Origin of the sequence: Microbacterium phycohabitans, from assembly GCF_032464935.1 — a bacterium.
Lineage (GTDB): Bacteria > Actinomycetota > Actinomycetes > Actinomycetales > Microbacteriaceae > Microbacterium > Microbacterium phycohabitans.
Map to the genome: position 1 here is coordinate 53,623 of NZ_JAWDIT010000006.1, position 57,671 is coordinate 111,293.

The following is a 57,671-nucleotide window of genomic DNA, read 5'->3' on the forward strand; positions in this document are numbered from 1 at the left end:
ATCGTCCTGCTCATGCGCATGCAGCCGGAGCAGCTGAACCCCGAGACCAACAACCTGGACTGGTCGTACGACGGCATCGTCGCGTACTCGAAGGTCTGCACGCACGTCGGTTGCCCCGTCGCGCTGTACGAGCAGCAGACCCACCACCTCCTGTGCCCCTGCCACCAGTCGCAGTTCGACGTCGCCAACGGTGCGGCCGTCATCTTCGGCCCGGCCGCCCGTCCCCTGCCGCAGCTCCCCATCACCGTCGACGCCGAGGGCTACCTCGTCGCCCAGAGTGACTTCCACGAGCCCGTCGGCCCCAGCTTCTGGGAGCGCTCATGAGCACCGGTACCCACCCCACCGAGAACGTCACGACCGAACCGGCCGTGTACTCCGGGCCGCCGCAGGCCCCCGCCGGTCGTGACGGCAAGCCGCTCGGCGGCAAGTTCGTCGGCGCCGCCGCGAACTACCTCGACGAGCGCACCAGCATGTCGGGCATCGTCAAGGAGCTCGGCCGCAAGGTCTTCCCCGACCACTGGTCGTTCATGCTCGGCGAGATCGCCCTGTGGAGCTTCGTCGTCGTGCTGCTGTCCGGCACGTTCCTGACGTTCTTCTTCCAGGCGTCCATGGTCGAGACGCACTACAACGGCGCCTACGAGCCCATGCGCGGCATCGCGATGTCGGCTGCCATGGAGTCGGCGCTGCACATCTCGTTCGACCTGCGCGGTGGCCTCCTGGTCCGCCAGATCCACCACTGGGCGGCTCTGGTCTTCGTCGCCGGCATCGGCGTACACATGCTGCGCGTCTTCTTCACCGGTGCGTTCCGCAAGCCCCGCGAGCTCAACTGGGTCGTCGGCTTCATCCTCTTCATCCTGGCGATGGCCGAGGGCTTCACCGGGTACTCGCTCCCCGACGACCTGCTCTCGGGTAACGGCCTCCGCATCATCGACGGCATGATCAAGGGTCTGCCGATCATCGGAACCTGGACCTCGTTCCTGCTCTTCGGCGGCGAGTTCCCCGGAACCGCGATCGTCGGCCGTCTCTACACGCTGCACATCCTGCTGCTCCCCGCGATCCTCGTGGCGCTGCTCGCCGTGCACCTCATGCTGATGATCATCAACAAGCACACGCAGTTCGCCGGGCCCGCCCGCACGAACAGCAACGTCGTGGGCTACCCGATGCTCCCGGTCTACGCCTCCAAGATGGGCGGCTTCTTCTTCATCACGTTCGGCGTGATCGTCCTGATCGCCGCCCTCGTGACGATCAACCCGATCTGGAACTACGGTCCCTACGACCCGTCCCCCGTGTCCGCCGGTACCCAGCCCGACTGGTACATCGGCTTCGCGGACGGCGCCCTGCGCCTGGTCCCGCCGCACCTCGAGTTCGTGCTCTGGGGTCACACCTGGTCGTGGAACATCATCTTCCCGGTGGCCGTCCTCGGTCTGTTCATCGTGCTGGTGCTGGTCTACCCCTTCATCGAGGCGTGGGTCACGGGAGACAAGCGCGAGCACCACATCGCCCAGCGTCCGCGCAACGCCGCGACGCGCACGGCGATCGGCGCTGCGGGTGTCACCTTCTACGCCGTGATGTGGGCGGCCGCCTCGTCCGACATCATCGCGACGCACTTCCACCTCACGATGGAGGGCGTCATCCACACCCTCCAGGCGCTGCTGATCCTCGGACCGGTCCTCGCCTACTTCGTCACCAAGCGCATCTGCATCGCGCTGCAGAAGAAGGACCGCGAGATCGCTCTGCACGGTTACGAGTCCGGACGCATCGTCCGCCTCCCCGGTGGCGAGTACATCGAGGTCCACCAGCCGGTCGACGAGTACGAGCGCTGGAAGCTCGTCGACAACGAGACCTACGAGCCCCTGGTGGTCCGCCCGAACGACAAGGGTCAGATCCCCTGGCACGAGAATGTGCGTGCTTCGGTCTCGCGCTGGTTCTTCGAGGATCGCCTGGCTCCCCTGACGCAGGCGGAGATCGACGCCGCGGTTGCTCACCAGCACCACGAGCTCGATCACATCGCGCACGAGGAGGCCGACGAGATCGCCGGCGCCAACGCTCGCGCCGATGAAGACGGTCGCCCTCGCAACGAGGTCGGCGGTCGCGTCGAGGTCGAGATCCCGGCCCCCAAGGGACTCGAGGAGCGCAACCGTCCCGACGACGGCAAGAGCGAGTAACTTCTCCCCACTGACGGAACCCCCGGCGCTTCGGCGCCGGGGGTTCTGTCGTTCTCGTGCTCGGACGTCTCGTTCGAAGACGAAGGGATCGACATCCCCGCCCGTCCTCGCACACGCCCGCGCATCCGGTGCGAGGACGAAAGGGTCGAGATCCATGCCCTTCCGCGCGCCCGCCGCGATGTCTGGCAGGAAGACGAGGCGGCCTGGCATCCAGGCCTCTCCCCCGCACCGTGACTGCAGCCCTAGCGTGGAGGGATGACCGACGCTCTCGACTACTTCCGCCATCGGCTCGCACACGAGACCGACCCCTCGGACGTGTACGCCGCGCAAAAGGCCGGGCACCGCTTCGTCCTGGTCGACGTGCGCGGAGACGACGCCTGGGCCCAGGGACGCATTCCCGGCGCGCTGCACATGCCGTATCGCGACATCGCCTCCCGCGCCCCGCTCGAGATCGACGGCGACGTCGACGTCGTCGTGTACTGCTGGAGCCCGGGATGCAACGCCGGGCAGAAGGGCGCCCTCGCGTTCGCAGAGCTCGGCTACCGCGTGCGCGAGATGATCGGCGGCTACGAGTATTGGATGCGCGAGGGGCAGCCGATCGAGAACGATCACGGGCCGCTCGATCGCGTCTTCGACCCCACAGTGATGGTCGTGCGCGGCTGATGGTCGTGCGCAGCTGATGGTCGTGCGCAGCTGATGGTCGTGCGCAGCTGATGGTCGTGCGCAGCTGATGGTCGTGCGCAGCTGATGGTCGTGCGCGGCTGATGGTGGCGCGCGACTGAAACGTACGCACGGTAGCCTCGGCGCGCACGGCGATGGCGCATGACCCTGCCGGTCGGCGGGTCGTCGCGGACAGGCGTTCGACGCTGACGCTCGTGGGCATCCGACGTCGGCGCGCAGCTGACGGGCGGTGATCTGCCGTAGGCTGCGTCGATGCAGCATCCCCCTCTCGACCCGTTCGCGTCCGGATATCTGGATCGACCCGACGGCGCGCGCCTGTACTGGGAACTGTCCGGAAATCCCGCGGGCCGACCGGCCCTGTACCTGCACGGTGGGCCCGGGGGTGGCCTCGGACGCGGCGGATACCGTCGACGCTTCGACCCACGATCCCACCTCATCATCGGACTCGATCAGCGGGGATGCGGGCGGAGCACCCCCTGGGCCGCGGACGATCTCGCCACTCTCGAAACGCAGACGATGACGCACCTCCTCGACGACCTCGAGGCCCTGCGCGAACACCTCTCCGTCGACCGGTGGCTGCTGCACGGCGTCTCCTGGGGGTCAACGCTGGCCTTGGCCTATGCGTTGGAATACCCGCAACGCGTGAGCGAGGTGGTCAACCTGGCGGTCACGAGCGGCGGACGGTGGGAGATCGACTGGATCACCGACGGGATGCAACCGGTGTTTCCCGAGGCCCACGCCCGACTGCGCGAGCCCCTGCGCGCCGATGAGCGCACGATCGAGGGCTACGCGCGGCTCCTCCGCGACCCCGACCCCGCGGTCCGGAGCGACGCCGGAGACCGCTGGGACGAGTGGGAGGCCACGCATATGTCACTCGGTCCCCTCGCGGGTCCCGGACCCTTCCTGCACGACGATCCACGTCAGCGACGAAATTTCGCCACGCTCGTAACCCACTATTGGGCGCGCGACTGCTTCCTCCCCGGCGACCGCGCGGTGCTCGCGCGGATCGGGGACCTGAGCGGTATCCCGGGAGTGCTCGTGCACGGTCGGCGCGACATCAGCGGTCCGGCACGCACCGCCTGGCAGCTGCACCGCTCGTGGCCGGGGAGCAGGCTCGAGATCGTCGAGGAAGACGGACACGGCGGGCCGCGCAGCGCGCAGATCGCTCAGGATGCCATGGACGCCTTCGCACGCGACGACCCGCGCTCGGACCGACGTCGAGGGCGGAAACTCCTCACCCTGGGGTCGCCCGAATGAGAGGCGACGTTCGCGCGGGCAGCGGAACCGGAGCAACGTTCTCGTCACCGTCGCCCGGCGCGACGGCCGACGATCGCACGCGCCCTCGAAGCTGATCGCGGCCCAGCCCGGCCACGGCTCAAGATCGCACGAACCCTGGGAGCTGATCGCGGCCCACCCCAGCATCGCCGGAGACCACGGCCGAACATCACACGAACCCTCGAAGCTGATCGTGGCCCCACCCGGGCGTTGCCGGGCGCCATGGCCGATCACGCCGCGTGGCGATCAGGCGGTCAGGCGGTCTCGACGTCTTCGGCGAACCAGCGCGCGGCCGACCCGAAGAAGATGGGTTCGCCGGCCTCGGTCTCGTCGTCGTCGACGACGTCGCACACGACCACAGTGACGTTGTCGCGGGTGCCGGCCTCGAGTGCGAGAGCGACGGCCGACGCAGCGGCCGAACGGGCGTCGGGCGCCTCAGCGATCAGTCGCGCCACATCGGCTTCGGGTACGTAGTCGGTCAGTCCGTCGCTGCACAGGACCCATCGGTCACCGACGATCGGGGGGCGTTCGGCGACCGAGACGACATCGCCTTCCGCACCACCGAGCGAGGCGGTGATGATGTTTCGGCGGGGGTGCGCCGCGGCGGCCTCGGGCGGGATGATGCCGTGATCGACGAGAGCCTGAACGTAGGAGTCGTCGCGGGTCTCGCGCGTGAACTCTCCGTCACGGAGGAGGTAGGCGCGCGAGTCGCCGGTGTGAGCGAGCAGCAGTTCCCCGCTGAGGCTGAGGAAGATGCCGGTGAACGTCGTCGCCATCCCCTCGAGCGCGGGATCGCGTTCGACGTGGGCGCGGATGTCCCAGTTGGCTTCGCGGATACGGACCAAGAGGCCATCGGCATCCAGGCCTCCTCCGCTCGTCGCCACGAGACGGTGGATCAGGGCGGCGGACGCGAGGTCTCCCGACGGACCACCGCCGACGCCGTCGGCCACCGCCGCACCCCAGGACGCCGCGAAGGCGGCGTCCTGGTTGGTGGGACGATGGGCGCCGGCGTCGGAGACGGCAGCCGCTCTCAGACGGACGGGCACAGGATCAGCGCGCGAAGTACCCGCGGTAGTACTCGTACACCCAGCCGACGATGGCGACGACGAACACCGCGAATCCGACGGGGACGAGCCAGCTGCCGACAGCGAGGCCGACCACGGCGATCGCCGCGGAGGCTGCGAGCACGATGGGCCACCACGACCACGGGCTGAACTCGCCCATCTCGGGGTCGCCGTCATCGATGTCGGCCGTGAGGATGTCTTCGGGCAGGTCACCGCGCTGCGCCTTGAGGACGCGGCCGATGTAGAACGCGATCATCGACGACATGAGGCCGAGGAACGCCAGGGCGACGGTTCCGACCCACTCGACGCCACCGTGCTGGAGCAGGCTCCAGACGGTGTAGACCGCCGCGATGACGAACGAGAACACCGCGATGATCCACCAGAGGTTGACGTTGGTACGCATGTGTTACTTGACCTCTCCGGCAGCTGCGTCGACGACGGGCGTATCGGGGGCGTCCTTGACCGGACCCACACCGACCGGGATACCGGCCTCGGGGTGGTTGAGGTCGAAGGCGGGACGCTCGCTCCGGATGCGCGGGATCGACGTGAAGTTGTGACGCGGCGGCGGGCACGACGTCGCCCACTCGAGCGATGCTCCATAGCCCCAGGGGTCGTCGACGGTCACGCGCGGCGCCTTGCGGGCCGTGATCCACACGTTGAGCAGGAACGGGATCATGGACGCACCCAGGATCATCGAGCCCACAGTCGACAGCTGGTTCTCCCAGGTCCATCCGTCGGCCGCGGCGTAGTCCGCGTAGCGACGAGCCATTCCGTCGACACCCAGCCAGTGCTGGATGAGGAAGGTCATGTGGAAGCCGACGAACAGCAGCCAGAAGTGCACCATCCCCAGACGCTCGTTGAGCATCTTCCCGGTCCACTTGGGCCACCAGAAGTAGAAGCCGGCGAACATCGCGAACACGACGGTGCCGAAGACCACGTAGTGGAAGTGCGCGACCACGAAGTACGAGTCGGACAGGTGGAAGTCCAGCGGGGGCGAGGCGAGGATCACGCCGGTGAGACCACCGAAGACGAACGAGACCAGGAAGCCCAGGGCGAAGACCATCGGCGTCTCGAAGGTCACCGAGCCACGCCACAGCGTTCCGATCCAGTTGAAGATCTTCACACCGGTCGGCACCGCGATGAGCATCGTCATCAGGGCGAAGAACGGCAGCAGCACGCCACCCGTGACGTACATGTGGTGCGCCCACACGGCCACCGACAGCGCGGCGATCGCGATGGTCGCGTACACGAGGGTCTTGTAGCCGAAGATCGGCTTGCGGCTGAAGACCGGGAAGATCTCCGACACGATGCCGAAGAACGGCAGCGCGATGATGTAGACCTCCGGGTGACCGAAGAACCAGAACAGGTGCTGCCAGAGCAGGACGCCGCCGTTCTCGGGGCTGTAGATGTGCGCACCGAGCACGCGGTCGGCGGCGGCCGCGAAGATCGCCGCGGCGAGCACGGGGAACGCGAGCAGGATCAGGATGCTCGTGATGAGCGTGTTCCACGAGAAGATCGGCATGCGCCACATGGTCATGCCCGGGGCACGCATCGTGAGCACGGTCGTGATGAAGTTGACCGCACCGAGGATCGTGCCGAAACCGCTGATGCCGAGACCGAGCATCCAGAGGTTGCCGCCGACGCCGGGCGAGAAGCTCGCATTCGCGAGCGGCTGATAGGCGAACCATCCGAAGCCGGCCGCACCCTGCGGGGTGAGGAAGCCGGACACCGCGATGGTGGAGCCGAACAGGAAGAGCCAGAACGCGAACGCGTTCAGACGCGGGAACGCCACGTCGGGGGCGCCGATCTGAAGGGGCAGCAGCGCATTCGCGAAGCCCGCGAACAGCGGCGTCGCGAACATGAGCAGCATGATCGTGCCGTGCATGGTGAACAGCTGGTTGTACTGCTCTTTGGTCGGGATGATCTGCATCCCCGGCTCGAACAGCTCGGCGCGGATGATGAGCGCCATCACTCCACCGAGCATGAAGAAGATCACCGAGGCGATCAGATACATGTACCCGATGGTCTTGTGGTCGGTGGAGGTGATCCACTTGACGACCAGGTTGCCCTTCTGCTCCACACGCGTGGTGCTCAGCAGTGCGGCTTGACGCGGCGGGAGAGTCGTCGGGCGCGAGGGCCCGGTCCCCTGGAGCGGAAGCGTCGTGGCCATGATCACTCGTTCCCTTCGACGCCGGTGGTCAGGTTCTGCAGACGCGACAGGTCGCTGATGTCGCCCACGTCGCCGGCGCGGCGCAGGGAGTTCAGGTAGTCGTTGTACTCGGTCTCGCTGACGACCTTGACGTTGAAGAGCATCGCCGAGTGGTACTCACCGCAGAGCTCCGCGCACTTGCCTTCGTAGGTGCCCTCGCGAGTGGGCGTGAAGGACCACTCGTTGTCGCGACCGATGTACATGTCTTTCTTATAGAGGAAGTCGATGATCCAGAAGGAGTGGATGACGTCGCGCGAGCGGAGGTCGATCTTGACCGTCTTGTTCACCGGCAGGTACAGCGTCGGCACGTCGTCGAGGTCGTAACCGTCGGCGGTGGCCTTCGCCTGGACACCCATCGAGTACACGGCGTCGGAGTTGTCTTCCTTCTCGCCGTTGTACTGGAAGTCCCACGCCCACTGCTTGCCGTAGGCCGTGATGGACACGTCGGGGTCTTCGTACTGGGTCTCGAGCGTGTTCTGGTCGCGCGCCGTGAAAGCGAAGAAGCCGACGACCAGGATGAGCGGCACGATCGTGTAGAAGATCTCGATCGGCATGTTGTACCGCAGCTGGACGGGCAGACCCGACTGGCCGCGACGACGGCGGTAGGCGATGACCGACCACAGCATCAGGCCCCAGGTGACGACACCCACGGCGAGGAGCACGATCCACGAGTTGACCCACAGTCCGGCGACCATGTCGGTGTGGTTCGTCGCGGCCGGGCCGTCATCGACGAAGCCGGGCAGGAATCCGTGCAGCTGGGAAGTGGTGCAGCCCGAGAGGAGTGCGACGGACGCGATCCCGAGAGGGAGCGCGGCCCAGCGAAGGCGACGTTTGGAGGGCACAATGCACCTTTCCGGGTCGTGGATAAAGCTTTGACAGTCTACGGCAACCTCTCACCGTTCTCTGGCCATTCGTCCAGTGCCGAGACATCGGAAACCCCCGGGTTCCACGGTGCGAACCGTGGCCCCGGGGGTCCGTGACGTCGACGTCGGAGGACGCCGACCGAGCTCAGTGGAAGCTGTCGCCGCAGGCGCAGGAGCCCTGCGCGTTGGGGTTGTCGATCGTGAAGCCCTGCTCCGAGATCGTGTCCTTGAAGTCGATGTTCGCACCGTCGAGGTACGGGACGCTCATGTCGTCGACGATGACCTCGACACCGTCGAAGTCGACGACCTTGTCGCCGTCGAGGTAGCGCTCGTCGAAGTAGAGCTGGTAGATGAGGCCGGAGCAGCCGCCGGGCTGCACGGCGACGCGCAAGCGGAGGTCGTCGCGGCCTTCCTGCGACAGCAGGCTCTTGACCTTGTCGGAGGCGGCCGCGGTCAGGCCGACGCCGTGCTCGCGGGTCTCGGCGGAGGACGACAGAGTGGTGTCGGTCATGGCGATGCCCTTCGGGTTGATCGGTCGCGGGGACGAGGCAAGTCTACGCCTGTCCCGTCCCCGCGGCCCCGATCAGACGGTCCGGTCGTTCAGTCGCGCCAGCAGCAGCGCTTCCGAGACCAGGGCGTTGCGGAACGTGTCGAGGTGCAGCGACTCGTTCGGGCTGTGCGCGCGCGCGTGCGGATCCTCGACGCCCGTGACGAGGATCTGCGCGGCGGGGAACTCGCGGACGAGGTCGGAGATGAAGGGGATGGACCCGCCGATCCCGACGTCCACCGACTCGACGCCGTAACCGTCGGCGAACGCCGCGCGTGCTTCTTCGACGGCCCACCCTCCGGTGTCCACGAGGAAGGAGTCGCCGCAGTCCACGTCGCTGAACTCGAGCTGCGCGCCGAACGGCGCGTGCGCACGCAGGTGCGCCTGGACCGCGGCGAAAGCCTCCTCGGCATCCTGACCGGGGGCGACGCGCGCGCTGATGACGACGCTCGTCTGCGGCGCGAGGGTGTTCGACGCGGCCTCGACGGGGGTGGCGTCCCAGCCGGTGATGGTGATCGACGGCTTGTTCCAGATGCGGCTCAGGATCGAGTCGCGTCCGATGGGGCTGACGCCCTCGAGCAGGCCGGACTCGGCGCGCAGAGTGGCCTCGTCGTAGTCGGGCGTGTCGGCGTCGCGCGTGGCGAGACCCTCGACGGCGACGGCGCCGTCGTCGTCCCACAGCGTGGCGAGCAGCTTCACGGTCGCGAGCATGGCGTCGGGGACGGCTCCGCCCATCATCCCGGAGTGCGAGGCGTGGGCCAGCGTGCGCACGGTCAGCGTGAAGCGCGCGTTGCCGCGCAGCGACACCGTCAGGCCGGGCGTGCGCTCGTCCCAGTTGCCCGAGTCCGCGACCACGATGACGTCGGAACGCAACGCTCCGGCGTTGTCGGAGAGGAACTGGCCGAAGGAGCGCGAGCCGTACTCCTCCTCCCCCTCGATGAACACGGCGAGGCCGAGGTCGAGGTCGTCGCCGAGGACCTCGGACACGGCCCGGATCGCGCCGACGTGCGCCATGATGCCGGCTTTGTCGTCGGCGGCACCGCGTCCGTACAGGCGCCCGTCGCGCAGCGTCGGCTCGAAGGGCGGCGAGTCCCACAGCGCCTCGTCTCCCGGGGGCTGCACGTCGTGGTGGGCGTAGAGCAGCACGGTCGGTCGGCCATTGCGGGCGGCGCGCGTGGCGAGCACGGCCGGCTGCCCCATCTCGTCGGTGCCGGGGATCCGGGCGCGGGTCACCGCGACGGAATCGAAGACGCCGGTGCCCTGGAGGAGGGCGGCGACCGCGTCGGCGCTCTTGACCAGGGCGGTCTGATCGAAGGCCGGCCAGGCGATCGACGGGATGCGGACGAGGGCGCCGAGATCGGCCAGGGCGGAGGGGATGCCGGCGTCGGCTGCTTTTTGCACAGCCTCCTGCCGGGACAGGTCGAGGGTCATGCGGGTAATCTTAAGTCTCCCGACCAGCGAATCACCGAGGTTTCCCGTGGCCAAGTCCCCCGCACCCGCCCCCAACGACACCCCCGTCGACTCGACGGCGCTCGGATCGGGCAAGGGCCGAGCGACGCCCTCGCGCGCCGAGCAGGAGGCCGCCCGCAAGCGCCCCCTGGTCCCCGACACCAAGGAGGCGAAGGCCCGCGCCCGCGCCGAGTTGGCGGCGCAGCGCGAGAAGGCCCGCATCGGCATGGCAGCCGGTGAGGAGCGCTATCTTCCCGTGCGCGACCGCGGGCCGCAGCGCCGCTTCGCTCGTGACTTCGTGGATGCCGGCTGGCACCTCGGCGAGGGCGTCATGCCGTTCATGGTGCTCGTGATCGTCGCGACGCTCATCCCCGTGCAGTTCTTCCAGTACTGGTCGTTCGTCGCGCTGTGGATCTTCATCCTCTTCGTCATCGGAGACATGATCATCACCTCGATCCGCGTCAAGCGCGCGGCGAAGGAGAAGTTCGGCGAGAGCCGCCTCGAGAAGGGTCTCGGGTGGTACGCGGCGATGCGCACCGTGCAGATGCGTTTCATGCGCCTGCCGAAGGCTCAGGTCAAGCGCGGTCAGTACCCCGCCTGATCCCCCGCTTCGCGGAACGGCGCACCGGAAGGTGCGCCGTTTCGTCGTTCTCGGGTCGGATGCCGTGTCGTCCTCCGCGCGCAGGCGGCCGACCGGCGCCTACGCGCGGTGTACCGCCACGTCGACGAACCAGCGGCCGGTCAGGAGCGGGTCAGCGCGCGCGGGCGAGACCGCGATTGATCTGACGCGCCCAGAGGGGTCCGCGGTAGAGGAACGCCGTGTAGCCCTGCACGAGGGTGGCACCGGCGGCGAGACGATCGCGGACGTCGTCGGCGGTGTCCACTCCCCCGGCGGAGATCACGACGAACTCGGCCGGGACCGCCTCGCGCACCAGGCGGAGCACCTCGAGCGCGCGCTGCTTCAGCGGCGCGCCGGAGAGCCCGCCCGCACCCGCGGCCTCGACGGTCGCGGCATCCGTCGTCAGACCGGAACGGGCGATGGTGGTGTTGGTGGCGATGAGGCCGGCCAGGCCCGCGTCGACGGCGAGACGGGCGATGTCGCGCACCTCGTCGTCGTCGAGGTCGGGGGCGATCTTGACCAGGAGCGGGGTGCCCCCCGCCGCGTCGCGCACCGCTGTCAGCAGGGGGCGGAGCGTCTCGACGGCCTGGAGCCCCCGGAGCCCGGGCGTATTGGGGGACGAGACGTTGACGACGAGATAATCGGCCAGCGGCGCGAGCAGCCGGGCGCTGCGGACGTAGTCGGTCGTGGCGTCCTCGACGGCGACGACCCGGCTCTTGCCGATGTTCACGCCGATGACCGGGCGACGACGGGCTCGGCGCAGGCGGCGCAGCCGCGCGGCCGCGGCGGCGGCACCGTCGTTGTTGAATCCCATGCGGTTGATCACCGCGCGATCGGCGACGAGCCGGAACAGGCGTGGCTTGGGATTGCCCGGCTGGGGCAGCGCGGTGACCGTGCCGACCTCGACGTGGCCGAAGCCGAGCGCGCCGAGCCCGCGGCCCATCGTGACGTTCTTGTCGAAGCCCGCGGCCACCCCGAACGGCGAATCGAAGGTCAGGCCGAGCGCCTGCACCCGCTGGTCGGCGCCGGGGGCGGTGGCGCGACGGACGACGGATGCCAGGGGCTCCACCCCGGCGACCCGGATGACGAGCGCACCGAGGTGGTGCGCGAACTCGGGGTCGAGACGCGAGAGGACCGTGCGGAAGAGAAGGGGATACATCCCCGCCAGGCTACTGGACGACGTCGCGGTCGTCGTTCGCCGGGCGTTCCGCGTGGTCGGCGCGCAGTTGGGCGATCGCCGCGTCGAAATCGTCGAGCGAGTCGAACCCCTGGTACACGCTCGCGAAGCGCAGGTACGCCACCTCGTCGAGTTCGCGCAGCGGTCCGAGGATCGACAATCCGATCTCGTTCGCCTCGATCTGCGACGACCCCGTCTGACGGATCGCCTCCTCGACCTGCTGCGCCAGCACCGCGAGATCGGCGTCGGTGACGGGGCGGCCCTGACAGGCTTTGCGGACGCCCGACATGACCTTTTCGCGACTGAACGGCTCGACCACCCCCGACCGCTTGATGACGTTCAGGCTCGCCGTCTCGACCGTCGAGAATCGACCACCGCACTTGGGGCACTGACGTCGACGACGGATGCTCAGCCCGTCGTCGCTCGTGCGCGAGTCGATGACGCGGGAGTCGGGGTTGCGGCAGAAGGGGCAGTGCATGGGTTCTCCCTCAGTCGTCGAACCGCGCGGTCACGGCCTCGCCGTGCGCGGGGAGGGCCTCGGCGTCGGCGAGGGTCACGATGGCATCCCGGACTCGTGAGAGCGCCGCACGGTCGTACTCGACCACCTGCTGGGGGCGCAGGAACGTCGCTGCGGAGAGGCCCGCGCTGTAGCGCGCCTGTCCCCCGGTCGGCAGCACGTGGTTGCTCCCGGCGAGGTAGTCGCCGAGGCTCACCGGCGTGTAGGGACCGACGAACACGGCTCCCGCGTTGACGAAGTCCTCGGGACGCGGATCGGCCAGGTGCAGCTCGAGGTGCTCGGGCGCGTAGGCGTTGCTGAAGGCGGTCGCTTGTGCGATGTCGTCGACGAGCACGACCGCCGACTGCGGCCCGTGGAATGCCGCGGTGACGCGCTCGGTGTGACGGGTCGAGGCGACGCGCGCCGGGAGGGCCGCGCGTACGGCCTCGGCCAGTGCGGGCGAGTCGGTCACGAGGACGGCCGACGCCTGCTCGTCGTGCTCGGCCTGACTGACGAGGTCGGCGGCGACGAGAGCGGGGGTCGCCGAGTCGTCGGCCACGACGAGGATCTCGGTGGCACCGGCCTCCGAATCGGTGCCCACGCGCCCCGCGACGGCGCGCTTGGCCGAGGCGACGAAGTTGTTGCCCGGGCCGGTGACGACATCCACGGGATCGAGGCCGATCTCGGCGACACCGTGCGCGAACGCACCGATCGCGCCGGCGCCCCCCATCGCGTAGACCTCGGTCACACCGAGCAGACGCGCCGCGGCGAGGATGACCGGGTGAACGCGCCCGCCGAAGTCGGCCTGCGGCGGGGAGGCGAGGGCGACCTCGCGGACACCGGCGACCTGCGCCGGGACGGCGTTCATGACGACGCTCGAGGGGTAGACGGCCTTGCCGCCGGGCACGTAGAGGCCCACGCGACGCACCGGCTGCCAGCGCTGCGTCACACGGGCGCCGTCGCCGAGCTCGGTCACGACCGGGGCCGGGACCTGCGCCGCGGATGCCGTGCGCACGCGCGAGATGGCCTCGTCGAGGGCGGCGCGGATCTGCGGATCGAGGTCGCGCAGCGCCTCGTCGAGGTGATCCGCGGGCACGCGGATGGCGTGGTCGCTGACACGATCGAAGCGCGCCGCCTGCTCGCGCAGAGCCTCTTCGCCCCGGTGGGCCACGTCGGCGACCAGACGGGCGGCGGTGGCGAGGGCCTCGTCACGCGCGGCATCGGCGCGCGGGACGACGGCGAGGAGCTCGGCCGGCGAGAGGACGCGGCCGCGGAGATCGATCGTGCGGAGCATGGCTCCAAGGCTACCGGCCGAGCAGGAGCCCCTCCGCGCAGTCCACAGGCTCGCAGCGGGCGCTCAGCCTGCCCACCGGCGGAGCCCTCGCATCCCCCCGGTTCGGCCCGTACGCACCGGCCCGGGTCTGAGCGCCCCCACGCGAAAGGGCGGGGGTCGTGAGACCTCCGCCCTCTCCCGATGTCAGCTTCGGGTCACACCCGAGTTCTCAGCCCCGGGTCACGCCCGACACGTCGTGCAGATACCCGATCCGGCCGTCGTCGTGACGCACGACGAAGGTCTCGCCGCGATCCTCGATCACGAGCGCCCACGCCGTCGGCCCGATCCGGAAGATGGGCGTGCCGTAGTCGTCGACGATCTCGCGCTCTTCGGGCGCGAGCGCCCAGAACGCCTGCGCGTGCGGGTGGTCGTCGCCCTCGGGCGCACCCCGGGAATCGTCGGACGCCTCGCGACCGGTCTCGCGTCCCGTGTCGTACGTGCTCACGGCTCCGGTGTCGGCGTGCAACGGCGCGAAGATGTCGGTGGCCGTGTCGTCGCCGCGCGTCGCGGGGAGCACCGAGGTCGCCGGCGCCGCGTCGTCATGCGGGAGGTCGGTCGAACCGGTGTAGCTGCCGGGCGTGGGGGCCTCGGCCTCGGGCGTCGCAACGCCGGCGTCGGGCCCGGCGACCGGACGCGGGGCCCGCGGCGCGCGCGGACGCGGAACGACCGGGCGGATGGGACGGGCGTTGCGGTGCGCGGGGATCTCCTCGCGACCGCGGAAGTCAGCCGAGAACGGCGGGATCACCGGCGCGAAGACGGTGAGAACGACGCCGGCCAGCAGCACGACGGCCTCGACCCAGATGACCCAGGAGCGCGTCCAGATGCCGGTCTGGTCGAAGACCGCCACGGTGTCCCACACCCACGAGACCCAGATGAGGGCCGACACCGCGAACGCCACCGAGGCGAACTGGTCGATGCCGAGCGAGCCGACCCGGCGGATGCCCTGAGGCGACAGACGCCGCAGCACGAGGAGACCGACCGCGACGGTGGGCAGAGCCACCGCGGGGATCCACCACAGTCCGGAGAGCCACACGTTGCCGCCGCCGATGAGGACGCCCGACGGCGAGTCGAGGATGTTCGTGCGGAAGAACGAGACGAAGAACGCCACCACCCAGACACCCAGCAGGGCGACTTCGCGCACGGAGAACGGACCGACGCCGTACGACACGGTGCCCGTGCGAGCGGGTGCCGACGCATCGGTGTGCGCGTCAGCAGACGCGGAGGACGTTCCGGGCGCCGGCGGGGCCACCGGGGGGTGCTCGGCGGAGGCGGTCGAGTCCGCGCCGCGGACCGCGGAGGGGTCGGCCGCATCGGACACGGACGGCGCACCGGATGCGGTCGTCGGGTCGGCGTGATCGCGGTGGGGCTCGGAGGTGTCGTGGGGGTACTGATCGTTCACGGGGGTCCTTTCACCCAGGGCGCCGCAGCGCCCGGACATCGTAACCGGCGGGTCTTCAGCGTCTGCTGGGGTTGCGACGCTCGAGCGGCGCACCGATCGTGGGGTCAGCCGAGGCAGTTGGGCCCGAGCAGGCCCTTCAGCTCGCCGAACAGGTCGGCGGTGACGCGGACGGGCATCGGGACTTCGAACACCTTCGCCGTGCCGCCCTTGTGCAGCTTGAGAAGCACCTCGGTCGAGCCGGAGTGGCGACGCAGCATCTGCGCCAGCTCGCCGACCAACGCCTCGTTCGCGCGCTGCTCGGGCACGACCAACGTGAGTCCGCCCGTCTCGTCGAGCCCCTCGAGATCGGGGGCGAAGGCGCTCTGGGCGTGCAGATTGAGTCCGTCGTCGCGTCGCGAGACGCGTCCGCGCACGACCAGGATCGAGTCGGCCTGCAGCACCGGGGCGAACTCGGCGTACGTCTTCCCCATGAACATCACGGTCACCTCGCCGTTGAAGTCCTCGACGGTGACCATGCCGTAGGGGTTACCGCTCTGCTTCGCGACGCGGTGCTGCACGCTGGTGAGCAGACCGGCCACCGTGACCTGATCGCCGTCCTGCACGTCTTCAGACGCGAGGAGATCGTGGATCGACGTCGAGGCGTGCTTGGCGAGGGGCACCTCCAGGCCCGCGAGCGGGTGGTCGGAGACGTAGAGTCCGAGCATCTCGCGCTCGAACGCGAGCTTGTCCTTCTTGGTCCACTCCGGTCGCTCGGGCACCTTCACGACCTGCTGCGGTTCGTCCCACAGCGAGTCGAAGTCGAACCCGACCTCACCGTTGGCCTCCCGACGCTTGTCGAGCACCGCGCCCTCGCACGCGTCCTCGTGCACCTCGACGAGCGCGCGGCGCGTCGACCCGAGCGAATCGAACGCGCCCGCCTTGATCAGCGACTCCACGGTGCGCTTGTTGGCCACGTGCATCGGAACCTTCGACAGGAAGTCGTGGAACGACGTGTACTTGGCATCCTGTCGGGCAGACACGATGCCGTCGACCACGTTGGTGCCGACGTTGCGCACCGCGCCGAGACCGAAGCGGATGTCTTCCCCGACGGCGGCGAAGAAGCGGATCGATTCGTTGACATCGGGCGGAAGCACCTTGATGCCCATGCGGCGGCACTCGTTGAGGTACACCGCCATCTTGTCTTTCGAGTCGCCGACGCTGGTCAGCAGGGCGGCCATGTACTCGGCGGGATAATGCGCCTTGAGGTAGGCCGTCCAGTACGACACGAGACCGTAGGCCGCGGTGTGCGCCTTGTTGAAGGCGTAGTCGGCGAACGACTCGAGCACCTTCCACAGCGTTTGCTGCGCGACCTCGCCGAACCCGCGTTCGGTCATGCCGCCGAAGAAGATCTCCTTCTGCTTGTCGAGCTCGCTCTTCTTCTTCTTGCCCATCGCGCGGCGCAACAGGTCGGCCTGGCCGAGCGTGTAGCCGGCGACGCGCTGGGCGACCGCCATGACCTGCTCCTGATACACGATCAGGCCGTAGGTCGTGTCGAGGATGTCGGCCAGCGGCTCCTCGAGCTCGGGGTGGATCGGCTCGATCTCCTGCTGCTTGTTCTTGCGCAGCGCGTAGTTGATGTGAGAATTCACACCCATGGGACCGGGGCGGTAGAGCGCCAGCACGGCCGAGATGTCCTCGAAGTTGTCGGGGCGCATGAGCCTGAGCAGAGACCGCATGGGCCCGCCGTCGAGCTGGAACACGCCCAGCGTGTCGCCGCGCGCGAGGAGCTCGTAGGATGCCGCGTCGTCGAGGTCGAGGTCTTCCAGCACCAGGGGATGCCCGCGGTTGGCCGCGATGTTGTCGAGGGCGTCGTTGATGATCGTGAGGTTGCGCAGCCCCAGGAAGTCCATCTTGATCAGGCCGAGCGACTCGCACGCGGGGTAGTCGAACTGCGTGACGATCTGGCCGTCCTGCTCGCGGCGCATGATCGGGATGATGTCGATGAGCGGCTCGCTCGACATGATCACGCCGGCCGCGTGCACGCCCCACTGGCGCTTGAGGTTCTCGAGTCCGAGAGCGGTGTCGAAGACCGTCTTGGCCTCGGCGTCGGTCTCGATGAGGGTGCGGAACTCGCTCGCCTCTTTGTAGCGCGGGTGCTCGGGGTTGAACATGCCGTCGAGCGGCATGTCTTTGCCCATGACGGCCGGCGGCATGGCCTTGGTGAGCTTGTCGCCCATGCTGAACGGGAAGCCGAGGACGCGCCCGGCATCTTTCAGCGCCTGCTTGGCCTTGATCGTGCCGTAGGTGACGATCTGCGCGACGCGCTCGTCGCCGTACTTCTCGGTGACGTACTGGATCACCTCGCCACGGCGGCGGTCGTCGAAGTCGACGTCGAAGTCGGGCATCGAGACGCGGTCGGGGTTGAGGAAGCGCTCGAAGATCAGGCCGTGCTGCAGCGGGTCGAGGTCGGTGATCTTCATCGCGTACGCGACCATCGAGCCGGCTCCCGACCCACGCCCGGGCCCCACGCGGATGCCGTTGTTCTTGGCCCAGTTGATGAAGTCGGCGACCACGAGGAAGTAGCCCGGGAACCCCATCTGCAGGATGACGTCGGTCTCGTACTCGGCCTGCTTGCGCACCGCGTCGGGGATGCCGCCGGGGTAGCGGTCGTGGAGGCCGTTCTCGACCTCTTTGATCATCCAGCTGCCCTCGGTCTCGCCCTCGGGGACGGGGAAGCGCGGCATGTAGTTGGCGGAGGTGTCGAACTCGACCTCGCACCGCTCGGCGATGAGCAGCGTGTTGTCGCACGCCTCGGGGTTGTCGCGGAAGACCTGGCGCATCTCGGCGGCGGACTTGACGTAGTAGCCGTCGCCGTCGAACTTGAAGCGCTTGGGGTCGTCGAGCGTCGAACCCGACTGCACGCACAGCAGGGCCGCGTGGCTCGTCGCGTCGTGCTGGTGTGTGTAGTGGAGGTCGTTGGTGCCGACGAGCGGGATGTCGAGCTCTTTGGCGATCTTCAGCAGATCGCCCATGATGCGCCGCTCGATCGACAGGCCGTGGTCCATGATCTCGGCGAAGTAGTTCTCTTTGCCGAAGATGTCTTGGAACTCCGCCGCGGCGGCCTTGGCGGCGTCGTACTGGCCGAGTCGCAGGCGCGTCTGCACCTCGCCCGAGGGGCAGCCGGTCGTGGCGATCAGACCCTTGCTGTAGGTCTGCAGCAGCTCGCGGTCCATGCGGGGCTTGAAGTAGTAGCCCTCCATGCTCGCGCGCGACGACAACCGGAAGAGATTGTGCATGCCCTCGGTCGTCTCGGACAGCAGGGTCATGTGCGTGTAGGCGCCCGAGCCCGAGACGTCGTCGCTCTGCTGCTCGGGAGTACCCCACCGCACGCGGGACTTGTCGGAACGGTGGGTTCCGGGAGTGACGTAGGCCTCGATGCCGATGATCGGCTTGATGCCGGCGTCTTTCGCGGTCTTGTAGAACTCGTAGGCCGCGAAGGTGTTGCCGTGGTCGGTGACGGCGATGGCCGGCATGCCCTGCTTGACGGCTTCTTGGACCATCGGCCCGATGCGCGCCGCGCCGTCGAGCATCGAGTACTCGCTGTGCACGTGAAGGTGAGCGAAGGAGTCAGCTGCCACGCGTCGAGTCTACGTTCGGCCTCCGACATCGGCCGTGGATGTTCGGGGCGGACGCCCAGTCGGCACCGCCCTCCCGGGCGCGTCGCCGTGCGACCGCGCGAGCAGAGCACGGACCGCGATATGCGGAGGGGTCGGCGAGCGGGGCCACGCGTGGCATCCGTCCCGGATCGGCCCCTGCGACCGACCGCGCAGCACGCGACGCCGACCCGCTCGGCGCGGTATCAGACGCCGTCGCCGAGGATCTCGAGTGCCCGCGCCAGGTCGGCCGGGTAGGGCGACTCGAACTCGACCCACTCCCCCGTGCCGGGATGCGTGAAGGCGAGCCGGTGGGCGTGCAGCCACTGGCGGGTGAGCCCCAGGCGCGAGGAGAGCGTCGGGTCGGCACCGTAGAGCGGATCGCCGGCGCACGGATGCCGGTGAGCGGCCATGTGCACGCGGATCTGGTGCGTGCGACCGGTCTCGAGATGGATCTCGAGCAGCGACGCGCGGGGGAAGGCCTCGAGGGTCTCGTAATGGGTGACCGAGTCCTTGCCGTCGGGGGTGACGGCGAACTTCCACGAGTGGTGCGGGTGGCGACCGATGGGCGCGTCGATGGTCCCGGCGAGCGGATCGGGATGCCCCTGGACCACCGCGTGGTAGATCTTGTCGACCTCGCGCTCTTTGAACGAGCTCTTGAGCAGGGTGTAAGCGCGTTCGGTCTTCGCGACGACCATCAGACCGCTCGTCCCCGCGTCGAGACGGTGCACGATCCCGCGTCGCTCGGCCGGACCGCTCGTGGCGATGCGGAAGCCCGCCGCGGCGAGGGCGCCGAGCACGGTCGGCCCCTCCCATCCGAGGGACGGGTGCGCCGCGACCCCGGCGGGCTTGTCGACCACGACGATGTCGTCGTCGTCGTGCACGATGCCGAGATCGGGAACCGCGACGGGCACGATCTCGGGCTCGCGTTTGGGTTCCCACTCGACCGTGAGCCACGAACCGGCACGGAGACGGTCGGATCGTCCGGCCGTTCGGCCGTCGACGCTCACGCCCCCGGCGTCGGCAACCTCGGCCGCGAAGGTGCGGGAGAACCCGAGCATCTTGGCCAGAGCCTGGTCGATGCGCGTTCCGTCGAGCCCGTCGGGGACGGGGAGGCTGCGGGAGTCCACGTCAGCGCGGGCCGGGGTCGGAGGACGCGTCGACGTCACCGGCGGCCTGGGCCTCGGCGGCGCGCGATGCGCGCGTTTCACGGGTGCCGTCGAGGCGGAGCCCGAAGAGCACGAGGATCGCGACGGAGATCATCATCGACACGATGAAGATGTCGGCGACGTTGTAGATCGCCGGCATCATCCACGGCGTCGAGATGAAGTCGACGACGTGCCCGACGGGGAAACCCGGCTCGCGGAGCAGGCGGTCGGTGAGGTTGCCGAGGACCCCGCCCAGCAGCAGCCCGAGCACGACGGCCCACAGGCGCGATCGCACACGGCGGAGGGCGAGGAAGACGATGATGGCCGCCACGACCGCGAGGGCGATCGTGAACAGCCAGGTCACCCCTTCGCCGAGCGAGAACGCGGCGCCGGGGTTTCGGACGAGGTAGAACTGCAGGGCGTCACCGAGCACCGGCACGACGCGCTCCGGGGGGAGGTTGTCGATGGCGACGGTCTTCGCCAACTGGTCGGCGGCCAGCACCACCACCGCGAGGATCGCGATGACGATGCCGGCCGCCGCCGGTCGCAGAGGAGATCGACTGCGCAAAGAGTCTGTCGACTTACAGGCCGATCGCCGACACGGGCGTGGAGCCCGACGACGACGCGGTGGTGTCGAGGTCGCGGAGCTGACCCTCGATGTACGAACGCAGCTGCGAGCGGTAGTCGCGCTCGAAGTTGCGCAGCTCGGTGATGCGGCTCTCGAGCGTCACGCGCTCCTTTTCGAGACGGGCGCGCTCCTCGCGGCCCTTCTGCTCGGCCTCGGCGACGATGGATGCCGCCTGCGCCTGCGCCTCGCCGATGAGCTGGTCGCGCTGGGCCTTGCCCTCTGCGACGTGCTCGTCGTGCAGACGCTGCGCGAGCTCGATGATGCCGGCGCTCTGCGCGGCGGGCTCGGCGTCGGAGGACACCGGGGCGGCGGGGGCCGGCGCGGGGGTCTCGACCGGAGCGGGCTCCTCGGCCTTGGGCTCCTCGGCCACCGGAGCGGCGACCGTGGCCGGAGCGGCCTCACCGGACTCGAACGCGGCGAGCTTGGCCTTCAGCTCCTCGTTCTCGGCGATGGTCTTGCGCCACTCGACGACGATCTCGTCGAGGAAGTCGTCGACCTCGTCGGGGTCGAAGCCCTCCTTGAAGCGCACGTGCTGGAACTGCTTGGTGACGACGTCATCGGGGGTCAGTGCCATGGTGTTTCCTCTTTCGAGAGCTCTGATTCGGAACTGTTGGGGGTGTCGCACCGGGGCGTACCGCTTCGGAACAGCATAGCCGCCGCCCTCCGTCAGTGTCGAAGGGCACTGTCGAGAGGACGGCGGCGGACGCTCACGCGGCCGCGAGGGACCGCGTCACGCTCAGCAGCATGAAGCAGACGAACATGACGATCGCGAATCCGAAATCGATCGCGATCCCCCCGATGCGCAGGGGTGGGATGATGCGGCGGACCAGCTTGATGGGCGGATCCGTCACGGTGTAGACGATCTCAGCCAACACGAGCGTGGCACCGCGCGGGCGCCACTCCCTGTTGAACATGGGGATGTACTCGAGCACGAGGCGCGCGAGCAGCAGCACGATGTAGATGAACAGCAGCGCGCTGAGGATGGAGCCGACCAGGCTCAGGACGGCCACGATCGCTTACTGGGACGCGAACGGCGCAGCCTCGGGGTCGGCCTGCGCGATCGCACCGTCGCCGGACACGGCGATGTTCTCGGGCGAGAGCAGGAAGACCTTGCTCGTCACCCGCTCGATGCGGCCGTACAGCCCGAGCGAGAGTCCGCTCGCGAAGTCGATCAGGCGACGCGCGTCGGCGTCGCTCATCTGCGACAGGTTGATGATGACCGGGATGCCCTCGCGGAAGTTCTCCGCGATCGTCTGGGCGTCGCGGTACTGCTTGGGGTGCACCGTGAGGATCTCGCTGACCGGACCGGCCGACGGCTGGCGCACCACGGCGGGGCGGTGCAGCGGCGTCACCGGAGCGGCCTTCTCGAGGGGAGCAGCGGTGGGTGCCGTCTGCTTGCGCGCGATGGGCTGCGGCGCCGTCTCCTCGTAGGTCTCTTCCTCGTCCGCGAGGCCCAGGTACACCATCGTCTTCTTCAGCGGGTTCGACATCGCATCCTCCGTTCGATCGTCTGGTCCGAGGCTAGTCGCGCACGGGCCTCGGACCCGTGATTGCGGAGCCGATCCGCAGGTGTGTCGCGCCCATCGCGATCGCCTCGGGGAAATCGCCCGTCATGCCCGCGGAGATCCACACGGCGTCCGCTACGACGGCGCGGACCGCATCGGCCGAACGCCGGAGCCGCTCGAAGGCCCGCGCGGGCTCCTCGTCCAGGGGAGCGACCGCCATGACCCCGCGCAGACGAAGGCTCGGCAGAGCGGCGACGTGCGTCGCGAGAGCCTCCACCCCGTCGGGGGCGACGCCTCCGCGGCCGGTATCGTCGGTGAGATTCACCTGCAGCAGGACATCGAGCGGCGCGTCGCCGCCCGCCGCATCGAGCGCGTCGGCGATGCGCTCTCGATCGACCGAGTGCACGGCATCGGCCGCCGCCCGCACGGCGCGGGCCTTGTTCGTCTGCGCCTGCCCGATGAAGTGCCAGGTCAGATCCCGGATGCCATCGAGCTCTGCGCGCTTGGCGGTGAGCTCCTGCTGCCGGTTCTCGCCCACGTCGCGCACCCCCAGGGCGTGCAGATCGATCACGAGGGACGCCGGGTGGAATTTCGTCACCACGATGCGGGTGATGCCGGCGGGATCGCGGCCCGCGGAGCGGGCGGCATCCTGGATGCGCGCGTCGACGGCGGCGAGCCGATCGGCGAGAGCGGTGTCCATGCTGCTCCTTCGACGACGAGAGCGGGCCCGGTGGAGACCGGACCCGCTTTCGTCGGAGAGTTCGTGCGTACTCGGGTGATGCTTACTTCAGGAAGTCGGGCACGTCGAGGTCGTCGTCGGCGTAGCCGTTGTCGTACGAGGTCTCGGGCACGCGCGCGGTGACGGGCGCGGGCTCGGGACGACGCTCGGGAGCGCGCTCCGTGGCGGCCTTCTGCTCCTCCGCGGCGTCGAGGTCGCGAGCCACGTCGTCGGCGGGGATCACCGGCACCACCGGCGCCGAGGCCGGACGCTGCGCGCCGACGGCGTCGATGCGCAGGGAGGGCTCTCCCCCGTCGAAGCCGGCTGCGATGACCGTCACGCGCACCTCGTCGCCGAGGGTGTCGTCGATGACCGTACCGAAGATGATGTTGGCCTCGGGGTGCGCGGCCTCCTTCACCAGCTGCGCGGCGTCGTTGATCTCGAAGATGCCGAGGTTCGATCCGCCCTGGATCGACAGGAGCACGCCGTGGGCGCCCTCGATCGAGGCTTCGAGCAGCGGCGACTCCACGGCGAGCTCGGCCGCCTTGATCGCGCGGTCGGCTCCCCGCGAGGAACCGATGCCCATGAGCGCGGAGCCGGCGCCCTGCATCACCGACTTGACGTCGGCGAAGTCGAGGTTGATCAGACCCGGGGTGGTGATGAGGTCGGTGATGCCCTGGACACCGGCGAGCAGCACCTGGTCGGCCGTGGCGAAGGCCTCGATCATCGAGATGCCGCGGTCGCTGATCTCGAGCAGGCGGTCGTTGGGGACGACGATGAGGGTGTCGACCTCTTCCTTCAGGCGCCCGACGCCCGCCTCGGCCTGGCTCTGGCGACGGCGGCCCTCGAAGGAGAAGGGCTTGGTGACGACACCGATCGTCAGCGCGCCGATCGACTTGGCGATCTTGGCCACGACGGGGGCGCCGCCGGTGCCCGTTCCGCCGCCCTCACCCGCGGTCACGAAGACCATGTCGGCCCCGCGAAGGGCCTCCTCGATCTCCTCGGCGTGGTCCTCGGCGGCACGACGGCCCACCTCGGGATCCGCACCGGCGCCCAGGCCGCGCGTGAGCTCGCGGCCCACGTCGAGCTTGACGTCGGCGTCGCTCATGAGCAGCGCCTGCGCGTCGGTGTTGATCGCGATGAACTCCACGCCGCGCAGGCCGAGCTCGATCATGCGGTTGACGGCATTGACGCCGCCCCCGCCCACACCGACGACCTTGATCACGGCGAGGTAGTTCTGGTTGTGGCTCATGCCGGCCTCCATTTGTCCCCGAACCCGAAACTCTAAACCTCATGTTGAGGGTTAAAGAATTGCCCGGTATGCAATTCCTTAGTCCGAAGGTAGGTCGCCGAACCGACACGGCTCGCTCGACACGCGGAGTGTCGGACGATCGCCTTCGAGATCAGCGGACGACGCCCGCCTCGGGCGAGGTCACGTCGTACTCCTTGGCGCGATCGGCCGGGCTCTGCGTCATCAGACGGTCGAGCACGATCGCCTTCTCGGCCGACCGGTCGGCGCTGCCCCACACCACGCGCGACCCCGTCGCGCCGAGGGTGAGCGTGACGTCGTCCGGAGTGGATGCCGTCACGCCGGTGACCTGCGCGCGCACCGCGTCGGGCAGGGCGCGCATAACGCGACCGGCCGCATGGAAGGCCGCCGACGCGGTGCCGCCGCTGATCTCGAGCAGGGGCTGCCCCGCCGGGGCGTCGGGGGTGGTCGACAGCGCGACGCCGGCGGCATCCACCACGGTGAAACCGGCCGGTGTCTGCAGGGCGCCGATGGGCGTGCGCTCGACCACGTTCACGACCAGGTCGTGCGGCGGTCGCGCCTCGAGCGTGTACGACTCCACGAGGGGGAAGCGCACCAGCGCGGCCTTCACCGCGCTGTCGTCGACCATCGCCAGCGGCGTTCCGACCTGAGCGCTCAGAGCGTCGGCGACCGCGGCCGGGTCGAGCTGCGAGGTGCCGACGACGTCGATGCGCTCCACCGCGAACAGCGGGCTGTAGGCCGCTCCGGCGGTGCCGAGCACCATGACGAGGAAGGCCGCGCCCACGCCGATCCACACGCGCCGGCGACGACGCTGGCGCACGGTGAAGCGCTTGACCTCGGCCGACAGGGCTCGGCGTCGGGCACGCGAGGCCCGCCACACGTCGCGCAGGCTCGCACCCTCGGCATCCGCCGCCGATCGTTCGGGGGCGAGCGGCTCCCGGGCCGTCGAGGCGTCGGCGGCGCGGACGAGCGGGAGGACCGGGGCGGTCTCGGACGCGGGATGCTGCGCCTCGGGTGCGCGCCGGTCGTCGCCGGTGGTGGAGTCCCGCCGCTCGTCGCGGACCCCCTCGCGTGACGCCGTCGCGGACGAGCGCTCGCTCCGGGCTCTCGCCGCGGCGCTCTCGGACTCCGGGGGCGGAGGCAGGGGCGAGGGCCGACGCACGTTCAGACCGCCGGCGCCTCGGCGCGGGACAGGGCCTGGAGCACCTGCGGGATGATCTGGTAGACGTTGCCGCAACCGAGGGTGATGACGTAGTCGCCGGGGCGGGCGATCTCGGCGGTGTAGTCGGCGGCGGCCTGCCAGTCGGGCACGTAGTGCACATGCGAGGGGTCGGCGAAGGCACCGCTGACGAGCTCCCCCGTCACCCCGGGCACGGGATCCTCGCGCGCGCCGTACACGTCGAGCATGACGGTGTGGTCGGCGTGCGACTCGAGCACCTCGGCGAACTCGCGGAACATCTCCTGCGTGCGCGAGTAGGTGTGCGGCTGCTGGATCGCGATCAGGCGCCCCTCCCCCACGACCGTGCGCGCAGCCGACAGGGCGGCCGCCACCTCGGTCGGGTGGTGCGCGTAATCGTCGTAGACGCTCACGCCGTGCTCGACGCCGTGCAGCTCGAAGCGTCGCACCGTGCCGCCGAAGCCCTCCACGGCGCGCGCCGCGTCGGCCAGCGCATGACCGAGAACGCGCAGCACCGCGACGGCGCCCGCGGCGTTGACGGCGTTGTGGGCGCCCGGAACGCGCAGACGCACCTCGACGCTCTCCTCGCCCGCGGTCAGCGTGAAGGCGACGGGACCCTCGGTCCGGATGCCGCTGAGCCGCACGTCGGCGCTCTCGTCCTCGCCGAAGGTGACGACGTTGGCGTGGGTGATGCGCTCGCGGACGGCGCGGGCTCCGGGATCGTCGGCCGAGATGACGACGGCCTCGCTCGCGGCATCCGCGAAACGGGCGAACGCGGCGTCGAACGCGTCGCGCGAGCCGTAGTGGTCGAGGTGGTCGGGGTCGACGTTGGTGATGAGGGCGACGGAGGTGTCGTACAGCTCGAAGGTCCCGTCGGACTCGTCGGCCTCGATGACGACGAGGTCGTCGGAGCCGGTGCCGCTCGAGGCGCCGAGATCGGCGATGACGCCGCCGTTGACGAACGTCGGGTCGAGTTCGAGGGCGCGCAGGGCGGTGACGATCATGCCGGTGGACGTGGTCTTGCCGTGGGCTCCGGCGACCGAGACGAGGCGGCGCCCGCCGATCAGCCAGTGCAGCGCCTGAGAGCGGTGGATCACGTGCAGTCCCCGCTGCTTGGCGGTGACGAACTCGGGGTTCTCGGGCCAGATCGCCCCGGTGTGCACGACCGTGTCGGCATCGCCCAGGTGGGCGGCGTCGTGACCCACATGAACGGTCGCGCCGCGGGCGGCGAGGTCGCGCAGGGCGGCGCTGTCGGCCCGGTCGGAGCCGGAGACCCGGATCCCGCGGTCGAGGAACATACGGGCGAGGCCGGACATGCCCGATCCCCCCACGCCGATGAAGTGCGCGGAGGTGATGGTCTCGGGGATGGGGAGGCTCAGGTCGGGTCTGATCATGGCGTGAGTGAGTTTACGTCGCCGATCCTGCGCAACGCCTCCGCCGCGCTGGCGGGCGCGGGGCTTCGCGATCGGCACCCGCCGGCGAGGGCGTGCCCGGCACGAACGGCATCCCCCTCGGCCCCGCCGCGTCGCGACGGGGGCTCAGCGGGCCAGGGCCTCGTCGATCATCGCGATGACGTTCTCGGTACCCGTGCGGATGCCGGTGCGCGCGGCCGCGTCGCGCATCGCGGTGCGACGCCCGTCGTCGGTGAGCAACGGAACGACCTCGGCGCGCACCCGGTCGGGGGTGAACTCCGCGTCGGGGATGAGCAGCGCCGCACCGGCACGGACGGAGGCGGCGGCGTTCAGGCTCTGCTCGCCGTTGCCGACGGCATAGGGCACGTACACGGCGGGGATGCCGAGCGCGTTGATCTCGCTGACGGTGGCGGCGCCCGAGCGCGACACGACGAAATCGGCCAGGGCGAAGGCGAGATCCATCCGGTCGACGTACCGGACCACGGCGTAGCCCTCGGCACCCGGGTCGGGCATGTCGGAGTTCTGTCCGGTCACGTGCAGCAGCTGCCATCCGGCGTCGAGCACGTCGCGCCACGCGCCCTCGAACGCGGTGTTGAGCCGCAGAGCGCCGAGGGAGCCGCCGAAGACGAGCAGCGTCGGACGGTCGGCGGTGAGACCGAAGTGCGCGGCCGCCTCGGCCCGGAGGGCGGAGGCGTCGAGCTCGACGACCTCGCGGCGCAACGGCATCCCGACCTCCCGCGCCCCGCGCAGCGGCGTCCCGGCGAAGGCGACGCCCACTCCGGCCGCCGCGCGGGCGCCCAGCACGTTGGCGAGCCCCGGCTTGGCGTTGGCCTCGTGCACGATGAACGGCACCCGCTCGCGGCGCGCGGCGATGTACGCCGGCGCCGCCGCGTAGCCGCCGAAGCCGACCACCGCATCGACGCCGCGCCCGCGGATCAGACGGCGCACGTCGGCGACCGCGCGCAGGAAGCGGGCGGGGAAGACCGCCGCGGCGCGATTGGGACGCCGCGGGAACGGGACCTTCGCGATGGTGAGCAGCTCGTACCCGCGCAGCGGGACCAAGCGCGACTCGAGGCCCTCGCGGGTACCGAGCACGAGGACGTCGGCGTCCGCGTCGCGCGCGCGCAGACCGTCGGCGACCGCGAGCAGGGGGTTCACGTGCCCGGCGGTGCCGCCGCCGGCAAGGAGGTAAGTCGTCACTCCACGACCCTAACCAGGTCGCGAGCGCCGATCGGCCGCCGCGACACGGGCATCGCGCCGGCGGCGGGTCGAGGTGCGCCCTCAGCCGCCGCGCGCGGACCGCGACGGCAGGCGCTCAGCCCCGACGACCCGGGCGTCGCGCCGGAGCGGCGGGTCGGGCCGGGCGCGCGTCCGCGACCTCGCGCTGGTCGGGAAGGGTGCGCGCGCACGACAGAAGCACGCCGCACGCGATGAGCACCGACAGCAGCGACGTTCCGCCTTGCGACATGAACGGCAGCGGCACACCGAGCACCGGGAAGATGCGCAGCACGACGCCGATGTTCACCAGGGCCTGACCGACGATCCACAGGGTGATCGCGCCGGCGACGATGCGCACGAAGCTGTCGTCGGTCCGCCGGATGATGCGGAACGCACCGACGGCGAAGACCGCGAACAGCACGAGCACCACGATGCAGCCGACCAGGCCCAGCTCCTCGCCGATGATGGCGAAGATGTAGTCGTTGGCCGCCGCCGGGAGCCAGTCGTACTTCTCCTTCGAGTTGCCCAGGCCGAGCCCCAGCAGGCCCCCGCTGGCGAGCCCCCAGATGCCGTGCAGGGACTGATAGCACGAGGTGTAGTAGCACGAGGCGTCGTCGGGATTGAACAGGCTCGCGATGCGGGCCATGCGATTCTCGCTGCCGACGGCCGACAGCAGCACCACCGCGAGAGCCAGCACCGCGGGCACGATGAACATCCGCAGCTTGATCCCGGCGAAGAACAGCGCCCCGAGCACCACGAGCACGAGGATCATGACGGTACCGAGGTCTTTGCCGCCCAGCACCGTGCCGATCACGAGCACCGAGACCGGGACGACGGGGATGAAGACGTGCTTCCAGGAGGTCAGCAGTCGACGCTTGCGATAGAGCACCGCGCCCATCCACAGCGCGAGCGTGAGCTTGAGGAACTCGGCGGGCTGGAACTGGAAGCCGGCGATCTGCACCCAGTTGCGATTGCCGTACGAGGCGATGCCCAACCCCGGGACGTAGACGAGCATCTGGAACATGGTCGCGAGGATGAGCGCCGGCCACGCGATCTTCTTCCAGAAGCTCATGCGCGCGCGGCTCAGCACGAACATCAACGGGATGCCGACGACCGCGAACACGCCCTGCTTGATGACGTGGTCGAAGGGGCTCTGTCCGCCGTCGAGGGCGGAGGTCGCCGACAGCACCATCACGAGCCCGAAGCCGGTCAGCAGCAGCGCCGCGGAGGCGATGAGCAGGAACTCTCCCGCGACGGGTCGGAACGCCCGGCCCAGTGAGACGCGCGCGATGAGACCCCTGCGCTCCGGCTGCTCGTCGGGGGTCTGCCGAGGAGGGGGTGCCGTCGTGGTCACGCGTGGTCCCCTCAGTCGGTCGGTCGAGCTGCTCCGTCGTCCTGGCCGGCGATCCACGCCCGCACCGCATCGGCGAAGCGATCGCCGCGGTCGGAGTAGGACGCGAACTGATCGAAGGATGCCGCCGCGGGAGCCAGGAGAACCGTGTCTCCGTCCCGGGCCACACCCGCCGCCAGTTCGACGACCTGCGCCATGACGTCTTCAGTCTCGGCGTGGTCGACCTCGAACAGCGGCACCGCGGGGGCGTGTCGCGCGAACGCCGAGACGATGTCGGTGCGCTCGGTGCCGATGACGATAACGGCGCGCACTCCCGCGCCGCGCGCCCGGACGAGATCGGACAGGTCGACGCCCTTCAGCAGGCCGCCGACCACCCACACCGCGCCGGGGTAGGCGGCGAGCGACGAGGCCGCCGCGTGCGGGTTGGTCGCCTTGGAGTCGTCGACCCACGTCACGCCGGCGTGCGCGCCGACGACCTGGATGCGGTGCGGGTCGAGGCGGAAGCGTTCGAGCGTGTCGAAGATGTGCGCCGGGGTGGCTCCGAGGGATCGGGCGAGAGCGGATGCCGCGAGGATGTTGGCGACCATGTGCGGCGCCGCGAGTCCGCGAGCCGCCAGGTCGGCGACCGTCGTGAGCTCGAGGGCCGAGGTCGCACGTTCTTCGAGGAAGGCCCGGTCGACGAGGATGCCGTCGACGACGCCGAGGTCGCTCGGCCCCGGCACGCCGAGGTCGAAGCCGATGGCACGGGCACCCTCGACCACTTCGGCGTCCTCGACCATCTCGCGCGTGGCGACGTCGGCCTTGTTGTAGACGCACGCCACGCGGGTGCGGGCGTAGACGCCCGCCTTGGCGTCGCGGTATGCGTCGGCACCGCCGTGCCACTCGAGATGGTCGTCGGCGAGGTTCAGGCACACCGCGGCGTGCGGTGACAGGGCGTCGGGCCCGGTCTGCAGGTTGAGGTACCAGAGCTGGTGGCTCGAGAGCTCGACCACGAGCGCGTCGAAGCCCCCGGGGTCGCGCACGGCGTCGAGCACCGGCGTGCCGATGTTGCCCACCGGCGCCGCGCGCAGGCCCGCCGTCACGAGCATCTCGGCGGTCAGCCGGGTGGTGGTGGTCTTTCCGTTCGTGCCGGTGATCAGCACCCAGTCCGCCGGTCGGCCGTCGGCCCGCACGACCTTGTCGCGCACGCGCCAGGCCAGCTCCACGTCGCCCCACAGGGCGATGCCCTGCTCGCGCGTCCACCGGATCACGGGGTGGTGAGGGGGGAACCCCGGGGAGGCGATGACCACCTCCGGGGCGAACGCGCTCACCTCGGTGGGAATGGTGTCCAGCGGTCCTTCGTACAGGCCGACGCCCAGCACCGGCAAGAGGCGGCCGTACTCGGCATCCGCCCGCTCGGTGGCCACGAGCACCTCGGCGCCGAGCTCCGAGAGCGTGTCGGCCACCGAGAAGCCCGTCACCGACAGGCCCAGAACGACGACGCGCAGACCCTTCCAGTCGGCGTGCCAGCTGGTGAGGGAAGAGAGGTCGGTCATACGCGTGCGAGCCATTCGACGTAGAAGAATCCGATGCCCGAGACGGCGAGCAGCCCGGCGATGATCCACATGCGCACGACGATGGTGACCTCGGGCCACCCCCGCATCTCGAGGTGATGATGCAAGGGACTCATGAGGAAGAGTCTCTTGCCCTTGGTGATCTTGAAGTAGGCCCGCTGGAGGATCACCGAGCCCGAAGCGATGACGTAGACGCCGGCGATGAGCACGAGCAGCAGCTCGGTGCGGGTGAAGATCGCCAGCGCCGCGATGACACCGCCGATCGCCATCGAGCCGCAGTCGCCCATGAAGACCTTGGCCTTGGGGGCGTTCCACCAGAGGAACCCGACGAGCGCCCCCACGAACGAGGCCGACACGATGGCGAGGTCGAACGGATCGCGCACGGCGTAGCATCCGGCCTGCACGGTCGGGTCGAGCACGTCGGCGCACATCTGCTTGTTCTGCCAGAACGCCATGAGGCTGTAGGCGCCGACGACGAAGATGCCCGAGCCCGCCGCGAGTCCGTCGAGTCCGTCGGCGACGTTGACCGAGTTGGATGTTGCGGTGCCGATGAGCGAGATCCAGGCGAGGTACAGCAGCCACCCGAGGATCGGACCCAGCGCGAACAGCGAGAGCACCTGGATGTCGCGGAAGACGGAGATGTACTCCGACGCGGCCGTCTGACCGAAGGAATTGGGGAAGTTCAGTGCGACGACGGCGAACGGCACCACGACCAGCACCTGGCCGAGGATCTTGCGCCAACCCGACAAGCCGAGGCTGTTCTGGTGGCGCACCTTCATGTAGTCGTCGATGAAGCCGACGACACCGAAACCGAGCATGAGCCACAGCACGAGCAGCCCCGAAACCGTTGGCGGGTTGTTGCCGGCGTACGAGCCGATGAAGTAGCCCACGATCGTGCCGGAGATGAAGATCGTGCCGCCCATCGTGGGCGTGCCGCGTTTGGCTCCGTGCGAGGGGTTGTGCACGTTCTCGGGGGTGCGGATGACCTGCCCCCAGCCCCATTTGCGGAACCACCGGAGGAACACCGGCGTCAGGAAGAGGGTGAAGGCGAGCGAGATCGCCGCCGACGTCAGAAGTGATCTCACGCGAACAGCTCCCCGAGTCGATCGCCGAGGTGACGGAGCCCCGCCGAGTTGGACGACTTCACCAGCACGCGGTCGCCGTCGCGCAGCTCGGTCGAGAGGTAGTCGTACGCGGCGTCGGCGTCGGCGAAGAAGACGGCCTCGCCGTCCCACGAGCCCTGCGCGATCGCCTCGAGGTACATGCGGCGCGCCTCGGGCCCGATGACGACGATGCGCTGGATGCGCAGCCGCACGGCGAGCAGTCCGACACGGTCGTGCTCCTCGTCGGCGTACTCCCCCAGCTCGCTCATCGCGCCGAGGACGGCGACGGTGCGTTCGTCGGGCCCGGTGATCTGCGCGAGGGTGCGCAGAGCGGCGGCCATCGAGTCGGGGCTGGCGTTGTAGGCGTCGTTGATGATGCGCACCCGGTCGGAGCCCATCGGCTGCATGCGCCAGCGCTCCGCGATCTCGAGCGTCTCGACGCGCGCGATCGCGTCGGCGGCGGAGACGCCCAGGGCGGTCGCCGCGGCGATCGCGGCGAGGGCGTTCATGACGTGGTGCTCGCCCAGCACCCGCAGGGTGAGGGTGTGGGCCTGCCCGTCGACCATGAGGTCGGCTCGGGTCCCGGATGCCGTGACCTCGACGTCGAGGGCGCGCACCACGGCCCGCTCGCCGCGACCGAACCAGCGGACGTCCTGCCCGCGCTCGCGCGCGATCGGCTCCATCGCCGCCACGCGCGGGTCGTCGGCGTTGAGCACCGCGAGTCCGCCCTCGCGGGTGGCCTTCACGAGCTCGCTTTTCGCGTGGAACGTCGACTCGATGCCGCCGAAGCCGCCGGCGTGGGCCATGCCCACCATGAGCACGACGCCGACGTCGGGGGTCACCAGACCGGCGAGCCGGGCGATCGCGCCCGGGGCGCTCGCGCCGAACTCGCTGACGAGGAAGCGGGTGTCCTCCTCCACGCGCAGCATCGTCAGGGGCGCGCCGACCTCGTTGTTGAACGAGGCGCGCGGGGCGACCGTGGGCCCCTCGTCTTCGAGGATGCGCGCGAGCATGTTCTTGGTCGTCGTCTTGCCGTTCGACCCGGTGATGCCGACGACCTGCAGAGCGCCGCCCGCCCGGACGCGGGCCACGTTGTCCCGCGCGAGGGCTGCGAGGGCCTCGACGACGTCGCCGACGACGATCTGGCTCACCTCGTCGTCGAGCTCGCGCTCCACGAGGGCCAGAGCGGCTCCCCGCTCGATCGCCTTGCTGACGAAGAGGTGCCCGTCCGTGGTCTCACCGGGCTTCGCCACGAAGACGCCGCCGGGCTCGATGAGGCGCGAGTCGGTGTCGACCAGGCCCGAGACCGTCGTGTCGGGGGTGTCGTCACGACGGAGCACGAGGCGCCCGCCGAGCACGTCGGCGAGGTGGGAGAGGCTGGTGGAGATCATTGCTGTGCGGACGCCCTTTCCGTGTCGCATTCGTTACCGAGACGAGACCGGCGTCGGCGGTGTCTCAGCCGAACTTGGGCAGTTCGGGGGTCGTGGTTCCCGACGGGATGACACGGTAGGTCTTGAGAACCTGCGTCATCGCCTTCTGGAACGCGGGGGCGGTGGCCGCCGACGATTTTACCGTCCGCGGTTCGTCGAGGTTGACCGCGACGACGTACTGCGGGTCGTCGGCGGGGGCGAAACCGATCATCGTGGTGAAGTACGCGTCGGGCTTGTAGGCACCGGTGTTCTCGTCGACCTTCTCGCCGGTTCCGGTCTTGATCGCGAGGCGGTAGCCCGGGATGGCGATCTTGCTGGCCAGTTCGCCCTGGGTGGCGACGTTCTCGAGCATGAGGCCGACCTCTTTCGCCGTCGCGGCGGAGATGACCTGCGTCCCCTCGGTCGAGGGCGCGTCGGTGACGGTGCCGTCGGCCGCCGTGCAGCCCTCCACCAGCGACAGCGGGATCTTCACGCCGCCGTTCGCGATGGTCTGGTAGGCGCCGACGAGCTGCGGGACGGTGACCGACAGGCCCTGCCCGAACGCGGTGTTGTAGAAGGTCTGCGTGTCCCAGTCGCCGACGGGGTGCAGGATGCCGGCCGACTCGCCGGGGAAGTCGATCGAGCTGAGCGAGCCCATGCCGAACTTCTGCAGGTAGTCGAAGCGCGTCTGCTTCGGGATCATCTCGGCGAACTTCGAGATGCCGACGTTCGAGGAGTCGATCAGCACGCCCGTGGGCGTGTAGGTGTTCGGGCCGTGCGAGAATGCGTCGGACACGCGGGCGTCACCGCCGAGAACCTCGCGCGACGAGGCCGTGACGGTCGTCTCGGGGGTGTACGACCCGCTGTCGAGGCCGATCGCCGTGGTGAGCGCCTTGAAGGTCGAGCCCGGTTCGAACGGGCTCGAGAACGCACGGCTCCCCCGGTCGTCCACGGGGGTGGCCGTGGGGTCGTTGGGGTCGACCGAGGGATACTCGGCGAGGGCCCGGATCTTGCCGGTCTTCGCCTCGACGACGGTGATCGTCCCGCGCAGCGATCCGGTGTTCTGCACCTGCTCGGCGATCAGCTGGCCGAGGTACCACTGCAGGTCGCGGTCGATGGTGAGCTTCAGCGTCCCGCCGTCCACGGCAGGCTGGGTGACCACCTCGGTGCCGGGTAGCACGACGCCGTCACGGCTCTGCTGGAAGACGACCTTGCCGTTGGTGGAGGCGAGGCAGTCGTTGTCGGCGTTCTCGAGACCGGCGAGGGGCTGACCGTCGCTGCCGACGAATCCGAGCAGGTTGCCGCCGACCGCGCCGTCGGGGTAGACCCGACCCGACTGGGGCGGGAAGCTCAGGAACGGCAGCTTCAGCTCTGCCAGGGCGCGGTACTGCTCGGTCGAGACGTTCTTGGCGATCATCGCGTAGCGGGAGTCGGGGTTGTCGGCCACGGCATCCGTGACGATCTTCTCGACCTCGGCGGCATCCTGTCCGGTGACGGCCGCGATCTGGGCCGCGAGTTCGGGCCAGGCGGTGGTGGTCCCGGAATCGTCGTCGCCCCCGGCGTCGACGGTGGTGATGCCTTTGGCCGCCAGCATCGGGTCGACCTGCACGTCGTAGCGGTTGACGGCGGAGGCGAGCACCACGCCGTTCTCGTCGACGATCGAGCCGCGCGAGGCGTATTCGATGCGGGAGTTCTCCAGGCCCATCGCGAGGGAGTCGCTCACGTGCGTCCGGGCGTTGACCACCTGGATGTCGACGAGGCGCACGACGAAGGCGACGAGCACGATCAGCACGATCGAGAGGGCGACGACGGTCCGACGCCGCGGGGAGCGGGAGATGGTGGTCGTCATGGGTCTCATCGTGTCGCGGGAGTCGGCAGACCGTCGCTGATCGACGGGGGTGTCGCCGATTCGGTCGTCGTGGTCGCCGCGTCCGGCGCGGAGTCGGCGGGCGCGGTCGGGGCCGCGGAGCCGGTCTCGGTCGTCGCCGCCGAGGGATCGGTTACCAGCGGCACTCCCGCGATGAGGGCGTTGCGCACGGACCCGCGACCCATGGCATCCACCGATGAGGTCGTGTCGGCCGGCTTGCCGGAGCCGATCACCGCGCCGTCGCTCAGACGCAGGTAGGTGGGCGATTCGTCGATGACCATGCCGAGCGCGGCCGCGTTTGCCGCGAGGTACTGGGGCGAGCTGAGTCCGGCGCTCTCGTCGTTCAGGATCTGCTTCTGATAGGTCAGGTCGCGCTGCTGCTGCGTGAGGGCGGCGATCTCGAAGGAGCTCTGGGTGGTGAGGATGCCGAGCCCCATCTGCACGAGGACGATCACCAGCGCGCCCGCGACGGCGATGACGCCGAACAGTCGGCGCGGCGCACGTCGACGCGCGGCCGACGGGACGACGGCCAGTCGCCGCTCGCGGACGGGCGACGGCAGATCCGGGGAGACGGCCCGGGGGTCGATGGCCGTGGATGCGCTCATGCGTCCTCCTGGATCCTCTCGGCCGCGCGCAGGCGCACGGGGGTGGCACGGGGGTTGGCGGCTCGTTCCTCGTCGCCGGCGAGTTCGGCTCCCCGCACGAGGAGGCGGAACTTCGGGGCGTGCTCGGGGAGCTCGACGGGGAGGCCCCGGGGAGCGGTCGAGGTCGAGGCGTCGGCGAAGACGCGCTTCACGAGGCGGTCTTCGAGCGACTGGTACGACAGCACCACGATGCGTCCGCCCACCCCGAGCACGCTCAACGCGGCCGGGATCGTGCGTTCGAGAACGGACAGCTCGGCGTTGACCTCGATGCGCAGGGCCTGGAAGACGCGCTTGGCAGGATGCCGCTCGCGCAGCACCGCGGCCGGCGTCGCCGCCTGCAGCACGTCGACCAGCTGGCCGGAGCGCTCGAGCGGTGCAACGGCGCGCGCGGCGATGATGGCCCGCGCGTAGCGCCCGGCGAGCTTCTCCTCGCCGTAGCGCTCGAAGATGCGGCGGAGGTCGCCTTCGCCGTAGGTGGCGAGCACCTCCGCGGCGGTGATGCCGGCGGTCTGGTCCATCCGCATGTCGAGCGGGGCGTCCTGCGCGTAGGCGAAGCCGCGAGAGGCCTCGTCGAGCTGCAGCGACGACACGCCGAGGTCGAACAGGATGCCGTCGACCTTGTCGACGCCGGCGGCGGCCACCGCCTCGGCGATCCCGTCGTAAACGGTGTGCACCAGGGTCACGCGGTCGCCGAAGCGGGCGAGCCGCTCCCCGGCGATGCGCAGGGCGTCGGTGTCGCGGTCGAGGCCGATCAGGCGGGCGTTCGGGAAGCGCTCGAGGAACGCCTCGGAGTGCCCGCCCATGCCGAGCGTGCCGTCGACGAAGACGGAGCCGGGCATCTGCAGGGCGGGCCCGAGCAGCTCGGCGCAGCGCTCGAGGAGGACGGGGGTGTGGATGTCGCGGATGTCCATGATGATCGGGGCCGATCCTTCGGCTCTGATCCCCACCCGCATCGACCTGGCACCGGGGAAGTGTGACAGGGCGAGCGGCTGGGCATCACAGCCGGAGGGTCAGAACAGTCCCGGGATCACCTCCTGCTCCATCTCGGCGTACGTCTCTTCATTGCTCTCGGCGTAGGTGTTCCACGCCTCGGCGTCCCAGATCTCCGCGTGGGCGCCGACACCCGTGATCACGAGCTCGCGACCGAGGCCGGCATAGGTGCGCAGCGCCGGGGGGACGGTGATGCGGTTCTGGCTGTCGGGCTTCTCTGCGCTGGCCCCCGAGAGGAACATGCGCAGGAAGTCACGGGCCTGCTTGTTGCTGAGCGGAGCCTCGCGGATCCGCTCGTGCACGCGCTCGAACTCCTCGGTGCTGAACACGTAGAGGCAGCGGTCCTGCCCCCGGGTGATCACCACTCCGGCGCCGAGATCGTCGCGGAACTTCGCGGGCAGGATGACGCGCCCTTTGTCGTCGAGCTTGGGAGTGTGCGTGCCGAGCAGCATTCGGGCGTCCACCCCCTTCGTCCGGCCTGCGAAGTTTCCCCCACTTTACTCCACCACCCTCCACTTCGCTATCGAAAAGAGGGGTCTTCTGGGCGAGCGCTCCCCCGTGTACTCTGTTCCGCTCATCCATCGAGTCCGGAAGCGACCGCGTCTTTCCGCGGCGAATGCCGTCGACGCGGCCTCCGGTGGAGGGAAAGGGAGGGATTCCGCGCTCCCCCGGCCCGCACGGCCGCGAGACGGCATCCCCACGATCAGGACGCGAGATCCTGCAACAGGGCCGTCGGCGGGATGCCGCTTCGCCATGTCGTCGCGCGCCGGGACGCCCGAGCAGCGGGTCGCGGAGTCTCGCAGCGTGGCGTCGAGAAGCGAGGCCGCGACGCCCGAGCGGCGGGTACGCGGAGTCTCGCAGCGTGGCGTCGAGAAGCGACGCCGGGACGGCCGAGCAGCGGGTACGCGGAGTCTCGCGGCGTGGCTTCGACAAGCGACGCCGGGACGGCCGACCGGCGGGTACGCGGCGTCTCGCGGCGTGGCGTCGAGAAGCGGGGGCCGACGCGGGCGCACGAAAAAAAGCACCGGCTCCGAGGAGCCGGTGCTTTCAGAAGAGATGGAGGAGGCTTACGGGCCTTCGCGACGTCGGTCCCAGCGGTCGTTCATGCGGTCCATGAACGACGAGCCTGCGGCGCGAGGCGCACGAGCCTTGGGAGACTGCTTCGAGAGGGGAGCGGAGCCTCGCGTGGGGGTGACGGCGAACACGACGCCGCCCACCATGAGGAGGAAGCCCAGGACGCCGACCGCGATGCCGAGGAACCCCGTGTTGAAGCCGATCGAGACACCCACCACGAGGGCGCCGAGACCGGCGAGGACGAGGATCGACCCGAGGACGATGTTGCGGTAGCTGAGGGCGCGACTGGGAGCGGAAACGACATCGGTGTCGTTGCTCATGAGATGGCGCTCCATCTCATCAAGCAGGCGCTGCTCCTGTTCGGAGAGTGGCATGCATCCCCCTCTATGGTGTGGTGCGGACGATTCTACGTGCGGCGTGGATCACTAGGCTAGGCCCGTGACGACCTCCCCGGAACCGATCGAAGCTGTTTCCCAGCGACTCGACAAGTTCCTCTCCGAACAGCTATCGTACGCCTCCGCCCTGGGTCCCGAGGCCGAGACCCTCACCCGCTCCGGAGCGTCCGCGTTGCGCGGCGGCAAGCGTCTGCGCGCACGGTTCTGCCTCACCGGATGGCACTCCGTCGCGGGCGGCCCACGACGCTTCGACGACGCCGCCCTCGCCGTGGCGACGGCGCTCGAGATCTTCCACGCCGCCGCCCTCGTCCACGACGATCTCGTCGACAACTCCGACACCCGCCGAGGGCAGCCGGCCGCCCATCGTGCCCTGCAGAACGGCCACCGCGCGGCCGGCTGGACCGGCGACTCCGATGCCTTCGGTCGCTCGGGTGCCATCCTCCTGGGCGATCTGCTCGTCGCCTGGAGCGACGATCTGCTCGAGGAGGGGCTCGCCGACGCGCCGACGGCGGCGGCGACCCGACGGGCCTACGCGCAGATGCGCCGCGACGTCACGATCGGCCAGTTCCTCGACGTGGCCGAGGAGTCCGCGTACACCGTCTACCCCGACGACACCCACGCCGATCGGGCGCTGCGGGTGGCCTCGTACAAGTCGGCGCGGTACAGCATCCAGCAGCCCCTCCAGATCGGCGCCGCCCTCGCGGGTGCCGATGACGCGCAGCTGGCCGCGCTGGGCCGCTTCGGACACGACGTGGGCATGGCGTTCCAGTTGCGCGACGACGTGCTGGGCGTGTTCGGGGACACCGCCGAGACCGGCAAGCCCGTGGGCGACGACCTCCGCGAGGGCAAGCGCACGGTGCTGGTCGCCTACGCCCGCGAGCGCCTCGCGCCCGAGGACCGGCGAAACGTCGACGCGCTGCTCGGCGATCCGGCGTTGGATGCCGAGCAAGTCGGCATCCTGCAGCGCACCATCGTCGACACCGGCGCACTCGCGCGCACCGAGGAGCTCATCGCCGATTACGCCCGCCGCGCGGACGACGCCCTCGCCGACGCCCCGCTCGGCGCCGAGGCGGTCGCGGAACTGCGCGCGCTCGCGACGGCGGCCACTCAGCGCACCGCCTGAGCGCCCGCTCGGCCAGCGCTCGCGTCGATGCGGCGGCGTCCCCGCGGGCGACCGCGCGGCGATGACACCACGTCGAGCGACCGCCCGACGGCGTCGAGCAGGCGCTCAGGCGCTCAGGCGCTCAGGCGCTCAGGCGCTCAGGCGCTCAGGCGAGGGTCGCGGCGACCCGTCGCACCTCGCTCTTGCGACCGGCCAGGAGCGCCTCGATGGGCGCCATGCCGATGGTCTCCTCGGGGGTGAGGAGCCAGTCGATGGTCTCGTCGGGGTCGAAGCCCGCGTCGTGCAACACGATGATCGTGCCGCGCAGCGCCGGCAGCGGACGCCCGTCCGCGAGGAACACCGCGGGGATCTTGAACACGCCGTCGCGGCGCGAGCCCACGAGATAGTTCTCGTCGATGAGCCGGCGCACGCGCCCCAGGGACTCGTCGAGGAGTTCCACCAGGTCGGGGATCGTCAGCCAGTCGGTGGGGTAACGGGAGGTGTCGGTCACAGAGCCATGATCTCATCCCTCGTGGCCCGGTTCCCTCGGCGGCGTGACGACGAGCCGCTTTCACATCCGTCACAGGAGCCTCATGCGTTGACATCCGTCACGACGCGTGTCACGGTGGCGGGCAGTCGGAAGAACGGAATCCCCCCACCATGAGACGACTCCCGCTGTCCCCCCTGCCCTCTCGGCGCGCGAGCTCCTGGCCCGCCGCCGCGGTGTGGCCGGCCGCCGTGGCCGGAACCATCGCCCTCACCCTGACGGGGGAGAACGCGGCGCACGCCGCTCCCCCGGCGCCGGCGCTCGCCGTCATCCCTCCCGCACCGCGCGCGGTCGGACCGATCGCTCCGCTCGCCGCGACGATCGCTGCGGCGACGTACACCGTCCAGCCCGGCGACACCGTGTGGGCGATCGCCCGAGCGCACGGTCTCGACCCCGCGGCGGTGAGCGCGGCGAACGGCCTCGGCGCCGACGCGATGATCCGCCCCGGCCAGGTCCTCGCCCTCACGGTCGCCGCAGCCGCCCTGGCCGCCCCCGCCCCGCCCCAGGCCCCGGCGCTGACGACGCACGAGGTGCGCCCCGGCGACACCGTCTCGGCCATCGCCCGGGCCGCCGGCGTGTCGGTCGACGCCGTGCTCGCGGCGAACGGCCTCAGCCGGGCGTCGATCATCTACCCGGGCGACGTCCTGCAGATCCCCTCCTCCGCGGCCTCCCCGGCCCCCGCTCCGGCCCCCGCCTCCGTCGGCCCCGCGACCGCTCCGGGACTGGACGCCGAGCAGAGCGAGAACGCGCGCCTCATCATCCGCATCGGACGCGAGCTCGGCGTCTCCGACCGCGGCATCCTGATCGCCCTCGGAACCGCGATGCAGGAATCGTGGCTGCGCAACCTCGACTGGGGTGACCGCGATTCCCTCGGACTCTTCCAGCAGCGACCCAGCGCCGGATGGGGCAGCGCCGAGCAGATCCTCGACCGCGAGCGCTCGACACGGGTGTTCTACGGCGGGTCGAGCGATCCCAACGGCCCGGCGCCCCGGGGTCTGCTCGACATCCCGGGCTGGGAGTCGCTGCCCTACGCCGACGCCGCCCAGGCGGTGCAGATCTCGGCCTACCCCGACCGCTACGCGCAGTGGGAGCAGCCCGCGACGGTCTGGCTCGCCGTTCTGGGATGAGGTCGGGGTGAGCCGCTCCCCGGGCTCACAGGGGGCCGTCCGTAGACTCGACCTGTGAGCACGAGTCAGCAGGCAGACCCGCTGATCGGCCGTCTCGTCGACGGCCGGTACCGGGTGCGCGCGCGCATCGCGCGGGGCGGCATGGCGACCGTGTACGTCGCGACCGATCTGCGGCTGGAGCGCCGGGTCGCCCTGAAGGTCATGCACGGCCACCTCAGCGACGACACCGTGTTCCAGAGCCGGTTCATCCAGGAGGCCCGCTCGGCCGCGCGCCTGGCCGATCCCCACGTGGTCAACGTCTTCGATCAGGGCCAGGACGGCGAGATGGCCTACCTCGTCATGGAGTACCTGCCCGGCATCACGCTGCGCGAGCTCCTGCGCGAGCACCGCCGGCTCACCGTGGACCAGACGCTGACGATCATGGACGCCATCCTCTCGGGGCTCGCGGCGGCACACCGCGCGGGCATCGTGCACCGCGACGTGAAGCCCGAGAACGTGCTGCTCGCAGAAGACGGACGCATCAAGATCGGCGACTTCGGCCTCGCCCGCGCGACCACCGCCAACACCGCCAGCGGGGCCCAGCTGATGGGCACCATCGCCTACCTGGCCCCCGAGCTCGTCACGCGCGGCACCGCCGACGCCCGCAGCGACATCTACTCGCTCGGCATCATGCTGTACGAGATGCTCGCCGGAGAGCAGCCTTACAAGGGCGAGCAGCCGATGCAGATCGCCTACCAGCACGCGACCGACTCGGTGCCGCGCCCGAGCGTGAAGAACCCCGCGGTGCCCGAGCAGCTCGACGAACTGGTCCTGTGGGCGACCGAGCGCGAGCCCGATGATCGTCCGCTCGATGCGGGCACGATGCTCGAGCGCCTGCGCGCCATCGAGAAGGATCTCGGCCTGGCCCCCCAGGTCGCCCGGGCCGTCTCGGTCGGCACGGCGGGTGCCGCCTCCCCGGCCGAATCGCGGGAGCTCACGAAGGTCCTGCCGCAGACGGCCGCGGTCCCCTCGGCCACGGTCGACGAGCCCGACAACGCCGCTCGTCTGCGCTCCCGTACGCGGCGCCGCACCGCCCGCGGCGCGTGGATCCTCGTGCTCGTCCTCCTCCTCGCCGGCGGTGCCGGGCTCACGGGCTGGTACTTCGGCTCCGGTCCCGGCTCGCTCGTCGGCGTCCCCGACGTCGCGGGCCGCAGCTACGACGAGGCGCAGGCACTCCTCGCCCAGGAGCAGCTGCAGGCGCAGCGACAGGACGTGAACGATCGCGAGATCCCGGCCGGAACGACGGTGGGATCCGATCCCGCCCCGGGCGAGCGACTCGACAAGGACACCGTGGTGACCGTGCTGGTCTCGATCGGACCCGCCACCCACCAGATCCCCGCGCTCAGCGGACGCAGCGCCGACGACGTTCGCGCGGTCTTCGAGTCCGCCTTCGTCGGCGTCGGCGACGACCCCGCGCGTGAATTCACCGACGCGGCGGACGGCACCGTGCTCAGCGCGTCGATCGTCCCCCGCTCCGGCGGCGACGCCTTCGCCTGCACGGACGGCTGCACGGTCTACGAGGGGGATGCCGCGACGCTGGTCGTGTCGCTCGGACCGATCCCCGACGTCACGGGCGAGACGCGGTCCGCCGCTGAACGCTCCCTCGACGGCGTGGGTCTTTCGACGTCGGTGTCGGAGGAGTACAGCAACAGCGTGGCATCCGGTGTCGTGATCGGCATCGGCGACCGCGACGGCGGCGGCAACTGGCGCCCCGGCGACACCGTTCCGCTGCGCGTGTCGATCGGCCCCAAGCCCGTCGAGATCCCGGGGAACATCGTCGGGATGTCGATCCGCGACGCCGTCGCCGCCCTCGACGCCCTCGGGTTCGAGGTCAACGCCGGCATCGACGACGGCACCCTGCCCCTCGGCTTCAAGTACTGGGACATCTACAAGGTGCGGGCGACGAACCCCAAGGCCGGGACCACCGCGCCGCAGGGCTCGACCATCACGCTCACCCCGACGCTGTAGGCAGCCGGTATCCGGCATCCGGAAACGACGATGCCCCCGTCCGCAGCGGACGGGGGCATCGCTCGTATCGGGTGCGGGTCAGCGCTTCTCGAGCTCCTCTGCCACGAGGAACGCCAGCTCCAGGCTCTGCCGGTGGTTCAGTCGCGGGTCGCACAGGCTCTCGTAGCGCGTCGCGAGGGTGGCCTCGTCGATCTGCTCGGAGCCGCCCAGGCACTCGGTGACGTCGTCGCCGGTGAGTTCGACGTGGATGCCGCCGGGGTGCGTGCCGACCGAGCGGTGCGCCTCGAAGAATCCGCGCACCTCGTCGACGACGTCGTCGAAACGACGCGTCTTGTAGCCGGTGGGCGTGGTGATGCCGTTGCCGTGCATCGGGTCGGTGACCCACAGCGGCGTGGCGCCGGAGTCGCGCACGGCCTCGAGCAGCGGGGGCAGGGCGTCGCGGATCTTGCCCGCACCCATGCGCGTGATGAACGTCAGACGCCCGGGCTCGCGCTCGGGGTCGAGCTTGTCGATCAGCGCAAGCGCCGTCTCGGCCGTGGTGGTGGGGCCGAGCTTGACGCCGATGGGGTTGCGGATCTTCGAGAAGTAGTCGACGTGCGCGCCGTCGAGCTCGCGCGTGCGCTCACCGATCCACTGGAAGTGCGACGAGGTGTTGTAGGGCAGGCCCGTGCGCGAGTCGATGCGGGTCATCGGGCGCTCGTAGTCCATGAGCAGGCCCTCATGACCGGTGTAGAACTCCACGCGGGTCAGCTCGTCGAAGTCGGCGCCGGCCGCCTCCATGAACTTGATCGCGCGGTCGATCTCGGTCGCCATGCTCTCGTACGCCTGGTTGGCGGGCGTGCTCGCGAAACCCTTGTTCCAGCTGTGCACCTCGCGCAGGTCGGCGAAACCGCCCTGCGTGAACGCGCGGATGAGGTTCAGGGTCGACGCGGCCGTGTGGTAGCCCTTGAGCAAGCGCGCGGGGTCGGCCTTGCGGGACTCCTCGGTGAAGTCGTAGCCGTTGACGATGTCGCCGCGGTAGGCGGGCAGGGTCACGTCGCCGCGCGTCTCGGTGTCGCTCGAGCGGGGCTTGGCGAACTGCCCGGCCATGCGGCCCATCTTCACGACGGGCATCGACGCGCCGTACGTGAGCACGACCGCCATCTGCAGGACCGTCTTGATGCGGTTGCGGATCTGTTCGGCGGTCGCACCGGCGAACGTCTCGGCGCAGTCACCGCCCTGGAGGAGGAACGCCTGACCGGCGGCGGCACGAGCGAGACGATCGCGCAGGATGTCGACCTCACCGGCGAACACCAGCGGCGGGAGGGTCGCGAGCTCGGCGGATGCCGCGGCCACGGCGCCCTCGTCATACCACTGGGGCTGCTGCTTGATGGGCAGGGATCGCCAGTGGTCGAGGTCGTGGAGCTGCTGATTCACCCCTGAAGTCTAGTGGCGCGACGACGGCGCCTTCGCCGCCTGCGCGGTGGCGAGACGGTCCTTCACGGTCGAGGCGTAGACGTCTTCGTAGCGCTGTTCGCCGAGGCGCTGGAGGGCCACCATGATCTCGTCGGTGACCGAGCGCAGGACGTAGCGGTCGCCCTCCATGCCCTCGAAGCGGGAGAAGTTCAGGGGCTCCCCGATCACGATGCCCACGCGACCCACGCGAGGCAGACGCTGACCGATCGGCATCACCGCACCGGTGTCGACCATGACGACGGGGACCACCGGCACCCGAGCCTCGAGCGCCATGCGCGCGATGCCCGTGCGTCCGCGGTAGAGCGTGCCGTCGGGGCTGCGGGTGCCCTCCGGATAGATGCCGAGCAGCTCGCCGCGGCCGAGGACGCCGAGGCCCGTGTTCAACGACGCCTCCGACGCCTTGCCCCCCGAGCGGTCGATGGGCAGCTGGCCGGTCGCCTGGAAGAACATCCGGGTCGCCCAGCCCTTCAAGCCCTTGCCGGTGAAGTAGTCGCTCTTGGCGAGGAACGCCATGCGACGGTCGATCATGAGCGGCAGGAAGATCGAGTCGGAGAACGACAGATGGTTGCTGGCGAGGATCGCCGCCCCCTCCGCGGGGATGTTGCGCCGGCCCACCATCCACGGCCGGAACACGGCCTTGATGACCGGTCCGATGACCACGTATTTCATGAGCCAGTAGAACATCGTCAGCGCTCCTTCCCGGCGAGGTCGGCGACCCCGATGAGACCGGCGTCGTTGCCCAGGCGCGCGATCGCGAATTCGGCGACCGGACGTTCACCGTACCCCGGCAGCGACGTCTCGTACGCGAGCTTCACCGGTTCGAGCAGGTCGGCGCCCAGCTGCGCCACTCCCCCGCCGATCACGAACATCTCGGGGTCGAGCACGGCCTGGAAACCGCCGCACGCCTCGCCCAGGGCGGTCGCGACCCGACGCAGGGCCTCGACGGCGCCCGGGTCGCCGGCCAGCACGAGACGCGAGACCGCGGGCCCGGGGATGGCGCCCCTCTCGGCGCGGACGGCCGCCAGAGCGGCGCCGATCCCGCCTTCGTCGGCGATGGTGTTGGCTTCGCGCTGCAGCGCGCGCCCCGAGGCGTACTGCTCCAGGCATCCGTTCTGTCCGCAGCCGCACGGGTGGCCGCCCCGGACGAAGCGCATGTGCCCGAGCTCGGCACCGATGCCGTGTCCGCCGCGGAACAGCTCGCCGTCGGTGACGACGGCGCCGCCGACGCCCGTCCCCATCGTCAGCATGACCATGTCGCGGACGCCCCGACCCGCACCGAAGCGGTACTCGCCCCAGCCCGCGGCGTTCGCGTCGTTCTCGATCGTGACCGGGGCGTCGAGGCGCTGCTCGAGGCGTGCGCGCAGAGGTTCGTCGCGCCAGTCGATGTTGGGGGCGTAGATGACGGTGCTGCGGTCGCGGCTGATGAAGCCCGCCGCGGCGACGCCGATGGCGTGCACCTCGTGCGCGCGGCGCAGGTGGTCGGCCATGTCGACCACGGCATCCACGAGGGCCGAGGGGTCGATGGGGGTGTCGACGCGGAGCTTCTCGATGATGGTGCCGTCGTCGTCGACGACGCCGCCCGCGATCTTCGTTCCCCCGATATCGATGCCGACGTTGCGCACCGCACTCCCTTCCGGGCCCACCGAGAGGGTGGCCCGGAGCAGTCTAGCCATGCCGGGCGGCGCGCGAGCCTCGCCCCGCTCCCGGGGCGGCGCGCGAGCCTCGCCCCGCTCCCGGGGCGGCGCGCGAGCCCCGCCGTGCTCCCGGGCCGCCGCGAGCCGTGCCGATAGACTGATGGACCGCTCGACGTTCTTTCCGGTGCCGAAGGAGTTACCGTGATCCAGTTCGACCTTCCCCCAGTCGTTCCCGCCGATCCCGACGCCAACGCGTCCGATCTGCTCGCCGACCGCGTCCGCGCGACGCCCGACCGGCCCCTGTTCGCCGTCCCCGAGGCCGGAGGCTGGCGCGACGTGACGGCGGTCGAGTTCGAGCGGCAGGTCATCAGCCTGGCGAAGGGCTTCATCGCCGCCGGCATCCAACCGGGCGAGAAGGTCGGCTTCATCGCCCGCACCACCTACGACTGGACGCTGGTGGACTTCGCGCTCTTCTACGCCGGCGCCGTCATGGTGCCGGTGTACGAGACCAGCTCCCCCACGCAGATCTCGTGGATCCTGTCGGATTCCGGTGCCATCGCCGTCGTGGTGGAGTCCGCCGAGCACTCCGAGCGGCTCGACGAGGTGCGCAGCGACCTGCCCCTCGTCCGCGAGGTCTGGGCGATGCACACCGGCGCCCTCGACGCGCTCGTCGCGGGCGGCACGCACATCACCGACGAAGAGGTCGAGCGCCGCCGTCACCTCGCGAAGGCCTCCGACATCGCGACCCTCATCTACACCTCCGGGTCGACCGGGCGCCCCAAGGGCTGCGTCCTGGTGCACAGCAACTTCGTCGAGCTCGCGCGCAACTCGGCCAAGGCCCTGCACGAGGTGGTCGAGACCCCCGGAGCCTCGACGCTGCTGTTCATCACCACGGCGCACGTGTTCGCGCGGTTCATCTCGCTGCTCAACGTGCACGCGGGCGTCAAGACGGGCCACCAGCCCGACACCAAGCAGCTGCTGCCCGCCCTCGGGACCTTCCAGCCGACCTTCCTGCTCGCCGTGCCCCGCGTGTTCGAGAAGGTGTACAACTCCGCGGAGCAGAAGGCCGAGGCGGGCGGCAAGGGCAAGATCTTCCGCGCCGCCGCCGACGTCGCGATCGAGCACTCGCAGCGCCTGCAGGAGGGGAAGAAGATCTCCCTCCCGCTCAAGCTGAAGTTCGCCCTGTTCGACAAGCTCGTCTACTCCAAGCTCCGGGATGCCATGGGTGGACGGGTCGTCTACGCGGTGTCGGGATCGGCCCCGCTCGGACCCCGCCTGGGCCACTTCTTCCGCAGCCTCGGCGTCGTGATCCTCGAGGGCTACGGCCTGACCGAGACCACCGCGCCCGCGACGGTGAACCTGGCCACGAAGTCGAAGATCGGCACCGTCGGACCCGTCCTCCCCGGTGTGGGGGTCCGCCTCGCCGACGACGGGGAGATCCAGGTGCGCGGCATCAACGTCTTCCGCGAGTACTGGCAGAACCCCGAGGCCACGGCCGAGGCCTTCGACGGCGAGTGGTTCAAGACCGGCGACATCGGCGCCTTCGACAGCGACGGCTTCCTCGCGATCACGGGCCGCAAGAAGGAGATCATCGTCACGGCCGGGGGAAAGAACGTCGCCCCCGCCGCGCTCGAGGACCCCATCCGGGCGAATCCGATCGTCGGCCAGGTCGTCGTCGTGGGCGACCACAAGCCGTTCATCGCTGCCCTCGTCACGCTCGACCCCGAGATGCTGCCGACGTGGCTGGCCAACAACGGCCTCCCCGCCGACATGTCGCTGGAGGACGCGAGCACGAACGACAAGGTGCGCGCCGAGGTGCAGGGCGCGATCGACCGGGCCAACACGCGCGTCTCGCGCGCGGAGTCGATCCGCAAGTTCACGATCCTCCCGACCGAGTGGACCGAGGCCAGCGGCCACCTGACCCCGAAGATGAGCATCAAGCGCAACGTCATCGTCGCCGATTTCGCCGACGCGATCGAGGACATCTACGCCGTGCCCGTGAACACGACGAACGTCTCGCTCCCCTGACGACGTGGATGCCGAACGGCCCGGTCCCCACGGGGGCCGGGCCGTTCCGTCTCTCCGCGCGCAGTCCGGATGACCTCGCAACCGCGGCCGCGCGCACAACCTCCGCGATGCGCGCAACCTCTGCCCGCAACACCGCGAAGCAGCGGAGCTTACGCACATCGCGGACAATGCATGAACGCCGACACGGATCATGTCCCGCGCGCGGGCGCCGCGACGCGCACGCCCTCCGGCATCCGCACTGCCTCAGTCCGCACCACCGCGAATCGCCGCGGCAACCGCGTCGAGCGGCGCGGCCCCTCGGGTCAGAACCAGTCGCTCTCGCGCACCTGTCGCATCGCCTCGCGGCGGGTGTCGGCGGGCAGGCGCGAGAGGTAGAGCATTCCGTCGAGGTGATCGGTCTCGTGCTGCAGAGCCTGCGCGAGCAGTCCCTCGCCCTCGAGCACGATCTCCCGGCCGTCGAGGTCGATGCCGACGACCTTCGCCCACGGATACCGGATGGCGTCGTGCCACAGGCCGGGCACCGAGAGGCAGCCCTCCCCCACCGCCTGGGGTTCGCCGCGCGTCTCGACGAGGACGGGGTTGATCACGTACCCGATGTCGCCGTCGATGTTGTAGCTGAACGCCCGCAGCCCGACCCCGATCTGCGGAGCGGCGACACCCGCGCGTCCGGGCAGTTCGACCGTGTCGAGCAGGTCTTGGACGAGCGCGCGGACACCGTCGTCGATCTCCTCGATGGGCGCGCTCGGCGCGCGCAGCACCGGATCGCCGAACAGGCGGATGGGACGGACGCTCATGCGGTGGCCACCGGGGCGCGAAGACCCTCCACGACGGCGGCGGCGAGTTCGCGCGCGGCCTGTCGCGTGCCGGGCTGCAGGTCACGGAACGTGATCGCGCTGCCCGCGGCGATCCGCGCGTCGTACGGCATGCGGATGACGGTGCGCACCCGCGACCGGAAGTGCGACTCCAGTTCGCTCTCGCGCACCAGCGGCGCGCCGGGGCGGGAGTTGTTCAGCACCACGACGGCGTCGCGCACGCGCGCTGCGTAGCCGTTGGTCTCGAGCCACGTGAGCGTCTCGGACGCCAGTCGCGCCTCGTCGACGGAGAGCCCCGCGACGATCACGAGCGTGTCCGCGAGCTCGAGGGTGGCACCCATGACGGAGTGCACGATCCCGGTCCCCGTGTCGGTGAGCACGATGGAGTAGTAGTGCGCGGCGACGTCGGCGACCTGACGGTAGTCGTCGTCGCTGAAGGCCTCCGACTGGCGCGGATCCGAATCGGATGCCAGCACGTCGAGGCGCGTGGCATCCCGGGCGACGATCGAGGAGACGTCGTTGTAGCCGGCGACGTCGTCGTGGGCACGCACGAGGTCGCGCACGGTGCGGCCGTTGGGACGGCCGACGCGGTCGGCGAGGGTGCCGCGGTCGGGGTTCGCGTCGACGGCGATGATGCGGTCGTCGCGCGCGTCGGCGAGGGCCATTCCCAGCAGCGAGGTGACGGTGGTCTTACCGACCCCGCCCTTTCGCGAGAGCACGGGCACGAAGCGCGCCCCGCCCGCGAGGGGAGCCGAGATGCGTCGGTCGAGGTCTTTGCGCTGGCGTGCACGACGCCCGTCGCCGAGGTTGATGCGGTGACGCGACGCCGAGTACACCAGCTGCTGCCACAGGCCCTCGGGCTCCGGGCGACTGATCTGCTTCGGGTCGAGCAGGCGGTCGGCCGTGAGCAGGTCGGCGCTCTCGCGGGAGTCGTCGATCTGTCCGATGCGCTTCGAGGTCAGCGCGACCTCGGGCGCGGGCGTGCGCACGCGTTCCATGGCGTGGGCGCGATCCACTCGCGCGGCCTCCTCGGCGCTGCGGGCGGCGTCGTCGGCCTGGTGGGCTCGACGGCGGGTGAGCGGAACCGTCCCGATCACGCCGGTCGCGGCGCGCTCGGCGCGCGTGGTCGGAACGCTCCCGGTCGAGGTGGCGGCTGCCGCCGCGGTGGCGGCCGCGGCTGCCGCGGTGGTCGACGCCGGGACGGTGGTCGCGCCGGTCTGCGGCCGAACGTCGTCGGCCGGAGCGGATGCCGACTCCTCGGCGACGCGGGCCGTGAGCAGCATCGCGTCATCGGCGGCGTGCGCGTCGCCCTCGCTCGCGGAGGCGGAGGCCGCCTGCCGGTCGTCGTGGACGGCATCGCTGTGGAGGGCGTCGACGTCAGGGGCCTCGTCGTCGATCGCGGCCTCGACGATCTCGTCGTCGGCCTCGTCGGACGAAGCGGTCTCCGCGCTGTCGGCGGGGACCCACGGAGCGTACGTGAGCGGTTCGGCGGACACGTCGATCGTCTCTTCGTCGAGGGGCTCGGCGGCATCCGCCTCGAAGAGCTCGACGTCGTCGACGATCTCGACGTCGTGGAGGTCGTCGGAGACGGCTTCGGCCTCGGCATCGGCCTCGGGTTCGGCTTCGGCTTCGGCCGGAGCCGGCTCGACGGTGTCGGAGGCGGCGTGCGCGGAGTCGTCCGGCGCTGCGGCGTCCGGGGCGAGCGTCCAGTCGGCGGGCTCGTCACGCGCGGGTTCGTCCTGCGTGGGCTCGTCGGCGGGGTGCGCGTCCGGCTGCGCGAGGGGCGCGTCATCGTCGGAAGCGGCGGCGTCCTCCAGAGACGCGTCGTCGGTCACGACGTCGGCCTGCGCCGCGTCATCCTGCGTCGCGTCATCGCGCGCCGCGTCGTCGCCCCACTGCTCGTCGTGCCCGGCTTCCTCCGCCGATTGTTCCGCCGCGAGCGGCTCGCGCTCGGGGTGGGCGGGCTCGTCGTGCGACGGCGCGTCATCGGCGTCTCGAGACGACGTCTCGTCGGGATCGGCCGCGTCGTCGCCGGAGTGGGCGGTCATCGAGAACCCTCCGTCGACGTCCTCGTCCGCCGAGGCGCGATCGTGCTCGCCGTGGGGGTTCTCGCCGTGTTCGGCGCTCTCCGCATCGCCGTCATCGGGCACGTCCACGTCGGGCACGTCCACGTCGGACGCGTCGGCGGAGGCGTCCGCGTCGTCGTCCGCCGCGTCGCGGTGAGACACGGGCTCCTCGACGGGTTCCGCGTCCCCATGCTCGCCGTCGTGGTGCACGGGCACGGCATCCTGCTCGTCACCCTCGAGGTCGTCGGCGACCGGCCCAGCGGACGCGTCGTGCGACTCGTCGCCCACGACCTCGGCGTCGTGCACGTCGTCGTCGACCGACGCGGCGCCGTGGCGCGGATCGTCGTCGTGCGGGCCGTCATGGCGCGGGTCGTCCCGGTGCGGGTCGTCCCGGTGCGGTTCGTCGTCGTGCGGTTCGAGGATGATCTCGTCGGTCGACAGCTCGTCGACCTCGTCTTCGGGGCGGTCCTCGGGGTCGGAAGCGGACTCGTCGCGCTCCTGGGGGGCGTCCAGCGCGGCGAGGTCGGCATCGTCGAAGGGGATCTCGTCTTCGATCACGTCATCGTCGAGGTCGTCGTCGTCGGTGGCCACCGGCAGGTCGACACTGACCTGTGCGATGTGTCCACCGAGGATGGTGATGCTGGCCGTGTCGAGGTTCCCGTTCTCGTCGAGCACGCCGTGCTCGGCGTTCTCGTCGGGGTTCGCGTCGGTGCGGTCGGGGGTCACTGCAGTCTCCAAACGGGAAGAGGGCGCGAAAGCGCCCCCTCCCAGGCTACTGCGCGGGGCGGATCACCAGCAAAAGATCCCCCGCCTCGACCTGCTGCGTCGTACCGATCGCGACACGCTCGACGACGCCGTCGACCGGTGCCGTGATCGCCGCCTCCATCTTCATCGCCTCGATCGATGCGACCGCCTGCCCCGCCTGCACCCGGTCGCCCGGAGCGGCCTTCATGGTCACCACGCCCGAGAAGGGGGCGGCGACCTGGCCGGGCTTGGACGTGTCGGCCTTCTCGGCCTGACGCGCTTCGACGTCGATCGAGCGGTCGCGAACGAAGACCGGACGCAGCTGGCCGTTCAACGTCGTCATGACGGTGCGCATGCCCTTGTCGTCGGCATCGCCGACCGCCTCGAGCCCGACGAACAGCTGCACGCCCCGCTCGATCTCGACGGTGTGCTCTCCGCCCGGGCGCAGGCCGTACAGGTAGTCGGCGGTATCGAGGACGCTCAGGTCGCCGAAGCGCTCGCGCATCTCGAGGTAGGTGCGCGTCGGAGCCGGGAACAGCAGGTGGTTCAGCCGTGCCCGCCGCTCCGCGGACTCCCCCGACAACGCCGCGGTGTCGGCCTCGGTGAGCGGGGTCACGCCCGTCTTCGCCTCCCGACCCGCCAGCACCTTCGACCGGAACGGCTCGGGCCACCCGCCCGGCAGGTCGCCGAGTTCACCGGCCATGAACGACACGACCGAATCGGGCACGTCGTACTTCTCCGGATTGCGCTCGAAGTCGGCCGGGTCGGCCTTCACCGCGGCGAGGTGCAGGGCCAGGTCGCCCACGACCTTCGACGACGGTGTGACCTTGGGCACGCGTCCCAGGATGCGATCGGCCGCAGCGTACATGTCCTCGATGAGCTCGAAGTCGTCGGCGAGTCCCAGCGCGATCGCCTGCTGTCGCAGGTTCGACAGCTGCCCGCCCGGGATCTCGTGACGGTAGACGCGTCCGGTGGGGCCCGCCAGGCCCGACTCGAACGGACGGTACAGGTGACGCACGGCCTCCCAGTACGGCTCGAGGTCGCTCACGGCCGCGAGATCCAACCCCGTGTCGCGCTCGGTGTGCGCGAGGGCGGCGACCAGAGCCGACAACGAGGGCTGGCTGGTCGTTCCCGCCATCGGTGCGGCGGCGGCGTCGACGGCATCCGCTCCGGCCGCCGATGCGGCGAGCAGCGTCGCGAGCTGACCGCCCGCGGTGTCGTGCGTGTGCACGTGAACCGGGAGGTCGAAACGCTCACGCAGGGCCGAGACGAGCTTCGCCGCCGCCGCGGGGCGCAGCAGACCCGCCATGTCCTTGATCGCGAGGATGTGGGCGCCCGCGTCGACGATCTGCTCGGCGAGGCCGAGGTAGTACTCGAGCGTGTAGAGGTTCTCCGCGGGGTCGAGGAGGTCGCCGGTGTAGCAGAGCGCGACCTCCGCGACCGCGGTACCCGTCTTCAGGACGGCGTCGATCGCGGGCCGCATCTGCGAGACGTCGTTGAGCGCGTCGAAGATGCGGAAGATGTCGACCCCGGATGCCGCGGCCTCGGCCACGAAGGCATCGGTGACCTCCGTCGGGTAGGGCGTGTACCCGACCGTGTTGCGCCCGCGCAGCAGCATCTGGATGGCGACGTTCGGCAGCGCCTGCCGCAGCGCGTCGAGACGCTCCCACGGGTCCTCACCGAGGAAGCGCAGCGCGACGTCGTAGGTCGCGCCTCCCCAGGCCTCCACCGACAGCAGCTCCGGCGTCATCCGGGCGACGTAGGGCGCGACCCGCGCGAGGTCGCGCGTGCGGACGCGGGTGGCGAGCAACGACTGGTGCGCGTCGCGGAAGGTGGTCTCGGTCACGGCGAGGGCGGTCTGCTCGCGCAGCGCTCGCGCGAATCCGACCGGACCCAGCTCCTGCAGACGCTGGCGCGAGCCCGCGGGCGCGGCATCCGCCAGGTCGATGCGCGGGAGCTTGGCGCCCGGGTCGATCGAGAGGGGGTTGTCGCCGTTCGGGCGGTTCACGGTGGTGTCGACGAGCCACGACAGGATCTTCGTGCCGCGATCCTTCGACTCGCGTCCCTTGAGCAGTTCGGGACGCTCGTCGATGAACGAGGTACTGAGGTCGCCCGCGACGAACGCCGGGTCGTCGAGCACGGCCTGGAGGAAGGGGATGTTGGTGGAGACGCCGCGGATGCGGAACTCCGCGAGGGCCCGACGGGCACGCGCGACGGCCGCCGGGAAGTCACGGCCGCGGCACGACAGCTTCGACAGCATCGAGTCGAAGTGCGGGCTCACCTGAGATCCGGCCGCCGTCGTTCCGCCGTCGAGACGGATGCCGGCCCCGCCCGGGGAGCGGTAGGTGGTGATCTTGCCGGTGTCGGGGCGGAAGCCCTGCGTGGGGTCTTCGGTGGTGATGCGGCACTGCAGCGCCGCCCCGCGCAGGTGGATGTCGTCCTGCTGCAGGTGGAGGTCGGCCAGAGTCTGCCCTGCCGCGATGCGCATCTGCGACTGCACGAGGTCGACGTCCGTGACCTCCTCGGTCACGGTGTGCTCGACCTGGATCCGGGGGTTCATCTCGATGAAGACGACCTCGCCGGCTCGGGGACCCGCGGTCTCGAGCAGGAACTCGACGGTGCCCGCGTTCTGGTACCCGATCGACCGGGCGAACGCGACGGCGTAGCGGTGGAGGTCCTGCCGCACGGCGTCGTCGAGGTTCGGCGCGGGCGCGATCTCGATGACCTTCTGGTGCCGGCGCTGCACCGAGCAGTCGCGCTCGAAGAGGTGGACGGTCTCGCCCGCGGCATCCGCGAGGATCTGCACCTCGACGTGGCGCGGACGCTGCACGGCCTGCTCGAGGAACATCCGCGGGTCGCCGAAGGCGCTCTGCGCCTCGCGCATCGCCTCGGCCAGAGCCGGCGCCAGCTCGCCCATGGCCTCCACGCGGCGCATGCCGCGTCCGCCTCCTCCGGCGACGGCCTTGGCGAACAGGGGGAAGCCGATCTGCTCGGCCTGCCCGAGCAGGGCGTCGATGTCGTCCGATGCCGGCGTCGAACGCAGCACCGGGACGCCGGCGGCGATGGCGTGCTCCTTGGCGGTGACCTTGTTGCCCGCCATCGACAGCACCTCGGCGGGAGGGCCGATGAAGGTGATCCCGTTCGCCGCGGCCTTCTCGGCGAGCTCGGGGTTCTCGGAGAGGAAGCCGTAGCCGGGGTAGATGGCGTCGGCTCCGCACTCACGCGCGACGCGGATGATCTCGTCGACGTCGAGGTAGGCGCGCACCGGGTGACCGCGCTCGCCGATCTGGTAGGCCTCGTCGGCCTTCAGACGGTGCAGCGACGCCCGATCCTCGTACGGGTAGACCGCGACGGTGCGCGCTCCGACCTCGTAAGCGGCACGGAAAGCGCGGATGGCGATCTCTCCGCGATTGGCGACCAGGATTTTCGAGAACATGCGCACCTCACGTCAAGCTGGCGGAGCTGAATGTGCTCACAGCCTAGGGGACGGTAACGTGGACTCTCGTGCACGTACTCTCCGTCAGCTCTCTCAAAGGCGGGGTCGGCAAGACGACCGTGACGTTGGGGCTGGCTTCGGCCGCCTTCGCGCGTGGCGTTCGCACTCTCGTCGTCGACCTCGACCCCCAGTCCGACGTGTCGACCGGGATGGACATCCAGGTCGCCGGTCGGCTCAACATCGCCGATGTCCTGGCGAACCCCAAAGAGAAGGTCGTGCGCCAGGCGATCACCTCGAGCGGGTGGGCCAAGGTGCACCCCGGCACCATCGACGTGCTGATCGGCAGCCCGTCGGCCATCAACTTCGACGGTCCGCACCCGAGCGTGCGCGACGTCTGGAAGCTCGAAGAGGCCCTCGCCACGATCGAGAGCGAGTACGACCTCGTGCTGATCGACTGCGCTCCCTCGCTCAACGCCCTCACGCGCACCGCGTGGGCGGCGAGCGACCGCGTCGTGGTGGTCACCGAGCCCGGGCTCTTCTCCGTCGCCGCCGCCGATCGTGCGCTGCGCGCGATCGAGGAGATCCGCCGTGGTCTCTCGCCCCGTCTTCAGCCCCTCGGCGTCGTGGTCAACCGCGTGCGTCCGCAGTCGATCGAGCACCAGTTCCGCATCAAGGAGCTGCGCGACATGTTCGGTCCGCTCGTGCTCAACCCCCAGCTGCCCGAGCGCACCTCGCTGCAGCAGGCACAGGGCGCGGCGAAGCCCCTGCACGTGTGGCCGGGCGACTCCGCGCAGGAGCTCGCCGCCGACTTCGACGCGCTGCTCGACCGCATCGTGCGCACCGGCCGGATTCCGGTCGACAATGAGGCCCCGCAGGCCTGACTCCTTCTCGAGACGCCGTCCCGCTGCCGCGCAGCCGGGGCGGTGTTTCGCTTCGGGTTCGCGGAGGACCCTGAGCCCGTCGAAGGGTCCGGGCGTCGCCACCACCGGTGGCTTCGACAAGCTCAGCCACCTCCCGGCTCAGGCACAGAGCCCGGCGGGGTGGTCGAAAACAGAATCCCGGATGCCGTGGCATCCGGGATCGCGAGAGGAAAGCGCGTCAGGCGGTGCGGGCGGCGCGACGGGCGGCGAGCTCGTCGACGGCCTCGGTCGTCGCGGCCTCGAAGTCGACGAGCGTCGACTCGACCTCGCGGAGAACCTTGCCGACCGCGATGCCGAACACGCCCTGACCGCGGCTCACGAGGTCGATGACCTCGTCGTTCGAGGTGCAGAGGTACACCGAGGCTCCGTCGCTCATGAGCGTCGTGCCCGCGAGATCGCGGATGCCGGCGGCGCGCAGCTGGTCGACCGCGGTGCGGATCTGCTGCAGCGAGATGCCGGTGTCGAGCAGACGCTTGACGAGCTTGAGCACGAGGATGTCGCGGAAGCCGTAGAGACGCTGCGAGCCCGACCCGCTCGCTCCGCGGACCGTCGGAACGACGAGCTCGGTGCGGGCCCAGTAGTCGAGCTGCCGGTAGGTGATGCCGGCGGCGCGGGCGGCGACGGCACCGCGGTAGCCGGTGTCGTCATCCATCTCGGGCAGACCGTCGGTGAAGAGGAGGTCGGTGGCGAACCGGGGTTCACCGAGTGCGTCGCCAGCGTTCATGCTCGCGTCCCTCCTCATCGGCTCGTTGGTTCCACGCTAGATCAGCGAGGGTCCCCCGGCAATGACATCCGCTCCGAGGGCCGCGGCGTGTCGCGATCAGGACAGCATTCGCTCGATCGCGTCGCGGACGAACAGGGTGCGGACCTCGTCGAGACGGCCCGCGAGCTCCGGCGCGAGCTCGCTCGCACGGGCCCGGGAGGCCGCATCGGGGCGACGCAGGAGTGCCGAGAGGGCCGACTCGACGAGCGACACCTCGCGTTCGGCGCTCTGGCGCAGCGCGCGGACGTGGCGCGGTTCGATCCCGTGGCGGTCGAGGGCGACGAGGGCCCGCAGCAGCGTCACGGTCTGCTCGGAGTAGGTCTCGGCGCCCGCGATGACACCGGTGCTCACGGCGTCGTTGAGCAGCTGGGGGCCCGCTCCCGCGGCCGCCAGCAGCTCGTCTCGGCGGTACCGACGCGGCGCGGAGGTCATCGACGGGATCGACGTCGGCGGCGCGGGGTTGCGCCCGGCGTCGAGGTCTTCGAGGTATTCGCGGATGACGACGAGCGGGAGGTAGTGATCGCGCTGCAACGTCAAGGCCAGGCGGAGTCGCTCGAGATCGGCCGGCGAGAACTTGCGATAGCCCGAGTCCGTGCGGGTGGGCGAGACGATGCCCTGCACCTCGAGGAAGCGCAGTTTGCTCGAGGTCAGCGCCGGGA

At 70.3% G+C, this 57,671-nt stretch carries 49 protein-coding genes (2 of these 49 only partly in view); 10 read left to right on the forward strand and 39 right to left on the reverse strand.

The window, feature by feature from the left end; all coding sequences use genetic code 11:
* The 4 genes from qcrA to RWH44_RS15085 all read left to right on the forward strand — a co-directional run.
* Positions 1–324 carry the final stretch of a cytochrome bc1 complex Rieske iron-sulfur subunit gene (gene qcrA / locus RWH44_RS15070; RefSeq protein ID WP_298875565.1) on the forward strand. The gene continues 735 nt to the left of window position 1, outside the view, so 324 of the gene's 1,059 nt are visible here — the last part of the coding sequence; its start codon lies beyond the left edge, outside the window; the stop codon is at positions 322–324.
* Positions 321–2,165, forward strand: coding sequence for a cytochrome bc1 complex cytochrome b subunit (gene qcrB, locus RWH44_RS15075; protein WP_298875563.1), 1,845 nt, complete (start codon positions 321–323; stop codon positions 2,163–2,165). Before qcrA ends, qcrB begins: the two co-directional genes overlap by 4 nt.
* A 255-nt stretch (positions 2,166–2,420) precedes the next feature.
* Positions 2,421–2,828: a rhodanese-like domain-containing protein gene (locus RWH44_RS15080; RefSeq protein WP_316005217.1), complete on the forward strand. Its 408-nt coding sequence runs from the start codon at positions 2,421–2,423 to the stop codon at positions 2,826–2,828.
* A gap of 270 nt (positions 2,829–3,098) precedes the next feature.
* Complete coding sequence (locus RWH44_RS15085) at positions 3,099–4,103, forward strand: alpha/beta fold hydrolase (protein ID WP_316005218.1); 1,005 nt, start codon at positions 3,099–3,101, stop codon at positions 4,101–4,103.
* Positions 4,104–4,375: 272 nt separating this feature from the next.
* On the opposite strand, the gene RWH44_RS15090 is transcribed toward RWH44_RS15085, so the two are convergent.
* From RWH44_RS15090 to RWH44_RS15115, 6 genes are all read right to left on the reverse strand, one after another.
* Entirely contained in the window at positions 4,376–5,167 is a 792-nt protein-coding gene (locus RWH44_RS15090) for a PP2C family protein-serine/threonine phosphatase (RefSeq protein ID WP_316005219.1), read from the reverse strand.
* Positions 5,168–5,171: 4 nt separating this feature from the next.
* On the reverse strand, positions 5,172–5,588 hold the full coding sequence (locus tag RWH44_RS15095; protein WP_316005220.1) for a cytochrome c oxidase subunit 4: 417 nt from the start codon (positions 5,586–5,588) through the stop codon (positions 5,172–5,174).
* 3 nt (positions 5,589–5,591) lie between these two features.
* Positions 5,592–7,355 (reverse strand): aa3-type cytochrome oxidase subunit I, encoded by a 1,764-nt coding sequence (gene ctaD / locus RWH44_RS15100; protein ID WP_298875551.1) that lies wholly within the window; start codon positions 7,353–7,355, stop codon positions 5,592–5,594.
* A gap of 2 nt (positions 7,356–7,357) precedes the next feature.
* Entirely contained in the window at positions 7,358–8,236 is an 879-nt protein-coding gene (gene ctaC, locus RWH44_RS15105) for an aa3-type cytochrome oxidase subunit II (protein ID WP_298875549.1), read from the reverse strand.
* A gap of 166 nt (positions 8,237–8,402) precedes the next feature.
* Positions 8,403–8,768 carry an iron-sulfur cluster insertion protein ErpA gene (gene erpA, locus RWH44_RS15110; RefSeq protein WP_056227791.1) on the reverse strand — a complete coding sequence of 122 codons (366 nt, stop codon included), beginning with the start codon at positions 8,766–8,768 and terminating at the stop codon, positions 8,403–8,405.
* A gap of 72 nt (positions 8,769–8,840) precedes the next feature.
* Entirely contained in the window at positions 8,841–10,235 is a 1,395-nt protein-coding gene (locus tag RWH44_RS15115) for a dipeptidase (protein WP_316005221.1), read from the reverse strand.
* 46 nt (positions 10,236–10,281) lie between these two features.
* Here RWH44_RS15115 and RWH44_RS15120 point away from each other — a divergent pair, with 46 nt between their 5' ends.
* Positions 10,282–10,854: a DUF3043 domain-containing protein gene (locus RWH44_RS15120; RefSeq protein WP_298875542.1), complete on the forward strand. Its 573-nt coding sequence runs from the start codon at positions 10,282–10,284 to the stop codon at positions 10,852–10,854.
* Between the two features lie 151 nt (positions 10,855–11,005).
* Here the strand turns inward: RWH44_RS15120 and RWH44_RS15125 are convergent, their stop codons facing one another.
* From RWH44_RS15125 to RWH44_RS15240, 24 genes are all read right to left on the reverse strand, one after another.
* A complete protein-coding gene (locus RWH44_RS15125) occupies positions 11,006–12,031 on the reverse strand; it encodes a quinone-dependent dihydroorotate dehydrogenase (protein WP_316005222.1) in 1,026 nt (341 codons plus the stop codon).
* A gap of 10 nt (positions 12,032–12,041) precedes the next feature.
* On the reverse strand, positions 12,042–12,527 hold the full coding sequence (nrdR, locus tag RWH44_RS15130) for a transcriptional regulator NrdR (protein WP_298875536.1): 486 nt from the start codon (positions 12,525–12,527) through the stop codon (positions 12,042–12,044).
* Between the two features lie 10 nt (positions 12,528–12,537).
* Positions 12,538–13,839, reverse strand: coding sequence for a histidinol dehydrogenase (hisD, locus tag RWH44_RS15135; RefSeq protein WP_316005223.1), 1,302 nt, complete (start codon positions 13,837–13,839; stop codon positions 12,538–12,540).
* 208 nt (positions 13,840–14,047) lie between these two features.
* Positions 14,048–15,277, reverse strand: a complete 1,230-nt coding sequence (locus tag RWH44_RS15140; RefSeq protein ID WP_316005224.1) for a hypothetical protein — start codon at positions 15,275–15,277, stop codon at positions 14,048–14,050.
* Between the two features lie 104 nt (positions 15,278–15,381).
* Positions 15,382–18,846, reverse strand: a complete 3,465-nt coding sequence (gene dnaE, locus RWH44_RS15145; protein ID WP_437127307.1) for a DNA polymerase III subunit alpha — start codon at positions 18,844–18,846, stop codon at positions 15,382–15,384.
* Between the two features lie 269 nt (positions 18,847–19,115).
* Positions 19,116–20,039, reverse strand: a complete 924-nt coding sequence (locus tag RWH44_RS15150; protein WP_316005225.1) for an RluA family pseudouridine synthase — start codon at positions 20,037–20,039, stop codon at positions 19,116–19,118.
* 1 nt (position 20,040) lies between these two features.
* Positions 20,041–20,625: a signal peptidase II gene (lspA, locus tag RWH44_RS15155; RefSeq protein WP_316005226.1), complete on the reverse strand. Its 585-nt coding sequence runs from the start codon at positions 20,623–20,625 to the stop codon at positions 20,041–20,043.
* Between the two features lie 13 nt (positions 20,626–20,638).
* A complete protein-coding gene (locus RWH44_RS15160) occupies positions 20,639–21,259 on the reverse strand; it encodes a DivIVA domain-containing protein (protein ID WP_298875520.1) in 621 nt (206 codons plus the stop codon).
* Positions 21,260–21,392: 133 nt separating this feature from the next.
* Positions 21,393–21,695 (reverse strand): YggT family protein, encoded by a 303-nt coding sequence (locus tag RWH44_RS15165; RefSeq protein ID WP_298875518.1) that lies wholly within the window; start codon positions 21,693–21,695, stop codon positions 21,393–21,395.
* A gap of 6 nt (positions 21,696–21,701) precedes the next feature.
* Positions 21,702–22,175, reverse strand: coding sequence for a cell division protein SepF (locus RWH44_RS15170; protein ID WP_298875515.1), 474 nt, complete (start codon positions 22,173–22,175; stop codon positions 21,702–21,704).
* A 31-nt stretch (positions 22,176–22,206) separates the two neighbouring features.
* A complete protein-coding gene (locus RWH44_RS15175; RefSeq protein WP_316005227.1) occupies positions 22,207–22,890 on the reverse strand; it encodes a YggS family pyridoxal phosphate-dependent enzyme in 684 nt (227 codons plus the stop codon).
* A gap of 82 nt (positions 22,891–22,972) precedes the next feature.
* On the reverse strand, positions 22,973–24,160 hold the full coding sequence (gene ftsZ / locus RWH44_RS15180; protein ID WP_076674902.1) for a cell division protein FtsZ: 1,188 nt from the start codon (positions 24,158–24,160) through the stop codon (positions 22,973–22,975).
* 151 nt (positions 24,161–24,311) lie between these two features.
* Positions 24,312–25,340: an FtsQ-type POTRA domain-containing protein gene (locus tag RWH44_RS15185; protein ID WP_316005228.1), complete on the reverse strand. Its 1,029-nt coding sequence runs from the start codon at positions 25,338–25,340 to the stop codon at positions 24,312–24,314.
* 2 nt (positions 25,341–25,342) lie between these two features.
* Positions 25,343–26,749 (reverse strand): UDP-N-acetylmuramate--L-alanine ligase, encoded by a 1,407-nt coding sequence (murC, locus tag RWH44_RS15190; RefSeq protein ID WP_298875501.1) that lies wholly within the window; start codon positions 26,747–26,749, stop codon positions 25,343–25,345.
* Positions 26,750–26,893: 144 nt separating this feature from the next.
* Positions 26,894–27,967 (reverse strand): UDP-N-acetylglucosamine--N-acetylmuramyl-(pentapeptide) pyrophosphoryl-undecaprenol N-acetylglucosamine transferase, encoded by a 1,074-nt coding sequence (locus RWH44_RS15195; protein ID WP_316005229.1) that lies wholly within the window; start codon positions 27,965–27,967, stop codon positions 26,894–26,896.
* A gap of 115 nt (positions 27,968–28,082) precedes the next feature.
* Positions 28,083–29,339 carry a putative lipid II flippase FtsW gene (gene ftsW / locus RWH44_RS15200; protein WP_316005230.1) on the reverse strand — a complete coding sequence of 419 codons (1,257 nt, stop codon included), beginning with the start codon at positions 29,337–29,339 and terminating at the stop codon, positions 28,083–28,085.
* A gap of 11 nt (positions 29,340–29,350) precedes the next feature.
* Positions 29,351–30,871, reverse strand: coding sequence for a UDP-N-acetylmuramoyl-L-alanine--D-glutamate ligase (gene murD / locus RWH44_RS15205; protein WP_316005231.1), 1,521 nt, complete (start codon positions 30,869–30,871; stop codon positions 29,351–29,353).
* Positions 30,868–31,974 carry a phospho-N-acetylmuramoyl-pentapeptide-transferase gene (gene mraY / locus RWH44_RS15210; protein WP_298875491.1) on the reverse strand — a complete coding sequence of 369 codons (1,107 nt, stop codon included), beginning with the start codon at positions 31,972–31,974 and terminating at the stop codon, positions 30,868–30,870. Before mraY ends, murD begins: the two co-directional genes overlap by 4 nt.
* Positions 31,971–33,383, reverse strand: a complete 1,413-nt coding sequence (locus RWH44_RS15215; RefSeq protein ID WP_316005232.1) for a UDP-N-acetylmuramoyl-tripeptide--D-alanyl-D-alanine ligase — start codon at positions 33,381–33,383, stop codon at positions 31,971–31,973. The genes mraY and RWH44_RS15215 overlap by 4 nt, the downstream gene beginning before the upstream one ends.
* A gap of 64 nt (positions 33,384–33,447) precedes the next feature.
* Positions 33,448–35,250, reverse strand: a complete 1,803-nt coding sequence (locus RWH44_RS15220) for a peptidoglycan D,D-transpeptidase FtsI family protein (protein WP_316005233.1) — start codon at positions 35,248–35,250, stop codon at positions 33,448–33,450.
* 5 nt (positions 35,251–35,255) lie between these two features.
* Positions 35,256–35,873 carry a cell division protein FtsL gene (gene ftsL / locus RWH44_RS15225; RefSeq protein ID WP_316005234.1) on the reverse strand — a complete coding sequence of 206 codons (618 nt, stop codon included), beginning with the start codon at positions 35,871–35,873 and terminating at the stop codon, positions 35,256–35,258.
* Positions 35,870–36,823, reverse strand: coding sequence for a 16S rRNA (cytosine(1402)-N(4))-methyltransferase RsmH (gene rsmH / locus RWH44_RS15230; RefSeq protein ID WP_316005235.1), 954 nt, complete (start codon positions 36,821–36,823; stop codon positions 35,870–35,872). The genes ftsL and rsmH overlap by 4 nt, the downstream gene beginning before the upstream one ends.
* Before the next feature lie 99 nt (positions 36,824–36,922).
* Entirely contained in the window at positions 36,923–37,354 is a 432-nt protein-coding gene (mraZ, locus tag RWH44_RS15235) for a division/cell wall cluster transcriptional repressor MraZ (protein ID WP_298875785.1), read from the reverse strand.
* A 615-nt stretch (positions 37,355–37,969) separates the two neighbouring features.
* Positions 37,970–38,350 (reverse strand): SCO2097 family morphological protein, encoded by a 381-nt coding sequence (locus RWH44_RS15240; RefSeq protein ID WP_298875476.1) that lies wholly within the window; start codon positions 38,348–38,350, stop codon positions 37,970–37,972.
* Between the two features lie 64 nt (positions 38,351–38,414).
* On the opposite strand from RWH44_RS15240, the gene RWH44_RS15245 reads away from it, so the two are divergent.
* Positions 38,415–39,494, forward strand: a complete 1,080-nt coding sequence (locus RWH44_RS15245) for a polyprenyl synthetase family protein (protein WP_316005236.1) — start codon at positions 38,415–38,417, stop codon at positions 39,492–39,494.
* 145 nt (positions 39,495–39,639) lie between these two features.
* Here RWH44_RS15245 and RWH44_RS15250 read toward each other — a convergent pair whose 3' ends face one another.
* Positions 39,640–39,984 carry an Rv2175c family DNA-binding protein gene (locus RWH44_RS15250; RefSeq protein ID WP_298875471.1) on the reverse strand — a complete coding sequence of 115 codons (345 nt, stop codon included), beginning with the start codon at positions 39,982–39,984 and terminating at the stop codon, positions 39,640–39,642.
* Positions 39,985–40,133: 149 nt separating this feature from the next.
* On the opposite strand from RWH44_RS15250, the gene RWH44_RS15255 reads away from it, so the two are divergent.
* Complete coding sequence (locus RWH44_RS15255) at positions 40,134–41,147, forward strand: LysM peptidoglycan-binding domain-containing protein (RefSeq protein WP_316005237.1); 1,014 nt, start codon at positions 40,134–40,136, stop codon at positions 41,145–41,147.
* Positions 41,148–41,201: 54 nt separating this feature from the next.
* Positions 41,202–43,154, forward strand: coding sequence for a Stk1 family PASTA domain-containing Ser/Thr kinase (gene pknB / locus RWH44_RS15260; protein ID WP_316005238.1), 1,953 nt, complete (start codon positions 41,202–41,204; stop codon positions 43,152–43,154).
* Positions 43,155–43,232: 78 nt separating this feature from the next.
* Here the strand turns inward: pknB and RWH44_RS15265 are convergent, their stop codons facing one another.
* The 3 genes from RWH44_RS15265 to RWH44_RS15275 are packed head-to-tail and all read right to left on the reverse strand — an operon-like array spanning position 43,233 to position 46,231.
* Positions 43,233–44,570, reverse strand: coding sequence for a class II 3-deoxy-7-phosphoheptulonate synthase (locus tag RWH44_RS15265; RefSeq protein WP_298875462.1), 1,338 nt, complete (start codon positions 44,568–44,570; stop codon positions 43,233–43,235).
* A gap of 9 nt (positions 44,571–44,579) precedes the next feature.
* Positions 44,580–45,293 carry a lysophospholipid acyltransferase family protein gene (locus RWH44_RS15270; protein ID WP_316005239.1) on the reverse strand — a complete coding sequence of 238 codons (714 nt, stop codon included), beginning with the start codon at positions 45,291–45,293 and terminating at the stop codon, positions 44,580–44,582.
* Between the two features lie 2 nt (positions 45,294–45,295).
* The gene (locus RWH44_RS15275; RefSeq protein WP_298875782.1) at positions 45,296–46,231 is read right to left on the reverse strand and encodes an ROK family glucokinase; all 936 of its coding nucleotides are present in this window, start codon (positions 46,229–46,231) and stop codon (positions 45,296–45,298) included.
* Positions 46,232–46,444: 213 nt separating this feature from the next.
* Between RWH44_RS15275 and RWH44_RS15280 the strand changes: the two genes are divergently transcribed.
* Positions 46,445–48,271 (forward strand): AMP-dependent synthetase/ligase, encoded by a 1,827-nt coding sequence (locus RWH44_RS15280; protein WP_316005240.1) that lies wholly within the window; start codon positions 46,445–46,447, stop codon positions 48,269–48,271.
* Between the two features lie 302 nt (positions 48,272–48,573).
* Here RWH44_RS15280 and def read toward each other — a convergent pair whose 3' ends face one another.
* Genes def through RWH44_RS15295 form a run of 3 tightly spaced genes read right to left on the reverse strand, consistent with a single transcriptional unit; the run spans position 48,574 to position 55,329 of the window.
* A complete protein-coding gene (def, locus tag RWH44_RS15285) occupies positions 48,574–49,065 on the reverse strand; it encodes a peptide deformylase (protein ID WP_316005241.1) in 492 nt (163 codons plus the stop codon).
* Positions 49,062–51,875: a nucleotide-binding protein gene (locus tag RWH44_RS15290; RefSeq protein WP_316005242.1), complete on the reverse strand. Its 2,814-nt coding sequence runs from the start codon at positions 51,873–51,875 to the stop codon at positions 49,062–49,064. Before RWH44_RS15290 ends, def begins: the two co-directional genes overlap by 4 nt.
* Positions 51,876–51,921: 46 nt before the next feature.
* The gene (locus RWH44_RS15295; protein ID WP_316005243.1) at positions 51,922–55,329 is read right to left on the reverse strand and encodes a pyruvate carboxylase; all 3,408 of its coding nucleotides are present in this window, start codon (positions 55,327–55,329) and stop codon (positions 51,922–51,924) included.
* Positions 55,330–55,397: 68 nt separating this feature from the next.
* Between RWH44_RS15295 and RWH44_RS15300 the strand changes: the two genes are divergently transcribed.
* Positions 55,398–56,210, forward strand: coding sequence for a ParA family protein (locus tag RWH44_RS15300; protein WP_298875452.1), 813 nt, complete (start codon positions 55,398–55,400; stop codon positions 56,208–56,210).
* Positions 56,211–56,427: 217 nt separating this feature from the next.
* On the opposite strand, the gene RWH44_RS15305 is transcribed toward RWH44_RS15300, so the two are convergent.
* Positions 56,428–56,973 carry a MerR family transcriptional regulator gene (locus tag RWH44_RS15305; protein WP_298875449.1) on the reverse strand — a complete coding sequence of 182 codons (546 nt, stop codon included), beginning with the start codon at positions 56,971–56,973 and terminating at the stop codon, positions 56,428–56,430.
* 96 nt (positions 56,974–57,069) lie between these two features.
* A protein-coding gene (gene ftsR / locus RWH44_RS15310; RefSeq protein WP_298875447.1) for a transcriptional regulator FtsR crosses the window boundary here: on the reverse strand, positions 57,070–57,671 show its 3' portion. Its footprint extends 85 nt past the window's final position; the window shows 602 of its 687 coding nt (coding positions 86–687); the start codon falls outside the window, past its right edge — the gene reads right to left on this strand; its stop codon occupies positions 57,070–57,072.

Coding starts and splice junctions, on each gene's coding strand:
- ctaD (WP_298875551.1), bottom strand. CDS start 7,355: ATGGCCACGACGCTTCCGCTCCAGGGGACCGGGCCCTCGCGCCCGACG.
- qcrB (WP_298875563.1), top strand. CDS start 321: ATGAGCACCGGTACCCACCCCACCGAGAACGTCACGACCGAACCGGCC.
- RWH44_RS15080 (WP_316005217.1), top strand. CDS start 2,421: ATGACCGACGCTCTCGACTACTTCCGCCATCGGCTCGCACACGAGACC.
- RWH44_RS15160 (WP_298875520.1), bottom strand. CDS start 21,259: ATGGCACTGACCCCCGATGACGTCGTCACCAAGCAGTTCCAGCACGTG.
- nrdR (WP_298875536.1), bottom strand. CDS start 12,527: ATGCACTGCCCCTTCTGCCGCAACCCCGACTCCCGCGTCATCGACTCG.
- def (WP_316005241.1), bottom strand. CDS start 49,065: ATGAGCGTCCGTCCCATCCGCCTGTTCGGCGATCCGGTGCTGCGCGCG.
- RWH44_RS15170 (WP_298875515.1), bottom strand. CDS start 22,175: ATGTCGAACCCGCTGAAGAAGACGATGGTGTACCTGGGCCTCGCGGAC.
- murD (WP_316005231.1), bottom strand. CDS start 30,871: ATGACCGACCTCTCTTCCCTCACCAGCTGGCACGCCGACTGGAAGGGT.
- erpA (WP_056227791.1), bottom strand. CDS start 8,768: ATGACCGACACCACTCTGTCGTCCTCCGCCGAGACCCGCGAGCACGGC.
- RWH44_RS15240 (WP_298875476.1), bottom strand. CDS start 38,350: ATGCCACTCTCCGAACAGGAGCAGCGCCTGCTTGATGAGATGGAGCGC.
- RWH44_RS15175 (WP_316005227.1), bottom strand. CDS start 22,890: ATGGACACCGCTCTCGCCGATCGGCTCGCCGCCGTCGACGCGCGCATC.
- rsmH (WP_316005235.1), bottom strand. CDS start 36,823: ATGGACATCCGCGACATCCACACCCCCGTCCTCCTCGAGCGCTGCGCC.
- RWH44_RS15255 (WP_316005237.1), top strand. CDS start 40,134: ATGAGACGACTCCCGCTGTCCCCCCTGCCCTCTCGGCGCGCGAGCTCC.
- dnaE (WP_437127307.1), bottom strand. CDS start 18,846: ATGCTCGACGGCGCGGCGCGCATCGGGCCGATGGTCCAAGAAGCCGTC.
- RWH44_RS15095 (WP_316005220.1), bottom strand. CDS start 5,588: ATGCGTACCAACGTCAACCTCTGGTGGATCATCGCGGTGTTCTCGTTC.
- ftsL (WP_316005234.1), bottom strand. CDS start 35,873: ATGAGCGCATCCACGGCCATCGACCCCCGGGCCGTCTCCCCGGATCTG.
- RWH44_RS15115 (WP_316005221.1), bottom strand. CDS start 10,235: ATGACCCTCGACCTGTCCCGGCAGGAGGCTGTGCAAAAAGCAGCCGAC.
- RWH44_RS15270 (WP_316005239.1), bottom strand. CDS start 45,293: ATGTTCTACTGGCTCATGAAATACGTGGTCATCGGACCGGTCATCAAG.
- ftsZ (WP_076674902.1), bottom strand. CDS start 24,160: ATGAGCCACAACCAGAACTACCTCGCCGTGATCAAGGTCGTCGGTGTG.
- hisD (WP_316005223.1), bottom strand. CDS start 13,839: ATGCTCCGCACGATCGATCTCCGCGGCCGCGTCCTCTCGCCGGCCGAG.
- mraZ (WP_298875785.1), bottom strand. CDS start 37,354: ATGCTGCTCGGCACGCACACTCCCAAGCTCGACGACAAAGGGCGCGTC.
- murC (WP_298875501.1), bottom strand. CDS start 26,749: ATGATCAGACCCGACCTGAGCCTCCCCATCCCCGAGACCATCACCTCC.
- RWH44_RS15305 (WP_298875449.1), bottom strand. CDS start 56,973: ATGAACGCTGGCGACGCACTCGGTGAACCCCGGTTCGCCACCGACCTC.
- RWH44_RS15295 (WP_316005243.1), bottom strand. CDS start 55,329: ATGTTCTCGAAAATCCTGGTCGCCAATCGCGGAGAGATCGCCATCCGC.
- RWH44_RS15220 (WP_316005233.1), bottom strand. CDS start 35,250: ATGACGACCACCATCTCCCGCTCCCCGCGGCGTCGGACCGTCGTCGCC.
- RWH44_RS15085 (WP_316005218.1), top strand. CDS start 3,099: ATGCAGCATCCCCCTCTCGACCCGTTCGCGTCCGGATATCTGGATCGA.
- RWH44_RS15215 (WP_316005232.1), bottom strand. CDS start 33,383: ATGATCTCCACCAGCCTCTCCCACCTCGCCGACGTGCTCGGCGGGCGC.
- RWH44_RS15125 (WP_316005222.1), bottom strand. CDS start 12,031: ATGTATCCCCTTCTCTTCCGCACGGTCCTCTCGCGTCTCGACCCCGAG.